This is a genomic window from Pseudomonas sp. LBUM1673, from assembly GCF_059695645.1.
In genome coordinates, this window is sequence record NZ_CP166780.1 from 3,719,365 (window position 1) to 3,777,035 (window position 57,671).

General features: G+C 58.3%; 48 protein-coding genes and 6 pseudogenes (2 of these 54 only partly in view). 26 read left to right on the top strand and 28 right to left on the bottom strand.

The window, feature by feature from the left end; genetic code table 11:
• From ACA044_RS17045 to ACA044_RS17135, 19 genes are all read right to left on the bottom strand, one after another.
• Positions 1–345 carry the start of a dihydrodipicolinate synthase family protein gene (locus ACA044_RS17045; RefSeq protein WP_497442458.1) on the bottom strand. Its footprint begins 672 nt before the window's first position, so only the first 345 of its 1,017 coding nucleotides appear in the window; it begins with the start codon at positions 343–345; its stop codon lies off the left edge, out of view.
• A 27-nt stretch (positions 346–372) separates the two neighbouring features.
• Positions 373–1,383 carry an ornithine cyclodeaminase family protein gene (locus ACA044_RS17050; RefSeq protein ID WP_497442459.1) on the bottom strand — a complete coding sequence of 337 codons (1,011 nt, stop codon included), beginning with the start codon at positions 1,381–1,383 and terminating at the stop codon, positions 373–375.
• Between the two features lie 99 nt (positions 1,384–1,482).
• Positions 1,483–2,442 (bottom strand): LysR family transcriptional regulator, encoded by a 960-nt coding sequence (locus tag ACA044_RS17055; RefSeq protein WP_497442460.1) that lies wholly within the window; start codon positions 2,440–2,442, stop codon positions 1,483–1,485.
• 77 nt (positions 2,443–2,519) lie between these two features.
• On the bottom strand, positions 2,520–3,254 hold the full coding sequence (locus ACA044_RS17060; protein WP_497442461.1) for a FadR/GntR family transcriptional regulator: 735 nt from the start codon (positions 3,252–3,254) through the stop codon (positions 2,520–2,522).
• Positions 3,251–4,036, bottom strand: a complete 786-nt coding sequence (locus ACA044_RS17065) for a cyclase family protein (protein ID WP_497442462.1) — start codon at positions 4,034–4,036, stop codon at positions 3,251–3,253. The genes ACA044_RS17060 and ACA044_RS17065 overlap by 4 nt, the downstream gene beginning before the upstream one ends.
• On the bottom strand, positions 4,023–5,024 hold the full coding sequence (locus tag ACA044_RS17070) for an NAD-dependent epimerase/dehydratase family protein (RefSeq protein WP_497442463.1): 1,002 nt from the start codon (positions 5,022–5,024) through the stop codon (positions 4,023–4,025). The genes ACA044_RS17065 and ACA044_RS17070 overlap by 14 nt, the downstream gene beginning before the upstream one ends.
• The gene (locus tag ACA044_RS17075; protein ID WP_497442464.1) at positions 5,015–6,007 is read right to left on the bottom strand and encodes a fumarylacetoacetate hydrolase family protein; all 993 of its coding nucleotides are present in this window, start codon (positions 6,005–6,007) and stop codon (positions 5,015–5,017) included. Before ACA044_RS17075 ends, ACA044_RS17070 begins: the two co-directional genes overlap by 10 nt.
• On the bottom strand, positions 6,004–6,576 hold the full coding sequence (locus ACA044_RS17080; protein WP_497442465.1) for a cupin domain-containing protein: 573 nt from the start codon (positions 6,574–6,576) through the stop codon (positions 6,004–6,006). Before ACA044_RS17080 ends, ACA044_RS17075 begins: the two co-directional genes overlap by 4 nt.
• 82 nt (positions 6,577–6,658) lie before the next feature.
• Positions 6,659–7,612, bottom strand: coding sequence for a PDR/VanB family oxidoreductase (locus tag ACA044_RS17085; protein WP_497442466.1), 954 nt, complete (start codon positions 7,610–7,612; stop codon positions 6,659–6,661).
• Positions 7,612–8,655 (bottom strand): Rieske 2Fe-2S domain-containing protein, encoded by a 1,044-nt coding sequence (locus ACA044_RS17090; RefSeq protein ID WP_497442467.1) that lies wholly within the window; start codon positions 8,653–8,655, stop codon positions 7,612–7,614. The genes ACA044_RS17085 and ACA044_RS17090 overlap by 1 nt, the downstream gene beginning before the upstream one ends.
• 34 nt (positions 8,656–8,689) lie before the next feature.
• Positions 8,690–9,730: a Rieske 2Fe-2S domain-containing protein gene (locus ACA044_RS17095; protein ID WP_497442468.1), complete on the bottom strand. Its 1,041-nt coding sequence runs from the start codon at positions 9,728–9,730 to the stop codon at positions 8,690–8,692.
• A 49-nt stretch (positions 9,731–9,779) separates the two neighbouring features.
• Positions 9,780–10,982, bottom strand: coding sequence for an MFS transporter (locus ACA044_RS17100; protein ID WP_497442469.1), 1,203 nt, complete (start codon positions 10,980–10,982; stop codon positions 9,780–9,782).
• Between the two features lie 126 nt (positions 10,983–11,108).
• Entirely contained in the window at positions 11,109–13,655 is a 2,547-nt protein-coding gene (locus ACA044_RS17105; protein ID WP_497442470.1) for an efflux RND transporter permease subunit, read from the bottom strand.
• Positions 13,656–13,659: 4 nt separating this feature from the next.
• Complete coding sequence (locus ACA044_RS17110) at positions 13,660–14,763, bottom strand: YCF48-related protein (RefSeq protein WP_497442471.1); 1,104 nt, start codon at positions 14,761–14,763, stop codon at positions 13,660–13,662.
• A gap of 70 nt (positions 14,764–14,833) precedes the next feature.
• Complete coding sequence (locus ACA044_RS17115) at positions 14,834–16,198, bottom strand: DUF1329 domain-containing protein (RefSeq protein WP_497442472.1); 1,365 nt, start codon at positions 16,196–16,198, stop codon at positions 14,834–14,836.
• A 12-nt stretch (positions 16,199–16,210) separates the two neighbouring features.
• Positions 16,211–17,890 (bottom strand): DUF1302 domain-containing protein, encoded by a 1,680-nt coding sequence (locus ACA044_RS17120; protein WP_497442473.1) that lies wholly within the window; start codon positions 17,888–17,890, stop codon positions 16,211–16,213.
• A gap of 128 nt (positions 17,891–18,018) precedes the next feature.
• The gene (locus ACA044_RS17125) at positions 18,019–19,143 is read right to left on the bottom strand and encodes an FAD-dependent oxidoreductase (protein ID WP_497442474.1); all 1,125 of its coding nucleotides are present in this window, start codon (positions 19,141–19,143) and stop codon (positions 18,019–18,021) included.
• Positions 19,144–19,321: 178 nt separating this feature from the next.
• Positions 19,322–19,684 (bottom strand): Rieske (2Fe-2S) protein, encoded by a 363-nt coding sequence (locus tag ACA044_RS17130; RefSeq protein WP_497442475.1) that lies wholly within the window; start codon positions 19,682–19,684, stop codon positions 19,322–19,324.
• A 15-nt stretch (positions 19,685–19,699) separates the two neighbouring features.
• Positions 19,700–20,638 (bottom strand): VOC family protein, encoded by a 939-nt coding sequence (locus ACA044_RS17135; protein WP_497442476.1) that lies wholly within the window; start codon positions 20,636–20,638, stop codon positions 19,700–19,702.
• A gap of 328 nt (positions 20,639–20,966) precedes the next feature.
• Here ACA044_RS17135 and ACA044_RS17140 point away from each other — a divergent pair, with 328 nt between their 5' ends.
• Entirely contained in the window at positions 20,967–21,878 is a 912-nt protein-coding gene (locus ACA044_RS17140; RefSeq protein WP_497442477.1) for a LysR family transcriptional regulator, read from the top strand.
• Between the two features lie 24 nt (positions 21,879–21,902).
• On the opposite strand, the gene ACA044_RS17145 is transcribed toward ACA044_RS17140, so the two are convergent.
• Together ACA044_RS17145 and ACA044_RS17150 are read right to left on the bottom strand one after the other, a co-directional pair.
• On the bottom strand, positions 21,903–22,766 hold the full coding sequence (locus ACA044_RS17145; protein WP_497447247.1) for a methyl-accepting chemotaxis protein: 864 nt from the start codon (positions 22,764–22,766) through the stop codon (positions 21,903–21,905).
• Positions 22,761–23,855: pseudogene (locus tag ACA044_RS17150) on the bottom strand (HAMP domain-containing protein); the annotation flags it as partial. The pseudogene ACA044_RS17150 and the gene ACA044_RS17145, both read right to left, overlap by 6 nt.
• A gap of 442 nt (positions 23,856–24,297) precedes the next feature.
• Here ACA044_RS17150 and ACA044_RS17155 point away from each other — a divergent pair.
• The 7 genes from ACA044_RS17155 to ACA044_RS17185 all read left to right on the top strand — a co-directional run bounded on the left by ACA044_RS17155 (position 24,298) and on the right by ACA044_RS17185 (position 34,896).
• Positions 24,298–25,455: an alpha/beta hydrolase family protein gene (locus ACA044_RS17155; RefSeq protein WP_497442478.1), complete on the top strand. Its 1,158-nt coding sequence runs from the start codon at positions 24,298–24,300 to the stop codon at positions 25,453–25,455.
• A gap of 1,069 nt (positions 25,456–26,524) precedes the next feature.
• Positions 26,525–27,544: a substrate-binding domain-containing protein gene (locus tag ACA044_RS17160; RefSeq protein ID WP_497447248.1), complete on the top strand. Its 1,020-nt coding sequence runs from the start codon at positions 26,525–26,527 to the stop codon at positions 27,542–27,544.
• Positions 27,532–30,552, top strand: a complete 3,021-nt coding sequence (locus tag ACA044_RS17165; RefSeq protein ID WP_497442479.1) for an EAL domain-containing protein — start codon at positions 27,532–27,534, stop codon at positions 30,550–30,552. The genes ACA044_RS17160 and ACA044_RS17165 overlap by 13 nt, the downstream gene beginning before the upstream one ends.
• Positions 30,553–31,236: 684 nt before the next feature.
• Entirely contained in the window at positions 31,237–31,440 is a 204-nt protein-coding gene (locus tag ACA044_RS17170) for a hypothetical protein (protein ID WP_497442480.1), read from the top strand.
• A 55-nt stretch (positions 31,441–31,495) separates the two neighbouring features.
• A complete protein-coding gene (locus ACA044_RS17175) occupies positions 31,496–32,917 on the top strand; it encodes a bifunctional enoyl-CoA hydratase/phosphate acetyltransferase (protein ID WP_497442481.1) in 1,422 nt (473 codons plus the stop codon).
• A complete protein-coding gene (locus ACA044_RS17180; protein WP_497442482.1) occupies positions 32,914–34,113 on the top strand; it encodes an acetate/propionate family kinase in 1,200 nt (399 codons plus the stop codon). The genes ACA044_RS17175 and ACA044_RS17180 overlap by 4 nt, the downstream gene beginning before the upstream one ends.
• Positions 34,114–34,437: 324 nt before the next feature.
• Complete coding sequence (locus tag ACA044_RS17185; protein WP_497442483.1) at positions 34,438–34,896, top strand: hemerythrin domain-containing protein; 459 nt, start codon at positions 34,438–34,440, stop codon at positions 34,894–34,896.
• 485 nt (positions 34,897–35,381) lie between these two features.
• Here the strand turns inward: ACA044_RS17185 and ACA044_RS17190 are convergent.
• Positions 35,382–35,591, bottom strand: a pseudogene (locus ACA044_RS17190) (MBL fold metallo-hydrolase); the annotation flags it as partial.
• A gap of 145 nt (positions 35,592–35,736) precedes the next feature.
• Here ACA044_RS17190 and ACA044_RS17195 point away from each other — a divergent pair.
• Together ACA044_RS17195 and ACA044_RS17200 are read left to right on the top strand one after the other, a co-directional pair.
• Positions 35,737–36,162 carry a potassium channel family protein gene (locus ACA044_RS17195; RefSeq protein WP_497442484.1) on the top strand — a complete coding sequence of 142 codons (426 nt, stop codon included), beginning with the start codon at positions 35,737–35,739 and terminating at the stop codon, positions 36,160–36,162.
• Between the two features lie 28 nt (positions 36,163–36,190).
• The gene (locus ACA044_RS17200) at positions 36,191–39,031 is read left to right on the top strand and encodes a cation-translocating P-type ATPase (protein ID WP_497442485.1); all 2,841 of its coding nucleotides are present in this window, start codon (positions 36,191–36,193) and stop codon (positions 39,029–39,031) included.
• Here ACA044_RS17200 and ACA044_RS17205 read toward each other — a convergent pair.
• From ACA044_RS17205 to ACA044_RS17220, 4 genes and pseudogenes are all read right to left on the bottom strand, one after another.
• Positions 38,946–39,239, bottom strand: coding sequence for a hypothetical protein (locus tag ACA044_RS17205; RefSeq protein ID WP_497442486.1), 294 nt, complete (start codon positions 39,237–39,239; stop codon positions 38,946–38,948). The two genes, ACA044_RS17200 and ACA044_RS17205, sit on opposite strands and share 86 nt — an antisense overlap.
• A gap of 44 nt (positions 39,240–39,283) precedes the next feature.
• Positions 39,284–40,172, bottom strand: a pseudogene (locus tag ACA044_RS17210) (universal stress protein).
• A 157-nt stretch (positions 40,173–40,329) separates the two neighbouring features.
• Positions 40,330–42,693, bottom strand: a complete 2,364-nt coding sequence (locus ACA044_RS17215; RefSeq protein ID WP_497442487.1) for a phosphoketolase family protein — start codon at positions 42,691–42,693, stop codon at positions 40,330–40,332.
• Positions 42,694–42,923: 230 nt separating this feature from the next.
• Positions 42,924–43,223: pseudogene (locus tag ACA044_RS17220) on the bottom strand (universal stress protein); the annotation flags it as partial.
• Positions 43,224–43,483: 260 nt separating this feature from the next.
• Here ACA044_RS17220 and ACA044_RS17225 point away from each other — a divergent pair.
• From ACA044_RS17225 to ACA044_RS17255, 7 genes are all read left to right on the top strand, one after another.
• Entirely contained in the window at positions 43,484–44,050 is a 567-nt protein-coding gene (locus ACA044_RS17225) for a GNAT family N-acetyltransferase (RefSeq protein ID WP_497442488.1), read from the top strand.
• Positions 44,051–44,249: 199 nt separating this feature from the next.
• Positions 44,250–44,642: a hypothetical protein gene (locus ACA044_RS17230; RefSeq protein WP_497442489.1), complete on the top strand. Its 393-nt coding sequence runs from the start codon at positions 44,250–44,252 to the stop codon at positions 44,640–44,642.
• 100 nt (positions 44,643–44,742) lie between these two features.
• Positions 44,743–45,144: a hypothetical protein gene (locus ACA044_RS17235; RefSeq protein ID WP_497442490.1), complete on the top strand. Its 402-nt coding sequence runs from the start codon at positions 44,743–44,745 to the stop codon at positions 45,142–45,144.
• Positions 45,145–45,266: 122 nt separating this feature from the next.
• Positions 45,267–45,515, top strand: a complete 249-nt coding sequence (locus ACA044_RS17240; protein ID WP_497447249.1) for a DUF2933 domain-containing protein — start codon at positions 45,267–45,269, stop codon at positions 45,513–45,515.
• A 78-nt stretch (positions 45,516–45,593) separates the two neighbouring features.
• Entirely contained in the window at positions 45,594–47,675 is a 2,082-nt protein-coding gene (locus ACA044_RS17245; RefSeq protein ID WP_497447250.1) for a copper-transporting P-type ATPase, read from the top strand.
• 114 nt (positions 47,676–47,789) lie between these two features.
• On the top strand, positions 47,790–48,059 hold the full coding sequence (locus tag ACA044_RS17250; RefSeq protein WP_497442491.1) for a heavy-metal-associated domain-containing protein: 270 nt from the start codon (positions 47,790–47,792) through the stop codon (positions 48,057–48,059).
• Positions 48,060–48,084: 25 nt separating this feature from the next.
• Positions 48,085–48,525 carry a DUF411 domain-containing protein gene (locus ACA044_RS17255; protein WP_497442492.1) on the top strand — a complete coding sequence of 147 codons (441 nt, stop codon included), beginning with the start codon at positions 48,085–48,087 and terminating at the stop codon, positions 48,523–48,525.
• Between the two features lie 36 nt (positions 48,526–48,561).
• On the opposite strand, the pseudogene ACA044_RS17260 reads toward ACA044_RS17255, so the two are convergent.
• Positions 48,562–49,062 (bottom strand): annotated as a pseudogene (locus tag ACA044_RS17260) (universal stress protein); the annotation flags it as partial.
• 710 nt (positions 49,063–49,772) lie between these two features.
• Here ACA044_RS17260 and ACA044_RS17265 point away from each other — a divergent pair.
• From ACA044_RS17265 to ACA044_RS17285, 5 genes are all read left to right on the top strand, one after another.
• Positions 49,773–50,699 carry a universal stress protein gene (locus ACA044_RS17265; protein ID WP_497442493.1) on the top strand — a complete coding sequence of 309 codons (927 nt, stop codon included), beginning with the start codon at positions 49,773–49,775 and terminating at the stop codon, positions 50,697–50,699.
• A 107-nt stretch (positions 50,700–50,806) separates the two neighbouring features.
• Entirely contained in the window at positions 50,807–51,046 is a 240-nt protein-coding gene (locus ACA044_RS17270; protein WP_497442494.1) for a hypothetical protein, read from the top strand.
• 74 nt (positions 51,047–51,120) lie between these two features.
• A complete protein-coding gene (locus ACA044_RS17275) occupies positions 51,121–51,555 on the top strand; it encodes a YeeE/YedE family protein (protein WP_497442495.1) in 435 nt (144 codons plus the stop codon).
• A gap of 2 nt (positions 51,556–51,557) precedes the next feature.
• A complete protein-coding gene (locus ACA044_RS17280) occupies positions 51,558–52,001 on the top strand; it encodes a DUF6691 family protein (RefSeq protein WP_497442496.1) in 444 nt (147 codons plus the stop codon).
• Positions 52,002–52,276: 275 nt separating this feature from the next.
• Positions 52,277–52,462 (top strand): ribbon-helix-helix protein, encoded by a 186-nt coding sequence (locus ACA044_RS17285; RefSeq protein WP_077185744.1) that lies wholly within the window; start codon positions 52,277–52,279, stop codon positions 52,460–52,462.
• Between the two features lie 70 nt (positions 52,463–52,532).
• On the opposite strand, the gene ACA044_RS17290 is transcribed toward ACA044_RS17285, so the two are convergent.
• Positions 52,533–54,188, bottom strand: a complete 1,656-nt coding sequence (locus ACA044_RS17290; RefSeq protein ID WP_497442497.1) for a SulP family inorganic anion transporter — start codon at positions 54,186–54,188, stop codon at positions 52,533–52,535.
• 141 nt (positions 54,189–54,329) lie between these two features.
• Here ACA044_RS17290 and ACA044_RS17295 point away from each other — a divergent pair, with 141 nt between their 5' ends.
• The 4 genes and pseudogenes from ACA044_RS17295 to ACA044_RS17310 form a co-directional block, all read left to right on the top strand.
• On the top strand, positions 54,330–54,560 hold the full coding sequence (locus ACA044_RS17295) for a hypothetical protein (RefSeq protein WP_493137010.1): 231 nt from the start codon (positions 54,330–54,332) through the stop codon (positions 54,558–54,560).
• 24 nt (positions 54,561–54,584) lie between these two features.
• Positions 54,585–54,773, top strand: coding sequence for a hypothetical protein (locus tag ACA044_RS17300; RefSeq protein ID WP_497442498.1), 189 nt, complete (start codon positions 54,585–54,587; stop codon positions 54,771–54,773).
• 410 nt (positions 54,774–55,183) lie between these two features.
• A pseudogene (locus ACA044_RS17305) lies at positions 55,184–55,565 on the top strand (malate dehydrogenase); the annotation flags it as partial.
• A gap of 357 nt (positions 55,566–55,922) precedes the next feature.
• Positions 55,923–57,671 carry the 5' portion of a GH36-type glycosyl hydrolase domain-containing protein gene (locus tag ACA044_RS17310; RefSeq protein WP_497442499.1) on the top strand. 6,912 nt of this gene lie beyond the right edge of the window, so 1,749 of the gene's 8,661 nt are visible here — the first part of the coding sequence; the start codon lies at positions 55,923–55,925; the stop codon falls past the right edge of the window.

Here is a 57,671-nt window from a genome sequence, read left to right on the forward strand (position 1 = left end):
ATAAGAGAGCAGGACGATGTCGGCACCGGCGTTCTCGGCAAGCTTTACCGCCTCGATGTTCTCCGCAAGCGTGCCAAACGCCGCGTGGAAGAACAGGATCAGGTTTTTCCCCGACTCACGGGCCCAGGCGGTGAATTGAGCGTTTTCCTGGGCAGAGATCGCCAGCTCGCTGCACAGCAATGTGCTGCTGTAGCCCAGTCCAACCGTATGCTCGATGTCGTGGCGTATGCCACGTTCATTGAGACGCCTGAGATCAGCACTGAAGCTTGGAATGGTGACAGCCGAGCAGCCCACCAGGTTTTCACGCGCCCAGGCACGGGCATCAGCTTTCTTGTAAGTTGCCATGATGATTTCCTTCGAACAGTGGAGGGTTTATTTCGAGACAGGGACAATGCTGGCAGGCAGCTCGATGCCAAGGCCTTGTTGCCTGGCGCGCTCGTACAGCGCTTGTGCAATGACGACGTCCTGCAGCGCCGAGCCCACCGACTTGTAGAGAACGATGTCGCTTGCGTTGCGACGCGGGTTGACCCGCCCCGCGACCAGATCCGCCAGCGGTACCAGTTTTTCGGCGACATTGATGCCGGCATTGATCGCCGCAATCGCGTCGCCAGTATCGTGAAGCACCTCTTGCGGCATATCCGCGACGATGCAGACGGCTCGATCCATCGTGACCGGGTCAACCTCCCGTTGCTCAGGCAAGGTGGAACCCAATGACACGACCGTAACGCCCGCACAAAGCCACGCCCCTTGTAATACGGGAGACTCGTCACGGCTGCGTGCGGCACAAATCACTACATCGCAGTCCTGCACGGCCTCTTGCGCAGTGTTCACCGCTTGGATATCCAGCCCAGGCCTGAAGCTGTCGGCAAACCGCTCACGGCTCGCGGGTGTTGGACTGAACACCCTTACATGGGCCACATCCCGCACGGACTTAAGGCAGTCAAGCGCGCCACGCGCTTCAAACCCGGCACCAATCACGCCCACCCGCAGCGCTCGTTGAGGCGCCAGCAAATCGACCGCCAGAGCGGCGGTTGCAGCGGTGCGCAAACCCGTTACCCGATTGCCGTCGATCAGAGCACTGAGCGCCATGGTTTGCTGATTGAACAATGCGATCAGATAGCTGGCACAGCGAGCCCGCATGGAGGCCGCGATCAATTTGCATCCCATATGGCCGCCAGCGGGTGGTACCGCAGTCAAACTGCGCAGCCAGATACCGTCGCCCCGTGCCATGGATCGAGGTGGCACCATGGCATCCGATGTGGGGCAGGCATAAGCCTCAGCGAGCGCGGCAACAGCTGCGCTCCAATCAACGAGCGAGGCAACATCGGCGTCGCTGAGAAAAAGCGTCGGGGCATTTACTGGGGACACTTGGGAGTCATGCATATCGCTAACCTCGCAATCGGGTATCAGTCATTGATTGACTGACACCCTACGAGGCGCGCACCACGCCGGATACTGCTCGGAGTCGAAAGCAGCTATCGCTCAAATCGATGGCATGGCCAGATTACAGATCAACCGTCGCACTTCACGGGAGGCACGCGTCACAGGACGGCGGGGAGAGTCGACAAGCACGACAAAGCGCTCAAGAACGGGCTCGACAATGCGCGATGACATCAGTCGTTGATCCAGCGAGCCCGGTAGCACCGAGGCAATCGCATAGCCTCCGCCCGCCGCAACGACCTCGTACTGGAGCTGGACGGAGTCGGCTTCTACGGCGACACACAACTCCATGGAATGCTCGATCGCCAGGTGATCGAGCCTGGCTCTCAACAGATGGGGACGCCCCGGTACCACCAGTGGCAATCCGGATAATTGCTTTAATGCAATATCTCGATCAGCGAAGGCTGGATCGCTGGCGGGCCCTATCAAATGCAGCGGCAGCCTGGCCAGTAAATACGCCTCGCCGATGCTTGCTTCATTCTCGCGCAGTACCAGCGCCATATCGAGACGACCATCATGCAACTGCTCTTCGAGTTGAGCACTCGCGCCCTCGATCAGGTGCAATCTCACGCCCGGCATCTGTGCTTGCACCACCGCAAAAAGCGTACCGGCAAACCGACGTACCGCAGAAGGCAGCATCCCTACGACCACCTCCCCCACCGGTTTTCCACGCCGGTTACGAATGTCATCGGCCAGGCCTTCAGCGTCAGCGAGAAGACTCGATACACAAGGCAGCAACTGCTCCCCAAACTCAGTCAGGACCACCCCACGTCCGGTACGATGAAACAGCCGCTCGCCACATTGCAATTCGAGCAGAGCAATATTGCGACTCACCATGGACTGAGGCATATCCAGTAAAACAGCCGCTTTACTCAGACTTCCAGCCGCCGCGACCCGTACAAACAATGTCCATCGAGGATCGACAATCGTCAAAGCAGTGGCCGCAGGCTGCGCTGTGGGGTCAAGCACATGGGCATCCTGAAGGTTCTTATTGTTGTGCATGTCACCCGCTCCCCGGTTCGTCTCCAGATCCAGACGTCAATCACACCCATACCTGGATAAAACATCAAAAAAGTCCCCTACCCCCCCTCCAGCTCTGCGTGCACCTGATGCAGGTGCTCGCGGCTATCATGAAGATGCAAGCGCATGGCAGCGCGCGCGTATTCAGGGTCCTGGTTAAAGATTGCCTCATAAATCTGTTCGTGCTCGCTTTGCATGCGCTGTTCGTAGCGCAAAGGCTCATCGTGAAAAAGACGAGCAGAATCCAGTCGGCTGCGCGGAATGATGACAACGCCGAGGTTACGAAGTGTGTCGGCGATGTAGTGATTTCCTGTCGCCTGCGCAATGCTCAAATGGAACTGAAAATCCAACGCTGCTCTGTCATTGGCGCTGACTGCACGCTGTCCAAGTTGATCGAGAAGCGCCCGCAACTCACTCAAATGATCTGGGGTACGTCGTTGAGCGGCGAGCCCGGCTGCTTCTACCTCAAGACCGATCCGAAACTCCATGATAGCCAGCGAATCAATGATGATGCCGATCGTAGCCGGGTCGATGAATGCCTCCAGCGATAGAGTGCTACCCCGCACAAAAGTCCCGATACCATGGCGTGTCTCAACCATTCCAGCGGCCTGTAGACGAGACATTGCCTCGCGCACTACCGTTCTGCTGACCCCATGCTCAAGCATGAGGGCCGTCTCGGTGGGCAACTTTTCACCGCCACGCAGCCGCCCCTCAAGAATGTGCGTTGACAGCAGGGCCTCAAGCCCCTGAGAGAGGCTAGCGCGTTTTTTCCCACCGTCCGCAGGCACGCTCATTCCTCGAAAATCGCCACGGCGCGGACGAAACCGGCCGAGGCGTGCCTGATCTTGTAGGGGAAACAGGACACCTGGAAACCATGGGCCGGCAAGCATTCCAGATTGGCCAGTTTCTCCATCTGACCGTAGCCGATGTCGCGTCCGGCCTTGTGTCCTTCCCAGATGATCGAGGCGTCGCCAGTGGCCGCGAAGCGTTCGCGTGTGTACTTGAATGGCGCATCCCAGCTCCAGGCATCGGTACCGACCACGCGCACGCCGTGCTCCAGCAGAAACAACGTGGCTTCGCGGCCGATGCCAACCCCGGCATCCAGATAGCCCGGCTGGCCAAACAGCGCACCGGCGCGGGTATTGACCAGAACGATATCCAGCGGCCGTAGCACGTGATCGATGCGCTCCAGCTCAGCTTGCACTTCGGCGGCGCTGACCACATGGCCATCCGGCAAATGACGAAAATCCAGCTTCACACCGGGTTGCAGGCACCAGTCCAACGGCAGCTCGTCGATGCCGAAAGCCGGCTTTCCGCCGTCGGTCGTCGAGGCGTAATGCCAGGGGGCATCCATATGCGTACCGCTGTGAGTAGTGATCTGCAGGCGTTCAGCGGCCCAGGACTCATTGCCAGGCAGCTGTTCCTTGGACAGGCCGGGAAACATCGCGGCCATCTCCGGCCAGCCTTGTTGATGGTCCATGTAGTCGATTTTCGGCAGCAACGGCGGTGGATCAGTGTACGGGTTGTTGTCCAGGGTAACGGACAGGTCCACCAGACGGCGTTTAGTTGATTGCATTTTCGGTCACTCCGGGAGTCATCCGAGCACGGCGTGTCGGGGCAGCAGAATTCAAACTATTACGTATCAAGGCGCCGGCAGAGCCGTCATGGCGAAAGCCAAGGGCACGGGATTGAGGGGTTTTCATCGCAGGGAAATTGCCGAACAACGCTTCCAGTCCAGCATCCGGTGCGAAACTGATCAACGCGCGGCGTTCCTGGCCGTAGGCAGCGGCCAGGGCATCGATGACTTGGGCAATCGACAGGTGCAACAGCGGTAATTGCCAGACGCGTGACTCGCCGAGCTCGGCGGCCTGTAGTTCGGCGGCCCGTAACAGGTTATCCACGCAACACCTCACGGACATCCACCATGCCTGCGCCTGCGGCGAAACCGGACAACAATACGGCTGGCCTTCGGCGAAGGCGTGCAGCAGATCGCTCATGAAAGCCGAACGCAGTCCATTGGGTTCACGTGGACGCGCGACGATGCCGGGCAGGCGCACGGCACGACCGTCCACCTCGCCTCGTCGGGCAAGGTCGTTGAGCGCCATTTCCACCATCACCTTGTGCGCACCGTAACTCAACTGCGGGCGCGGCACGGCACGCTCATCGATTCGCGCCGACAGGTCGCCACCGTACACCGCCACGCTGCTGGCATACACCAGCACCGGTGCGCCAGGCTGTTCACGCAACTGGTCAAGCAACTCCAGGCTCGCCAGCAGGTTGACCTGGTAGCCCAGTGAATAGTGCTGCTCGGCGGCCCCACCAGGGATGCTTACCAAGTGAAAAACCACATCAATGCCATCGGCCAGCGCACGACGCAACAATGCGGCGTCGGTAACACTGCCGCAATGCCGGCGCAGGCGCTTATCTTCAGCAAACCCTACCAACTCTTTATCCAGCAGTATCAGTGCGCTGATCGACCGGCCTTGTAATTCATTGGTTTCGAGCAATCGTTTCACCAGCGCCCGGCCGACAAAACCGTTGGCCCCGGTAATCATCACGCGCATGGGAGGCCTCCGCGCACGACACGCTGGTCTATCGCCCCGAATACCGACTGCCCTTGCAGATCGAAGACTTCCATGCGCACGCGATCACCGAAGCGCATGAAGGGCGTCTGTGGCGCACCTTGCTCAATCATCTCAACGGCACGACGTTCGGCGATGCAGGCAGCGCCAACGCTGGGGTCGGCATTGGAAACGGTGCCGGAACCTATCAGGCAGCCCGCCCTGAGGCGCCTGGTCAGCGCCGCGTGAGCAATCAACTGATGAAAGCCAAAATGCATGGCGCCGCCATGGGCATGACCAAACCACTGACCGTTCCAATCCACCCGCAGCGGCAGATGCACACGCCCATCACGCCAGGCTTCGCCCAGCTCGTCAGGGGTAATCGCCACCGGCGCAAAACTTGATGAGGATTTGGCTTGGATAAAACCAAAGCCTGTCTTCATTTCACGTGGCCCGAGCGCTCGCAGGCTGACATCGTTGACTTGCAGAATGAGTCGAATATGGCTTGCGGCCTCTTCTGCCGAGCAGCCCATGGGCACGTCATCGACCAACACCGCGTACTCACCTTCGAAGTCGATGCCATGCGCTTCACTCGGTAGAACGATGTCGTCGTGGGGTCCCAGGAAATCATCTCCGCAGCCCTGATACATCAGCGGGGTGTGTTCAACGCCTTCGATTGGATCAAGCGCAAAAGCCTTCTGCATCCGCTCCCCATGACTGAGGAAAGACGACGCATCCAACCACTGCCAGGCTCGCGGCAACGGTGCAGCGGCCTGCTGCGGATCGAAAGCAAAGGCACCGGCCTGCGATCCTTCATTCAAGGCGTCATACCGCGCGCGCAAAGCGGTCTCGACGCTGGACCAATGATCGATGGCATCCTGCAGCGTCGCGGCAATATCGCTGGCATCCACCGCCCAGGCCAGGTTGCGCGATACCACCAGCAGACGACCGTCGCGGCTGTGATTCTTGAGGGTACTCAGCTTCATGGTTGTTCTCCTTGCAATTCGGGGGCGAAGCGGCCATCGAGCAGGACGAACAGCATGCGTGCCATCTGCTCGGTGCGATTACTCCAGGCGTGATTGGTACCTCGCTGCACGACGATGTCACCGCGTTTGAGATGCACCTCCTCGCCATCCAGCACCAGCCAGACCTCGCCCTCCGTGACCACGCCGTAATCGAGCGTTTCGGTGCGATGCATCAGCTTGTGTTTGGAATCAGCCTGCCCCGTACCGGCATGGGCCTGGCCAATTTCGGCGAAGGCCGCCGCGGCATCCTCGGCACTGACCTGGTTCTGCACACTGTCAGGCGGAATATCCACCACGCGGATGACACTGCCCAACGGTGCAGGACTCAATTGAAGCGGCTTGCTGGTGGGGTCGCCGCCGTTATCCAGCACGGCCGGGCTGGCGCCACTGTTCCAGATCTCATGGAAGACCGTGCCGGGTACTGCCTTGAGCGGGAAGCTATTGGGCGTCGGTCCGCTGAGCGCGACCACCGCCCGGCCCTGGGCATCGTGCCCGGTGACCACTCGTTTGAAACCAGGAAGTTGTTGCATGTTCGACTCCTCAATCAGTTTGCGAACGGGCTTGGCGAAAGATTGGCGCGGCAGCGGGTAGAGATGAATTCATGAAAAAACCTTAAAGATCGAGAACCAGTCGTGCGCTCCTGGCACGGGAGCAGCAAGGCGTGAACTGGTCGTTGCGGGCTCGCTCGGCATCGGTCAAGAACATGTCGCGATGGTCCGGCTCGCCTTCCAGTACGCGAGTCATACAGGTGCCACAGATGCCCTGCTCGCAAGACAAAGGTATGTCGATGCCGGCTTCCAGCAGCACCTGCGCCACACTGCGATCGGCAGGCACCTGGAGACACCGCCCCGAGCTGGCCAACTGCACCTCAAAACCGCCCGCCTCACTGGCCGGGACCGCTGCGCCAGAAAAGTACTCACGGTGCAATTGCGCCTCGGCCCAGCCATGCTCGCGCGCCGTACCGAGCACGTGTTCCATGAAGCCGTTAGGGCCACAGACATACAGGTGACGGCCGTCGGCCGGCATGGATAAAACTCGAGCGGCGTCGAGACGCTGGGACTCCTCGCCGTCGTCCACATGGACATGCACACGGTCGGCGAATGGCGAATGGCGGATGTACTCGATAAAGGCCATTCGCTCAGTCGAGCGGGCGCAGTAGTGGAGCTCGAAAGCAGCGCCGATCTGGGCCAGGCGCTCGGCCATGCAAAGGATCGGCGTGATACCGATACCGCCGGCGAACAGCACGCTGGCCCCCGCTGCATGCTGCAGCGGGAACAGGTTGCGAGGCTCGCTGATACGCAGCCGGCTACCTTCCTGCACCTGTTCGTGCATGGCCTTGGAACCGCCACGAGACGCGGGATCGAGCAGAACACCCAGCAAATAGCGGTGGTTCTCTTCTGGGTGATTGCACAGCGAGTACTGGCGCACCAAGCCATTGGGCAGATGCACGTCGATGTGCGAGCCGGCACTGAAAGCAGGCAGTGGGCGATGGTCAATCGCAGCCAGTTCGAAGCTGTAGATGCCTTCGGCTTCGCGACGCTTGCGGGTAACGACTACATCGATCATCACTGGGTACCCGCTGATTGGTCGGCAGCGATCAACCGGTCAAGCACACGGCGAGCCCGAATGGCTCCGGCGTCACCGACCAATAACACCGGCTTGAGGTCCCAGAACTGCGCATCGCCAATCATCTGCTGTTGAGCCTCAAGCATCGGCAGGTCTTCGTCGTTAAACGGCTGATTAAGCGCGGCCCCCTGCTCATCAGCCAGTTTCTCGGCGAACTCGCCCATCGCTTTGGGAAAACAGATGGAGAACCAGTAGTGCGTCGTGGTTTCGGTCTCCGGGGTGAACAGGTGCGGAATCGGTGTGGAAACGCCCTCCGTCCTGGGACGGCCTGTCGCCACCGCGCCGGAAAACAGCAACATATTCGCCGGGGGATCCCAGCGCACATCGATCCAACGATCCACCGGGGTGTTCAGCGGAATGCTCCAGGCGTTGTAGAGAAACTCCGGCAGAATTTCAGCAACCGTCTGCCGGTTGGACCAAACGGTATTGCCCTCCTCCTGGACGCTGATCAGCGCACTCTTGACGCCATCGCCACCCAATGTACCGGGATGCAGGAACTCGATATGGCTTAGATCCATGATGTTGTCGGTTTCCAGCACGTAGTTGGCCTTGACGTGCAGATAACGTTTGCCAACGTACCAATGGTCACTGTCCATGCAACTGAAATCCGGGATCAGCGTCGCATCGGCCAAACTTGTATCGCCCATCCAGATCCACAACAGGCTATAGCGTTCAACCAGGGGGTAGGCCTTGACTTTGGCCGCCCGGGGAATAGCACCATCGCCGTGAGGGTTGTGCACACAGCTGCCACTGCCATCAAATTCCAAACCGTGGTACGGGCACCGCACGACATCCCCCTTGAGCACCCCCATGCCAAGAGGAGCGAAGCGGTGGGGGCATCGATCAGCAATGGCCTGAACAGTGCCTTGGGTATCGCGGAAAAACACAATGGGCTCGTTGAGCAGGAGTCGTTGAAACAACTCTCCCGCCTTGACCTCGCTTCCCCATGCGGCCGCATACCAAACGTTGCGTAGAAAACTCATCGCAATTCCTCTTTTCTGAACAACAATCCGCTGATTAGTTGGGTTCAACGGCCGCCCGCTCGGACTCGATCAATCGGCGCAGAACCCGTCGGCAGCGCACGGCACCGGCATCGACGGGAAGCAGCACAGGGTTAAGGCCAAGCAGTTCAACCTCGCCAATCTGACGCTGTTGAGCCTCAACCATGGGTTTATCTTCACCGGCGAAAATGCCGATCAACATGTTCTGGACGAAGGCATTCAACTGCTCATTGTGCTGCTCGAAACTGCGCGTATTGGCGAAGAAATAATGGGTATTCGCCGCGTCCTGCGGGGTCATCAGATGCAGGTTCCATGTCACGGGCCCCTCCTCCCTCGGGCGTCCTGGCGCAGTGGCGCCGCTGCCCAGCAGCATCAGGCCAGGTGCTTGCCAGATGACCTCGGCCCACACGTCTGCTCGAGTCGGATCTTCAAGATGAGCGCCAAAAGCAGGCGGAGGGACGTCATCAGGCGCCCACCAACTGATGCGCACGCGATCGTTGGGCAGTTCCTCGATGTTGGCGCGCGTGCCTGACAACGCTCCGCCACCCAGCGTATCGGGGTGCAGGAAATCAACGTGGCTCAGGTCCATGATGTTGTCGGACAGCAGCTCGTAGTGCGCGTGGGTTGGCAAATACCCATGCCCCTTGGCATGGGGTAGCGCCTGCTCAAAAAAGGAAAAGTCAGGGATCAGCGCATCGCTGGCCAGGGTCGGGTCGCCAGGCCAGACCCAGATCGCCCCATGGCGCTCAACGGCGGGGAACGAGCGAACACAGGCGGCCTTGGGGATATTCCCATCGCCATGGGGATTGTGCGTACATTGGCCACTGCCATCGAAACGCAAGCCGTGGTACGGGCACTGAACGCTGTCGCCGACAATCTTGCCCATATGCAGCGGGGCAAAACGGTGAGGGCAGCGATCAGCCAGAGCCTGGATAGTGCCCTGGCTGTCGCGAAAGAACACAATGGGGCGCTCGACAATGGTTCTGCCCAGCATCCCCCCTTGCGCCAGCTCGTCTGCCCACCCAGCGATGTACCAGGTGTTGAGCAAATAACTCATGATGTTCTCCTCGTTTTTCTTATTTTGATAAAACGTCGAATGGGCCAGATCAGCTATCAGGGTCCACGGCGACAGAGGCGGGAAAAGCTGCCCCGCGGCCACGCAACCGACTGCATGCCAAGGCCACCAATATTTGAAAGCCCGCAACGATCCCCAGGGCGGTTGGCAAAGCGCTGCTCACCCCACCGGTGATAGCCAGCACCACCAGCGGGCTGACGAACTCACCGGCAAAGAACATTGCCGTGAAGCCGCCGGCAGCGCGGCCGCGCTGCTGGAAGTCGATCTGGGCCATGATCCAGGTGAGCAGAGTCGGCATCATCAAGCCGATGCCCAGGCCGTTGATCAGCACGGCGATCACCACCAGCCCATGGCTGTCGGCCACCGCCATCAGCCCGCCACCGATACCGGCCGCGACGAAGGCCAGGAGCACCTGTCGGTACGCCGCTACACCCCTGAACAGACGGAAACTCAGGGCGCCGACCAGCACGCCGAACTGACTGGCGCCCATGGTCATGCCGATCTGCTGCGACCCTTCGACATGCAGCAGATTAAGCAGGTAACCGACTTGTACCGGCACGATAAACAGGCTCAAGCCAGCCAGGAATGACAGGGCATACAACGGTGCCAGGGGGCGCCAGGGGAATGCCCTCCTCACTGCCGTTGTCGCAGTGACGACATGCGCGCGTGGCTCCCACAGCAACCAGACCATCAGCGGCAGAAACACCAGCCCTAGCCCATACAGGGCAAACGGGGTGCGCCAGCCGTGCTCGCCGAGCACGCCACCGACGGCAATGAAAATCGCCGCCGACAACGAGGTCGCAACCATCTGCAGGGCGAACATGCGTTCACGCCGCGCGCCGCTGTAGTAGTCGCCCATCATCGTGGTGCAACAGGTCATGATCGCCGCCTCGGCCACGCCGATGCCGGCGCGGCTGATAACGATGACCTGCAGCGACTCCAGCCATAGCGGCAGCACACCACAGACGGTGTAGAGAAACATCGCGCCGATCAGCAACGGCTTGCGCCCGAGCCGGTCGGCGATGATCCCGGCGAAGGGTGCCAACAGGGCAATCATCAACGCCGGTAGCGTCAGGGCAATGGGCACCAGCACGGCCACACCCGGTGTACCGGCGAAGTGCTCCTGCATACGCGGCAGTATGGGTGCCAGCAACACCGCACCGAGCACCGGCAGGCAACTGCCGAGCAACAGTAACAACGACTGTGGCAAGCCTGCCTGGCGTTCAACGCTCATCGTGCACCTCCGATGGTTGGGCCGCGCAAAACGCCATGCCGAAGGCGCTCAGGCCGGCGATAAGGTCAAGCCAGAGAGGCTGCTGGAACAGATACATACGAGGCATGGCAAAGTCCTTTCTTGTTGTTATGGCGCGACCGGATTAGCCGCCGCTGGTATTGTCTGGCCGTGGCCGGAAGTCTTCTTGCACGATGAGTGCTGCACCCTGGCCCCCTCCTCGGCTGTGGCGGGCACCAGCGGCACATTCATCAGGCAGTTGGTCTCATCCCAGGGTTTGTGCTCAGCCTGCCCCGTGCTCACACGTTTGCTCGGCAACAGGAAGTGAGCCAGGGCCGGCAACAGAACCAGCGCACCGACCATGTTCCAGACGAACATGAAGGCCAGCAGCACGCCCATGTCAGCCTGGAACTTGATCGGCGAAAACATCCAGGTGGCCACGCCGATCGCCAGGGTCACACCGGTCAGCATCACCACCTTGCCGGTGGACAGCAGTGCCCGGTAATACGCCTGCGACAGGCTTGTGCCCTGGCGCATATGGCCGAGCAGGATGCTCATCACATACAGTGCATAGTCGACGCCGATGCCCACGCCGAGGGCTATCACCGGCAGGGTCGCGACCTTGACGCCGATGTTCAGCCAGACCATCAGCGCCTCGCAGAGGATCGATGTGAGCATCAGCGGAATCACCGCACAAATGGTGGCGCGCCAGGAACGGAAGGTGATCAGGCAGAGCAGGATCACTGCACCGTAGACCCAGAACAGCATTTCGCGATTGGCCTGTTTGACGACAATATTGGTCGCCGCCTCGATCCCGGCATTGCCAGCGGCAAGCAGGAACTGGACCTCGTCGGTATTGTTTGCCGCAGCGAACTGTTCGACGTGATCCACCAGGCGGGTCAGGGTTTGCGCCTTGTGGTCGGAGAGGTAGACGTACAGTGTCAACAGGCTGCAGTCTTCGTTGTACAGCCCGCGCGGCGCCCCAGCGGTGACCATGTTGAGCATCGCCTGGTTGTTCTGCAGCTCGTACCACTTCGGGCTGCCTTCGCTGAGGCCGACCAGCATCCGACGGTTAAGCAGCGCCAGCGAATTGGTCGAATCAACACCTGGCAAGGTGCGCAATTGCCAGTCGAGCGCATCGACCTTGCTCAGGATGTCATAACGCGAACAGGCGCCGGCTGGCGTCTTGATCATGACCGCGAACAGATCGCTACTGGCACCGTAGTGATGGGTAAGAAACGCATCATCCTGGTTGTAGCGCGAGTCGGCCCGCAGCTCAGGCGCGCCCGCATCCAGATCACCGACTTTCAATTGCAGGCTGACCACGAAGCCGAGCGTCGCCAGTGCCAGGCTCAGGGCAATGCACAACGCCGCCCAGCGACGCTGGGTGAACAGGTCGAGGAAGCGCCAGAACCCGTGGCGATGCTGGCCGGCTTGTTCAGCGTGCTCGCTTTTCAGACTCAGTCGCGCGGCGCGGCGGCTGACGCCAACATAGGAGAGCAGTACCGGCAACAGGATTAAATTGGTGAAGATCAGCACGGCCACGCCGATACTGGCAATCATCGCCAGGTCCTGGATCACCTGGATCTTGATGATCATCAGCACCGCAAAGCCGACCGCGTCGCAGAGCAGCGCGGTGAGACCGGCGAGAAACAGGCGGCGGAAGGTGAAGCGCGCGGCGACCACACGGTGCATGCCACGACCGATGTCCTGCATGATGCCGTTCATCTTCTGTGCGCCATGGCTCATGCCAATGGCAAACACCAGAAACGGCACCAGCACCGAATAGGGATCCAGTTGATAGCCCAGCAGCGGCAGCAGGCCGAGCTGCCAGACCACCGCCACCAGCGAGCAGAACACCACCAGCGAAGTGCTGCGTATGCAGCGGGTGTACCAATAGAGCACGACTGCGGTGATCAGGATGGCCACGGCAAAGAAGATCAGGATCTGCTGCAGGCCGGCGATCAGGTCACCGACTTTCTTGGCGAATCCGGTGATGCGAATGTCGATGCTGTCGCTCTGGTATTGACTGCGCAGCGACTCCAGTTGCTCCGAAAGTTTGGTGTAGTTCAACGGCTGACCGTCGGGGGTGCGCTGCAGCAACGGTACGTGGATGATGCTCGAGGCCTGGTCGAAAGCCACCAGTTGGCCGATTTCGTTGGACAGTTGCACGTTGCGTCGCAATGCCGCGAGGCTGGCGGTGCCGCCATCGTAGTTGTCGGGAATGACCGGCCCGCCGTCCAGGCCCGCTTCGGTCACCGCCACCCAGCGCGTGGCCGGGGTCCACAACGATTTCATGTAGGCGCGGTCGACTCCGGGCAGCAGAAAGATTTTGTCGCTCAACGCCTGCAGGGTCTTGAGGTAGGCGCTGTCGTAGATGTCGCCCCGCTTGTTGACCACGGCGATGCGCACCGCGTTACCCAGCCCGCTCAACTCCTTCTGGTGCTCAAGGTAGTTGGCGATATAGGGATGATGGGTGGGGATCATTTTTTCGAAACTGGCATTGAGCTCGACACGACTGGACTGCCAACCCAGCACCAGCGTGGTCGCCAGGCACAGCAGCAACACCCATAGGCGATGGTTGAACAGTGCTCGCTCGAGCACCGAGCCGGAACGCGGATCAAAGTCATCGAACGCATTCGCAGGGGACTGGGGGAAATTACCAGGGGACGTCATAACCTCACTCCGAAGCGGCAGTGGACGGCTGCGCAATACGCTGCAGCCCGGTGAAACCGGCAACGATCAGGCTGCCATCGGCGGCCTCGACCAGACTCGAAACAGGCTTGCCCAAGGGCTCGCCCAGTGGCAGCAGCGCCGCCCCAGTCCGCTCACCGTTGAGAAACAGCGTGCCGCCCTGGTTGACCAGCAGCACCTGGCCGTCAGCCAGGCGGGTGGCATCGTTGAAGGAAACAGGCATGGGGACTGACAGGTGTTGGAAGCTTGCGCCTCCATCATTGGAAATAAAGGCATTGCCCTTCAGGCCGCCGACCAGCAGGGCACCATCGGCGCGGCTCTGCAAGGTGAAGAAACTCCCTTCATAGGGGCTTTCCAACTGATTGAACGAAACCGCATCGTCATCCGAACGCGCCAGATAACCTTGCTCGCCAGCCAGGAACCAGCGTGAACCCTGGCGGCTGATGGCATACAAGTGCATCCCGTTCGGGTTGGCGATGTGCCCCATCAGCGACTGCCAAGTGGCACCGCCATCCGTGGTCCGCAGAGCCAGGCCATAAGCACCGACGATCAGCCCGTGTTGGGCATCGATGAATTGGAGCGCGAGAAAGGGCTTGTCCGCGCCATCGGCGACGAGACGCTCGGCATTTTGTACACGTGCCAGTGCGGCATCCGGGTCGGTAGCCGTGGCCTGATCGGCCTTGGCGGCACCCAGTTCGAGCTGTGCCGCGCGCACGCCGTCGAGTTGCAGCGTCCAGTTCTCGCCACCGTCACGAGTGGCCAATACCACGCCGGCGTGGCCGACTGCCCAACCATTGCGCGCATCGACGAATTGCACCGCCGTCAGACTGACCGAAACCGGTACCAAGGCCTGACGCCAGCTTTGCCCATTGTCGTCGGAAAGCAGCACCAGGCCGCGCTCGCCCACGGCCACCAGACGTGTGCCGGCCCGCGCCAGATCGATCAATACGCTCTTCTGCGCAGCCGGCACCGGCATGGCCGGGGTACTCAGCGGCGTGCCCACGGCAGTCGGCCCTGCCAGGCACTCGCTCGTGGCGAAGGGCAAATACAGGGCCAAGAGCAAAGAGCCCGCCTGACTGATTCTGTTCATAACCTACCTCGGAAAAACACTCGCACCCGAGGGCAGACCGACAGGTCTGCCCTTCACTCTCAGCTCAGACTTAACGCACGCCGCGCCCGGCCATCGCCGCTGGCGAGAACTCCGAGGCCTTGTAGCGATCAACCACGCGATACTGTTCCGGCATTCCGGCGTAGAGGTTCTGGATAAACCACGCACCCGAGGTCAGGTCATAAAAACCGGCAGACAGTTGCACCAGACCTGGCAGGTCGGGAAGCACGGAAGGCAGAGACCACAGGGTCTTGGCCAGTTGACCGCTGGCATCCCAACGGTCGCCAAGCAAGGCCTGCCAGGTGTCTTCGTCGAGGTAGTAACGGCCTTTAGGCAACTGGTGGCGCTTGCCCGCCGCCAATGTCGACTCGACCACCCAGACGCGGTGCAACTCCCAGCGCACGTAATCAGGGTTCAGATGGTGCTTACCTAACAGGTCTTGCGGCTGGCCAGCGGTCTGCGCCTTGTTGGTGTTGTAGGGGACATACATCTCCTGCTTGCCCACCAGTTTCCAGTCGAACCGGTCCGTACGTCCCCCCCACACGCTCAATTCGTCGAATGACATGACCCCGGCGGTGGACGGCGTAGGCGTATCGCAGCAAGCGTTGGGCAGCGTGCGCACACGGCGCTGGCCGCTCAAATAGACATGGGCCTGGGATTTGTCACCGTTGATGTTCTCACGCCCCAGGATCTGCTCGCCGGCACGAATCGCCGGGCCGAGATTGACGAAGTGCACCAGCCAATAATCACCCGAGTAGTTTTCTGGCGAGCCTTCCTCGAAGTAGTAGGGCATTTCCTGGGACAACAGACCGTCGCTCGTCATCACCTGATTACCGTCCGCGGTCATCAGGTAGTGGCGAAAATGCATCGCCAATGAGGTACCGCGCCAGTTCAGCAAGTGGTTCCATATGGCTTCGGTACCGTTCTGTGGAATCGGGAACGGAATACCACCATAGGCACCTCCGGGTATCAGACCGGCACTGCTGTCGACCAGTTTGGCGCGGGTCGCATTCTTGATCGTGTTGTCATAGACCCACTGCGGCGCGGCAGCCGTGCGCCGGGTCGGATAGACATCGATGCGATAGGTGTCCGGGAAGCGCTTGAACAGCTCCTTGGTTCCGTCGCTGAGCTTGTCGGCGTATTTCGCCAGGTTCTGCGCGGTGATGCTGAATAATGGTTTGTCTGCGGCAAACGGATCGCCGCGCTTGCCGCCCGGTGTGTAGGCCGGATCGACCTTGGTGTAGCCACCGTCCCAGGCCGGTATGCTGCCGTCGGCATTGCCTGCTTTCTCGGCACCGAAGGGTGTCAGGGTCTTGCCCAGCGTAGCTGCTTGTTCGGCGCTGGCGGCCAGGGTCATCGGCGCGGCAGCAGCCAGCAGGGTTAAGCACAAGGCCTTTAGAGTGAACTGAATGGTCATGCGCGAATCCTCTTAGAACGTGGTCTTGACGGAGAAAGCCAGGTAGTCCCGGTCTTTCAACGACTGCTTGTAGTTGAAGTGGTTGGCGGCATCGAGCGTGGTGTCCTCGGGGCCGTAGAAGTGGGTATAAGTCAGTCCCACGGTCACTTGGTCCAGATAGGTCGCGGTGACGCCGATGTTCATGTCACCGCCTTTATCCGGGCCGAACCCGCTGACCGCGGCCGACTTGCCCATGGGGAAGTAGCTGATGCCCATCGGAATACCGATATCCACGCCCGGGAAGAACTGGCGATAGGTAGGCGTGTACACCAATTTGAAGCCCAGACCGTCATCGGTGGAGTTAGGGTCAAGGGCCGCGCGGTTCTTGGTCACGGACAGCACGCGGTTCCAGGCCATCTCCCCGACCAGACTGGCTTCATTGGCGATGAAGGAAGGCCCCAGCGATGCCAGCACATTGAGGTTGACGTGGGCCGTCCGGCCAACGGCGTACAGAGCGTCATCGTTGTTGTCCGCCTCGACGCCCGGCAGGACGGTCTGGGCGTTGGACACCAATGGCATGTTCCAGCGCGTCGATGCCTCACCGGCAAAGCTGTATTCGCCCACGGTGGTGGCGAAGCTGGCCCCCAGGACGCGAATATCTTCGGGATAAACCCAGGAGTATTCACCGATTTCCCCAGTACCGAAGTCAGGCCCGGTGGCATTCGGTTTCAAATACAGCGCTGGCGTTTTCTCGTGATACTGGAGCGCATACAGACCGTAATCCACTGTCCCGGTAGTGTATTTGAGCTGCAGACCGCCCTGACCGGAGTTCCTGGCTTTCTTGTCTTTGCCATGGAAGAACGCTGCCGGGCTATCGGCATTACCACCAAGGAAAGCCGGGAATGGCCCGCCAGTGATCAGTCGCTCATTACCTTCGCCGATGGTATCGCTGGTGGAGAAGTAGCTGCCGGAGCCAGGCAAGCGAGTTTCTTCCCACTCCAACTGGTAGAAAGCGCCCAACGACATGTCATCGGTCAGTTGGTAGGTGGTCGATAGCTGGTTGACCGGCCGGGTGATTTCCTTGAACTGGGTATTGGGCACCGATTGCGCCTTGACCACGTCCACCGGCGCCATGGCACCGGCAATGCCGTTGGCGCCGAAGAACAGGCTCTCACCCCAGATCAGGCCGTGGCGCCCCGCGCGAACCGACAAGGCACGGTCGGCCAGCTCGCCGTTCCAGTAGACAAAGGCATCCAGCAGTTCGCCATCGCCACCGTGCAGATGACGAGTGTCACTGGTGAATTCGTCGAAGCCCACCGAACGTTGGTTGGCACTGGCCGCGTCGTTGTTGTCGTTGCGGTCCTGGTAGACGGTGTCGTACCAGGCGGCACCGCTCAGACGGGCACCGAAGTTGTGATAACCAATGTCCATTTCGGAAAGAATATCCAGACGATTGGAGATCAACCCCTTGCCGAAGTTGTGATCGCCGTCATTCTGGTTCAACGCCGTCTGCCCCTGGCTGAGTTTGCTGCTGGGGTCCTTCAGGCGCCAGGCCGAGCTGTATTTCAGCGTATTGTCCCAGCGCAAGCTAAGGTCGGGATTGCCGGTATCGATCTGAAAGGCCTGGGCAGCCGAAGCGCCAAGCCCCAGGCTGGCCGCAAGGGTCAGGGTGAAGGGGATACGCCGCGACGCAGCGATCTTGCGAGTAACCATCGAAGTAACCCTCTTTATTGTTGTTGTATGTCAGCTCTTCTGGTGAAACAGCGCCCGCAGTCGAGCCAGGCCAGGCCTGCACGGGTTTGAAACATCCATGGGAGAGCGAAATCAGTCCTGCCGGCGCCTCAGATGGGCTCTGCCGTGACCTCAAGCATCCGCCTGACCAGGCCGATCCGGTCGAAGCTGTTGTCGTGGGCAATTTCCTTGTCACCCGCCAGCACCGAGCTTTCGCTGATGAATTTGCAGCGCTCGTAACGGCGTGCCATAAAGCGTTCGAGCTGCTGTTCGACGCTGCCACCGGCGACCAACTCTTCGCCAAGCACGACAGCATCTTCAATGGCCATGCCGGCGCCCTGGCCCAGGTGTGGTGTCGTGGCGTGCACTGCGTCGCCAATCAGCACAACACGGCCGCGGTACCAGGGCTCGCTGACGAACACCACCTCCAACGGCTTGTAGACCACCTGGTCGCTGTCGCGGATCTGCTCGCGCAGTTCGCCGATCAGGCCGGTGAAACCGTTCAGGCGCTGGCGCATCTGGGCCGCCAGCGTGGCGGCATCCATCCGGGGGTTGGCGGGCTCATGGGAGGTCACGAACATGTACATCTGATCGCGGTCCAGCGGCACCAGCCCGGCATTGCCGGCGGGCCCCTGGAAAGTGGCCAGATGATCGATTCCAGCTGTACGCGGCAAGTTGTAGCGCCACACCGATTGACCGGTGAAACGCGGCTGGTACTGCTCGCCGAACAGCAAACCGCGCATCTGGGAGTACAGGCCATCGGCCCCTACGACCAGGTCGTAACGGCCGCGACTGCCATCGGTGAACAGCACATCAACACCCTCGTCCACCTGCTCCAGGGTTTGCACGCTCAGGCCCAGGCGAATCGAGGCGCCCAGGGCGATGGCGGTGTCACTGAGGACTTGATGCAGGGCCAGGCGCGAGATGCCGACGTTGGCCGGGTATTCGGGGCCGGCCAGACGCTGACCGGGAATCCGCGCCAGCTGTTCACCGGCCGTGGTATGGATGGTCAAATCCTCGAACGCGTAGCCGGCATCCAGATAGCCGTCCAACACACCCAACTTGGCCATCTCGCGCACTACGTTGCTCTGCTGGATGATGCCGACGCCGTAGACTGTCCATTGCGTCTTGAGCTCGACAAGTTCGACTTCGATGTCCTGGCGACGCAAAGCGATTGCGGCGCATAGACCACCGATACCACCACCGACGATAAGCACTTTTTTCACTGCTTTCATGCTTGTCTCACTCTTATTCTTGTTATTTACGCAAGCGTTCTGCCGGAGCGATCCGAGGCCTCACTACCGGCTGTTTCTGCACGCATTCGCTACCGCGTTGTGCTCACTTTCTCGGCAAAGCAGGCGTTTGACTAATCGCATGTAGGGATACGATGTATCAGCAACCGCGATACGTTGATTAAGGTGCACACGCCTCCAATTGACCCGCTTCGAGCACCAGCCAATCAGCCTCTGCATGCCATTGCAGAGCACTCAGGCTTTCCCCCAGGCACGGCCCGTAGATGCACAGGCCACTGTCCGGAAGGAACCGGGCGCCGTGGGCGTAACAGACAATCTGGCTGCCATCGACGCTGAGAAAACGATCCTTGCGGTACTCCAGGCGCACCTCAAGATGCGGGCAACTGTTGCGATAGACCCGCACCTCGCCGCCATGGCGCAGGGCAAACACGCTGTCCTTCCCCGTGCCCAGGGGATCGAACCCGCGGGCCTGCCCTTCGACCAGTTCATCCAGTCGACATAGCGCAATGGCGACGTGACTCATGGACGAAGTCCGCACTCAGGCCTGCTTGGGCGGCGGACCGCTCGGGAACCATTTTTCCCTGGAAGTGAACAGGAACAGCTGCGAGTTATCCGCCGACAACGGCGCCTGGCGCGCTTGCCAGGTGTCATCGTGCTTGTCCATGTCTGCGTCGTATTCGATGTGACAGCCCAACGGGCTGTTGAAGTACCAGAACCAGTTGGAGCCGAAAAGGTGACGGCCCGGCCCCCAGAAGCTGGTCCAGCCTTGCTGTTCGAAGCGTCGCCCGGCCAGCAGCACTTCCGTGCCGCTGCCCATGTGAAAGGTGAAGTGCTCGCAACCCTTCATGTGCGGTGGCGTCTGGATCATGAACAAGCAATGGTGGTCATCGGAACCGGCTGGACGCATGAACGGACCAGCGCCAACAAAGGTGTCGGTGGTCATGAAGCCCAGGCGCTTGTAAAAAGCTTCGGCCTTCACCGCATCCGGTACGAAATACACCACATGGGAAAGGGTGCGCGGCAGGGCCTGCATATCGGGGTTGATGGCCGGTTGGTTAACCGGGCGCTGGGGGGCATGGCCCGGGGCATTGGTCAGGTCGGCCGGCGCACTGTACGGGCGCCGCACACTGACCTGAAAACCAATGGCAAAACCCATATCGTCAACACTGTGCACGGAGCCATCGGCACCGCAGGTCACCAGGCGATCGCGCCCTAACTCATCGGCGATGGCCTCAAGATCAGCCACGCTGGCCACGCCATAAATGGTTTCACGAATCGATGGTGCTGGCCCGATGGCCGCCGGCAGACTGGCATCGTCAGCCCGGCGGATAATCACGGCGGTGCCGTCGAGGGCTTCGAAACGACCGCCCTCGCTGTCGACATCGACAGGTAGCAGGCCGTAGTCACGCAGGCAATGGGTACAGGCTTGAATGTCGTCGACGCCAAAAATCAAGGCATCAAGGCCGATGATGTTCATTGTTACCACTCCATTGAAATTATTCAGCACAAGGGCCGGACATCCCGCTTATGGGAGCAATGCCAGGCAGTGCGCTGCTGATGCTGGTTTTGGAGTCGATAAAGCGTCACGGCCAACCGACTGTGGGCCGATACTGAAGTGGCGAAAACTCACTGACTAATCGCTTGTCGGGATGTGACCTATCGGCAAACGCGATACTTGGCTGCACAGCGCCAAGTGACGTGGAAAATCGAATGAGCATCGGTCGATGCGCCCCCTCACGGGGCTTGACGCCGCGATAGGAAGGTCGGAAGGTATTTGCAAAATAAATACAAAAATCGAGACCGCCATGCGTTTTAACCACCTGGATCTCAACCTCCTGGTGGCGCTTGATGTGTTACTGGAAGAGCAGAACATCACCCGCGCCGCCGAACGCCTGCACATGACCCAATCCGCCACCAGCGGTGTACTGGGCAGGCTGCGTGTCTATTTCGAAGATGAACTGCTGGCGCAGGTCGGGCGCAAGATGCAGCCCACGCCCTATGCCCGTGAACTGGCGGCGCCAGTGCGCCAGATACTGCTGACGATCCAGTCCTCGATCACCGCCAAACCGGTGTTCGACCCAGCCACCAGCAAGCGCCATTTCCGCCTGATCACCTCGGACTACCTGATCAGCGTCCTGTTTGCCCGGGTGATCCAGAAGATTTACCTGGAAGCCCCGCACATTACCTTCGAACTGCTTGGCCCCGGCGACACTTCCACCGAGCTGCTGATGCGCGGCGAGGCCGACATGATGATCGTGCCTGAGCGCTACCTCATCGAAGGCCACCCATCGCAGTTACTGTTCGAAGAAGAACACGTTTGCGTTGTGTGGGAAGGCAACACCCAAGTGGGCGACAGCATCAGCCTCGATCAGTACATCGAGATGGGCCATGTATCAGTGATTTTTGGCCGCAACCGGCAACTGAGCGTCGAAGAATGGCTGATGAGCCAGTACGGTTTCACTCGTCGCATGGAAGTGGTGACCCACGACTTCAACACCTTGCCGCAGTTGATCGTCGGCACCCAACGCGTCGCCACCATGCTCCAGCGCATGGCCAGGCTCTACGCCAACTACCTGCCGCTGCGCATCTTGCAACCACCGGTGAAAATCCCGGTGATGCGTGAGTTCATGCTCTGGCACCGCACAATGGATGGGGATCCGATGCACCGTTGGCTGCGGGCGAAAATCAGTCAAATCATCAACGAGCTGGAGCAGTAGTTGCCGCCACTGCTCGGAGGCGGGTCAGGTGCGGAAGTGCCCGACGGCCGCTTTGAGCTCACCGCTAACCTGCTGCAAGTCGGCCGTTGAGACTTGCAGTTGCAGGCTTTCCCTTGCGCTGCCCTCGGCCACTTCGCGCACCCGCGTCATACTCTGGCTGACTTGCTCGGCCACCACGCTCTGCTGCTCGGCGGCCGCGGCAATCTGCTGGTTCATCTGCTCGATGCTGGACACCGCCCGGGTGATCCGCGCCAGTGCCTGAGAGGCTTGCGCGGCAAGAACCACCGTTTCATCGCTCAGCACATGGCTGCCTTGCAAGCGCTCGGCGGCTTGTTGGGCAACACCGCTCAGACGAACGATCAACCCTTCGATTTCCGTCGTCGAACGCTGTGTGCGCCGTGCCAGGCCGCGCACCTCATCGGCGACCACGGCGAAACCGCGACCATGCTCGCCAGCACGCGCGGCCTCGATGGCGGCATTGAGCGCCAGCAGGTTGGTCTGCTCGGCCACCGCTTTGATGACATCGAGCACGCCACCAATCGCCGCGCTCTCCACCAGCAGGGACCGCATGGCTTGCGCGCAACCACTCATCTCCACAGCCAGATGGTCGATCTTGCCACCCGCCTGACGCACCAGCTCATCGCCCTCACGCGCCTGTTCGTCGGCATGCGCCACCGCTTCGCTGGCCTCACCCGCATTGCGAGCGACCTCCTGCGCCGTGGCGGCCATCTGTTGCATGGCGGTGGCGGCCAGCTCGGTTTCCTGGCGTTGGTGTTCGACACCACGGCTGTTGCTCAGGGTCACTTCGGCCAGGCTGCCGGCCATGCCGTTAAGCGAGCCAACACCACGGTCGATGCGCCCAACCAATCCGCGCAGGCTGCCCAGCATGCTGCCCACGGCGCCCAACAACTGGCCCAGCTCATCACGACGAACACTGCCTGACGGCGGATCACTCAGATCCCCCGCCGCCACACGCTGGACCAACTGCACAGCCTGGCGCAGCGGCTGCACAATCAACTGGCGGATCAGCAGGCTGGCCCCAATACTCAAGGCGAGCGCCAGAAAAGTGATCAAGCCCAATTGGCGATCGGCATTGCGATTATCGTCCAGTACCGCCTGCCTTTGCTGTTCATCGGCCTGGGCCAGCAACTTGCTCACCTGCTCGGTTTGCGCGTTCATTGCCGCACTGCTTTGCGCACTTTGCCCACGGCTGTCGACGAACTCGAGGAAGGCCTTGCGGTAGTCGCCCAAGGCCGTGCTCGCCTCCTGCAGCGACTCGCCTTGCTGCTCGCCAAGACCGAGCGCCTGCATGGCGGCCAGCAGGTCACTCATGCTCATTTCCCAGTCGCTGCGGTAACGCTCCTCGCCATCGAGCGAGTAGTACAGTTCGCTGTCACGCAGCTTGGCGAGCTTGTCCCGCAACGCGGCGGTCTGCTCAAGCCGCACCATCTGATCGCTGTTCGGCGGTGTCCCCTGCCCCAACTGGGTGTTGAGCACATCCAGTTGATCGAGAAACAGCAGGGTAAAACTATCGCCAGCCGTCTGCGCCAGCGTCTGCATTCGCAGGCGGGCTTCGCGAGCCCGATGCAACGAATCGGCATAGCCGAGAAACTGCTCCAGATAAGCGCTGACAGCCGTGCGTACGGTGGCGCGCGATGCGCTATTGGCCGGTTCATCATCGAGTTGCTGGCTCAGTTTTCCGATCGTCTCGCGTACCTGCTCCAGGCGCTGCGGAGCAAGGTCCAGGGCGAATGCCTTCTCCGCGATACGGGCACGCAGGATCAGTGCCTGGATCGATGACTCCTGACGCGATTGCTCACCGCGCTGCTGCAACACACCCAGAGAACGAAAAGCAGTGACCGCCACCCCCAGAGTAACCAGCAGCACCAGGCCAAAACCCAGCGACAGCTTGGCACCCACCGATAGATTGCCAAGCACACGGCTCAGTACAGACATGCCCATCTCCTTACACAGCATGGAAAGAATGCCGTGACTGACGGCATTGACAGTTCATCAATCGGCGGGTCGAGCACTGCGCGAAGCAGTGCTTGCACCTGGCCGGTCACACCCTTGCGGATGATTTTTTCCAGGCAGGGCTGGAGGGTGTGACCGGCCAACGGCGCGGTCCAAGGGCAATTTTAATAAGTCGCACCTCGACGGCACCAATCGCATTCCTCGCTAGAAGGAATCGCAAAGTACGATGCCTGGTATCTGGAGTTGCGGCTTGAACTGTGGGCAAGAAACGCTTAAGCCGGGCGCATCTGTCTGCCCGATCCATCGCGGTTCTCAATACCTGCCATCCCGACTCGCGATTGGCCAAATAGTTGCCCCCTCCCTAGCCTGTTTCAAACCGTCAAACCCGGACTTGCTGGCCCGAACCTGACCGCCTGCCTTTGCTTGCACAAGGACAATAACAATCATGTTCCGTTACTTCCCGACCAACTACGTGTGGAATCTTTCCGTCGACCTCGCCATTGAAATGGGGGCCCGCATCGGCGAAATCGAAGAGATGTGCGCGCCGCTGCAGGAGGCCGCCAAGCAGCCGGATGCCGCCGGCAGCAAGGCCTTCCGTGAAACCTGGGCGAAAATGGCCGACAAACTTTGCGGCTTGGCTGAGGAAGACGAAGCCAATGGCCGAATGTTGTCAGCTGGCGAAAAATACAACCGCGCCGCTACCTATTATCTGAGCTGCGAACGCCTGCAGGCCCATGGTGCCCCTGGCCGTACGGAGCTGTATCAGCGCTTTTTACACACCTTCCAACGCGGTATCGAACTGGCGCAAGAAAACTGCGAGCGAGTTGAAATCCCTTACGAAGGCAAACACATTTTCGGTCTGCTGGTACGTGCCGAAGGCGCTACCGGCCCGGCGCCGATTCTGGTGCAGGTCAACGGACTGGACTCCACCAAAGAAATGAAATACCGAGTCGGCCTGCCCGCCTGGCTGGCGAAACGTGGTGTGTCCTCGTTAATCATCGACCAGCCTGGTACCGGCGAAGCACTGCGCCTGCATCATCTGACTGCGCGTTTTGACAGCGAACATTGGGCCAGTCGTGTGGTGGACTGGCTGGAAACCCGCAGCGATATCGATGCCAAACGCATCGGCCTGGAAGGCGTCTCGCTCGGCGGCTATTACTGCCCCCGTGCGGTAGCCTTCGAGCCACGCTTCGCTTGCGGGGTGGTGTGGGGTGCCAACCATGACTGGCGTGATGTGCAGAAGCGTCGCATGGAAAAAGAAGGCAGCTTCCCGGTTCCGCATTACTGGTCGCATGTGGCCTGGGTATGGGGCGCCAAAGACACCGAGGAGTTCATGGCCATCGCCGAGAATGTCCACCTGGACGGCATACTGGATCGCATCAAGGTGCCGTTCCTCGTCACTCACGGTGAAAAGGACTCGCAGATTCCATTGAAGTGGGCACACCGCACCTACGAGCAGTTGGTCAACAGCCCTAAACGCGAGCTGAAAATATTCACTGAACGTGAAGGCGGCGTCCAGCATTCGAGCTTCGATAACAGTATCAATGCCGGCCACTACATTGCCGACTGGGTCGCTGAAGTTCTCGGCGGTCGTACTGCATGATGGATGTTAAACCGCACTAGACTCGCGGCTGGTGTTGGCTTGGCCTTACGGTGCAATTGCGCGACTCGGCGATCTTTTAGCCCCTACCGACCTGAGTCCTGTATTCAACAGGACTCAGGTCGCTTGGCTTCAGCCTGATACGCGACCAGCGCAACCGTCAGCGCATCGTGCTGGCTGCGTCCCAGCCGCGCTGTAGACATTTGTCGAGGCTGCATTTTCCTGAGAGATGCTGCGGTGAAAGTCTGCTTTCGGCTGTGGATTCAATCGGTCGATGATGGACGCTTGCGGAAACATTCAATCGCTAACATATTGAAAATAAACGAATATTTCTTGACTTGAAAATCGTCGACTGTAGCAGGTTCATGAGTTCGAACCCCCATCGCCTCCGTCATATTTTGTGCGTTAGAGCATTGATTATTCGGGGCTTTTTCGTTTCTGGCTTTTGGTAAAACCTCACAGCCCACACCCCAGCCCACACCGTGGGTGAAATCCTGCTTTTCAACAGCCGGCTAGTTTTTCGAATGGCCTGTTACCTGCACTTACATTCCTGAGAAACGGGCTCAGGGATAGTTTTCGCAGAAAGCGGCAGAACGAATGTAGAGATCGCGATCTTTTCCTCGGCACAGCCCAACAAATCACACACAGCCAAAAACGCCGGGTGCCGTTTTTTTGCCTGGTGTTTATGCAAAGTCGAAGCCTTGTAAAACGACTCAATGTAGTCAACGATGCAATTGGCCTTCGTCCCTTGTTTTGTGCCATGGACCCTGTCCCATTTCCTGAATGTTCAGGACTAAAGTTCGCGCACTTCACCCAAAAGACCTGATGACTGCAGAACCGACTATCCTTTCGGATAGTGAACGCTACATTCTTGGCAAAAAGGGACGCCATGCCAGACTATGATCGCGCCATCGGCTCCAGACCCGGCATTACATGCGGTGATCGAACCTGTCTGATCAGGCCCCGGTTACTCTGGATGGCTTCAATTACGGTTTTCTGTCTTTTCACGGTAACTCCCGGATACGGCCAGAACCTGCCAACCGCAGCAGGTGTCGAAAACGCCACGGTTACGGTGATTCAAGCGCAGGAAATCGTGTCCAGGGCCACCCTCGAAGCCGTTCGCTGGAGCGGCCCTGAATCCGGCCCGCAAGCCCAGCGGGGCAAGAGCATCGCCTTTGTCGCAGAAGATTTGCGTAATGGAGGAATTGTCGGTGTCGCGCAGGGCGCTCGCGAGGCAGCCAAGGCGATGGACTGGACGCTGAAGATATTCGATGGGGCTGGATCATCGGCCGGGCGCGCAAAGGCCTTTTCCGATGCCCTGGCAGCGAAACCCGACGGCCTCATTCTGTGCGGCTCCGATGCCCTTGAGAACAATGCGGCGCTGATCCTCTTCGCCAACAGGGATGTACCGGTGGTTGGCTGGCACGCCGGGGCACAACCCGGGCCGATTGACGGCACGCCAGTGGCCATGAACGTCACGACCGACCCGCTCGAAGTGGCTCGCCTCACGGCCATGGCGGCAGTGGCACAGTCAAACGGACGCGCCGGCGTGGTCATCCTGACCGACTCCAAATACAGCATCGCCATGGCGAAAGCCAAGGCCATGGAAAACGTCATCCGGGCCTGTCGGGAATGCTCGTTGCTGGAAGTGCGCGATGTCGCGATCTCCGAAAGTGGCGAGAAGATGCCGGCGATCACCAAGGAGCTGCTTCAGCGCTATGGCAAGCGCTGGACCCATACGCTGGCCATCAACGATATCTATTTCGACTACTCGATTGCCTCATTGACCAACGCCGCAATACCCAGTGACGGCATCAGCCTGTTGTCTGCCGGTGATGGCAGCGCTTCGGCTTTCTTGCGCATACAGGCAAAAACCTACCAGACCGTCACCGTGGCCGAGCCGCTCAACCTGCATGGCTGGCAAGTAATGGATGAATTGAACCGACTGTTTGCAGGTCAGCCGGTGAGCGGCTTCGTAGCACCGATTCACCTGGTCAATGCCGACAATGTCGCCTTCGACGGCGGAAAGAAATTCCAGTACGACCCTGACAATGGCTATCGAGACATCTATCGCCACCTATGGAATCCCTGACATTGGACGTTACTTCCCGGCTCGGACGCCAGCTATTGCCGCAATCGCTACGCGCACAGTTCACACTGGCGTTTCTGACGCTGGCGCTGCTGATCCTGGCGGGAGGTGCAACTGCGGTCTACGCGTTGCGGACGTCAAACAGCGCCACCCGCCAGCTGACGGATGAACGACTGGTCCGCATGCAAGATGGGCAAGACATGCTGCAGCGCACCTTGCTGATCGAACGCCAGACCGATCAGCTCCTGACAACCCGCTCCCCCGACACCCTGCGCTCAAGCTATGCGGCGACCGTCGAACAGCTTGAAGCCCTTGATCAACTGGTGCAGCAGCTGACTGCCGCGAACAGTGGCGTGGCGATACTCGACATGCATCAGTCGAGTCAGATGTTCCGCAATACCGCCAACATCGTTGCGCAGCTGCGAGAAAGCCTGCTGCAAACCGAAGTCACCTTCGAGCAAACCCTGGAGGATCACACCGCCCGGTTAACCGCGATCCAGACCCGGGCCAGCCTGGAACTGGCGGTGTTACTTTTCGAGCTGCCGCAGGCCGGTGACAGTGATGCCGTGCAACGGCTGCGGACCCAATATGAGCGCTTGTCACGTACCACAGGCAAGTTGCCCGACGCTGATGTGGAGATGCCCGACCTCTTCTCTCTGCGCCTGAGGCTCATCAACCAGCACAACATAATTCAGCGCTTCAATGAGGAACTGAAGAATGAGGCCGGGGTTCTGGTCGCGGTGGCCCGCTCGCAATCCAGTGCTTACACCGAAGACTATCGCGAAGCCGTGCAGCGCCTGGTCGAGGCCTCAAATCGTAGCCAGCAATGGGTGCTGATCATGTTGGGCGCCAGCCTGATGTTCGCCTGGTTCGTGACTCGGGTCTTCATGGGGCGTCATGTGCTCGTGCGTCTGAATGAAATAAGCCGGCAATTGCGTCAGGAACACACTGACAAAACGCATTTGATGATGGCGGAACATGGGAAGGACGAGATCGGCAACATGGCTCGCGCGGTGAATCAATTCCTCAAAGACCGACTTCAGCTGGAAAAAAGAACGGTCCAATTGAGTATCGCCACAGAGCGGCTCGCTTTGCAAAACAGCCGATTAGAGCAAGAAGCCGTCATCCGTGCCGGACAAGGTCATGTCCTTGAGCTGATCGCCAGGAGCACCGAACTTGCAGAAGTCCTCGACAGCCTGGCTCATCTGGTCGAGTCCCAACTGGAGGGGATGATGGTGTCCATCCTGGTGCTGGATGAGGATGGCAAGCACCTGCTGCACGGGGCTGCCCCCAGTTTGCCGAAAGCCTATAACCAGATCATTGACGGGATTGCGATCGGTCCGAACGTCGGTTCATGCGGCACCGCGGTGTATCGACGAGAACCGGTCATTGTCACGGATATCGAGCTGGATCCGCTGTGGGAGGAGTACCGTTCAGTCGCTGCGCCCTATGGATTTCGCGCCTGCTGGTCGACGCCGATTCTGTCCCATGAGCGAAAGGTATTGGGTACGTTTGCCTTGTATTCCAACACCGTACGCAGCCCGAGCTCGACCGAGACGCGAATGATCGACATGGCGACGCCTCTTGCCGGCATTGCGATAGAACGCCAACTGACCGAAAAACGCATCCGCTATATGGGTGACCATGATGCACTGACCGGGCTGCCGAATCGCACACTGCTCGAAGACCGTCTCAAGCAGGCAATACTTTATGCTCAGCGCTACAACCGCCTGGTGACGGTGGTGTTTCTCGATCTGGACAAATTCAAACTGGTGAATGACAGCCTTGGGCACAGTGCTGGAGACGAATTGCTGAAAACCGTCGCCCAGCGCATGCTGGGGTGTGTACGCCGCACCGACACCGTCGTGCGACTGGGTGGCGATGAGTTTGTGATCATCCTGTTCGACCAGCCCTCAGACCTCGACGGCGTGACTCCAGCCCTGCAAAAAATCCAGGAAGCCATCCTGCGGCCGATTCAGCTCAGCGGACATACACTCCACGTCACCTGCAGCATGGGGTTGGCCACCTACCCTGCCGACGGTAGCGATACCGACACTTTGCTCAGCAACGCGGACGCCGCCATGTACCGGGCCAAGGAGTTGGGCCGCAACAGTTACCAGTTTTATACGAGCGAGATGAATAACAAGGTTCAGGGCAAGCTCGCCATGCAAGACGGGCTTCGAAACGCACTCAACCATGACGAGTTCCTGCTGCTGTACCAGCCACAGGTAGATTTGCAGTCAGGTCAGATTATCGGCGTAGAGGCACTGATCCGCTGGCAGCACCCCGAGCTCGGCATGGTGTCTCCAATCAAATTCATTTCGCAGGCCGAAGAGACCGGGTTGATCGTACCCATCGGCGACTGGGTGATTCATACCGCGTGCAGACAGAACAAGGACTGGCAGGATGCGGGCTGGCCGCCGATCACCATGTCGGTGAATATTTCAGCACGCCAGTTCATCGAAAGGGACCTGATCGACCGGGTGATGCATGCCTTGCAAGAAAGCGGACTGGACCCGATGTACCTTGAGCTGGAGCTGACCGAAAGTCTGATCATGCAAGACCTTCAGCAAGCCATCAGCAAAATGAAAGAACTGCAATCAATGGGGATCAGTCTCTCGATCGACGACTTCGGCACCGGCTACTCCAGCCTCGCAGCATTGAAAAGCTTCCCGATCGCGAGACTCAAGATCGACCAGTCTTTCGTGCGCGATCTGCCCGACAACGAGAACGACAAAGCCATCGCTACCGCGGTGATTTCATTGGGGCACAAACTGAACCTCAAAGTCATTGCCGAAGGCGTCGAAACCGAAGAGCAGCAAACCTTCCTGCGTGAAAACGGCTGCGATGAAATTCAGGGCTACTTTTTCAGCAGAGCGGTCAGCGCAGAGGAAATCAGTCTGTTACTGCGTACGCCCCGGTTGCCTCAACCGAGCCGCATTGCGAGCCGTGACTCGGTAAGGCGAAAAAGCAATGTAAAACGCCCAAGCAGCCCAATGCCCGGGCATTAATGACTCAGCGCACGGTAAAACGCTGCTGTGTCAGAAGCCGATCGCCCTGGAACACCATTCGCCAGGCACAAAAAAACGCCACTCATTGAGTGTAATACTGTTCACTTAAGCAATTTCAGCCGCGACGCATTTTTTGTAGCAGCTGCCGAAGGCTGCGTTCGGCTGCGCAGCAGTCGTGAGTCCGGCTGCCGTGGTGTACCTGACGCACCGCAATGACTGACTATACGACTGCTTCGCAGCCGAACGCAGCCTTCGCCAGCTGCTACAGATCGCATCACGGCTTAAGTGAACAGCATTACACTCATTGAGTGGCGTTTTCTGTGAATTCTGGAGCGGGAAACGAGACTCGCATCTGGCGTCCTGCCCATTGAAATCTAAGGGGTTTCTTTTATTCCTGAAGCAGGAATGGACTCAATTCTGGACTTGCTCGATGGGCGTTTCAAGAACAAAAAAGGAATGATTCCAAGCCACTCTACCGAGTTCTATCTAAAGCCAATCAGAGAAGTAAGTCCGCTCCCGACAGGGTCGTTGAGCCGGGTGGACTCGCTAGCTTCAATACGAGTGTACGCTACCCTGCACCTTCCAAAGATCGCAATACACCTCATGGATGCAGGTAACATCGAGATCTTTTCGTAGACAATTTGAGCATCAGATCGAGCAACAACGGGTCAATCCAGTTGAAACTTGTTCCGCTACAATCCGCAAATGCGCAAGATCGGCGCCAACCCGTTCCAGCTCGACTCACCACGGCCGACCATCACCCTCAGGACTACGTACAACGAAACCCGCTACAGTTCCCTGACCGATACCGACGCCAGGACCGCTGTCTACTTGCTCGACGCAGCGCAGCGCTGGGTCGACGCTCGATTGCTCGCGATGGGGCCGTAACAGGCAACAAAGAAACTACCCTGCCTCCCCTCCCCCCGTATTCAGGATCAAACCCATGACCAGCTCCACGTCTATCAACGATCTGGAACGAATACATAACCGCTCCTTCGAGGAGATCGTCATCGGCGAGTCGGCCTCTCTGGAACGTACCCTGACGGCTCAGGACATTCAGCTGTTCGCACTGGTCTCCGGTGATGTGAACCCGCTGTACGTCGATCCGGAGTTCGCCGCCACCACCCACTTCAACACAGTGTTCGCCCATGGCATGTGGGGGGGAGCATTGATTTCAGCGTTGATCGGCACGCGGCTGCCGGGGCCGGGTTCGGTGTCCCTGGGGCAAACCCTCAAGTTCCTCGCCCCGGTACGAATCGGCGACACACTTACGGTCTCCGTGGTTGTCACCGCTCGCGACGACGCACGGCATCGGCTCACGTTGGCCTGCACTGGCACCAATCAGGAAGGCATGGTGGTACTGGAAGGCGAATCCCTGGTACACGCGGCCAACGAACATATCGATGTGCATCGGGTCAGCCTGCCGGGCATCGAACTGCGCCACAGCGCCGACGGTCTGAATCGCTTGTTGCAAGTCTGTCAGACGCTGGAACCGATCCGCGTTGCGGTGGTGCATCCTTGCGACGAAGTGAGTTTCGAGGCTGCCCTCGATGCCCGCGATACAGGGTTGATCGATCCGATCCTGATTGGTCCAAGAGCCAGACTCCAAGCGTTGGCGGCCAAGGGCAACCACGACCTTGGCGGTCTTACCATCGAAGACGTGCCTCACAGCCACGCCGCCGCCCTGCGTGGCGCGCAAATGGCCCGCGATGGTCAGGTCGAAGCCTTGATGAAAGGCAGCCTGCACACCGACGAATTGATGTCCGCCGTGGTGCCGGCGGCGGCGCAACTGCGCACCAAGCGGCGGATCACCCACTGCTTCGTGATGCAGACGCCTTTTTATCCGCGCCCTTTCATCATCACCGATGCAGCGATCAACATCGTGCCGGCCCTGGTCGACAAAGTGGACATCGTGCGCAACGCCATCGATCTGGCGCATATCCTGGGCGTGAGCAATCCTCATGTGGCGATCCTCGCTGCGGTGGAAACGGTGAACGCCAACATGCCCGCCACCCTCGATGCAGCAGCGCTGTGCAAAATGGCTGATCGTGGCCAGATCACTGGCGCGGTCCTTGACGGGCCGCTGGCGTTCGACAATGCCATCTCCCTGGCAGCGGCGCGTATCAAGGGCATTCACTCACCGGTGTCTGGAAAAGCCGACATTCTCGTCGTGCCTGATCTGGAAAGCGGCAATATGCTCGTCAAGCAACTGGAATACCTGGGCGGTGCCTCCAGCGCCGGTATCGTGCTCGGCGCCAAGGTGCCGATTGTCTTGACCAGCCGCGCCGACTCCCGGGAAGCGCGCATCGCGTCCTGTGCCATCGCCGCGCTGGTCGCCCATCACTATCGGGTAACGCCGCCATGAACGACGCGGAAAACGGTGAAGTGATTCTGGTCCTCAATGCAGGTTCGTCGAGCATCAAGTTCGCCCTGTTCGACGCAACCTGCAGCCCTTTGGCTCGCACACCACTGTGGCGCGGCAAGGTCGACGGCATCACGGGGCAAAACCCGGTGGTCAGCGAAAACGGCGGCGACGATCAGCCACTGGCCCTCGATGAAAAGCAGCCCTATCACGATGCCCTTGGGCATATTCGTGAGCGGGTGCGAACTCAGCTGGGCGGTCGCTCGATCAGGGCCGTCGCCCACCGCGTCGTGCATGGAGGGATGAAATATTCAAAACCGATGTTGATCGATGCGCAGGTGCTGGCCGACCTTAAAAGCTACATCCCCCTAGCCCCTCTGCATCAGCCCTTCGCCCTGGAAGCCATCGAAACCCTGCTGCAAACCCGTCCCGACCTGCCACAAGTGGTGTGTTTCGATACCGCATTCCACCAGACCCTGCCGGACGTGGAGAAAATCCTGCCGCTGCCCTGGTCGGCCTGGGAAAACGGCCTGCGTCGTTATGGGTTTCACGGACTTTCCTATTGCTACCAATCCATTGCCCTGGCAGAGCGTTATGGCGATCAGGCTCGTGGCCGGACGCTGGTCGCGCACCTGGGCAGCGGCGCCAGCCTGTGCGGCATGCGGGATTTGAAAAGCGTCGCCACCACCATGGGTTTCTCAGCGCTGGATGGCTTGATGATGGGCACCCGCTGCGGAGCGATGGACCCTGGCGCGGTGATTTTCCTGATGGAAATCTGGAAACTGAGCCTGGAGCAGGTCAGCCGCATCCTGTATCACGAGTCCGGGCTGCTTGGGATTTCCGGCATTTCCAGCGACCCGCGCGTATTGCTCGAAGTCGAAGCAGCCGAGCCACGCGCGGCCATGGCCCTTGCGTTGTACCTGCGCCGTTTCATCCACGAAGCCGGTGCCCTTGTCGCGGCCCTGGGTGGCCTGGACATGCTGGTGTTCACGGCAGGTATTGGCGAACACAACGCGGCGATTCGCTCCCGAATGTGCTCAGGCCTGCAGTATCTGGGCATCGAACTGGACGAAACCGCTAACCAGGCCAATGCCACCGTGATCTCGACCCCCGCCAGCCGAGTCAAGGTGGTGATCGAGCCCACCAACGAAGAATGGGTCACAGCGCTCGATGCTCACAGGCTGACCGAGCCAGGATGAATTCGTTCGTATTCGATCTAGCGCTTGACCCGGTGCAGCACGCTGCCTTGGGGGTCGGCTGGCTATTTTTGCAGGGTCTCCTTAAGTAGATCAAATAGCGCATATTAACATTCACTTGATATTTCAAATTTATCCAAAGGCGACCAATTTCCCAGGGCGAAATTTTTGCGCCCGGCTATACTAAGAAGTTAAATATACGCGCTGATGATCGCTTGTGGAGGGAGGTATTAAAAGTTATGGGAATTGATATGCATGGCTATTCCTGAAGGTGGTGGTTTAATAATAATTTCCTGTGATGGTTTGGTGTAGTAGTAAGGATTTGATATGAACGTCTTGTTGAAAGAACTGCACACCTATCATCATGAGGTGGCTATCAAAATTACTCAGATCAAAGGATTGCTGGGGAAGGTGAGGCATGAATCCGCTGGTGCCGATGACTGCAAGCTGTTGTTTAAGGTGCTGGAAGCCTTGCATGGTGATGCAGAGCGACACCACCATGAAAATGAAGAGCTTATTCGGCGGGCCTTGCTAGCGACTGAAGCACCGATCCACCAACGGGTCAAGGATATCGAGCGAGATCATCAGGCATTTGAGCGCATTGCTGGACAGCTCAAGATGTTGGAGGACTCAACACAGGAGATGAGAGTGATTGCTGACGCCATCGATGACTTCATCAAGAAATACTACGACCATATGGATGCTGAGGAGAACATTTTCTTTCCGGTGGCAGATAAGTGGCTGTCAGACATCCAGTGGCAGGAAATAAAGCGTCAGTGGCATTAATCGGAGTTCTTACCGTCTTTCTTCAGGATTGGGCTGCTACTTAATACTCGAATCCACAAAGTAATTGCGTGGATGCCAGGTGAATCACCCCGAGCTTCTATGTCGTTCTTGTTAACACTGCATGGGCATCCGCGGATGCCATAAATCATCAACAGGAATTTGTCAGCCTTGAGTCCTGCTAACGTGATAATTCCCAATCCAGGCAAGAAAAAACAGCCGGTGCAAACAACAATCCCAATGCCTGCCTGTTTTAATAGGACTTTAACTTCATGCTATCAAGCAATTGGTTGCCGGCTGTCATCGACACGCCCCTGAATAATTCACGCTCCCTTGACAGGCGTTCTGCGCTTGCTCCGCTGATTAACACTGACCTGATCCAGATCAAGTCCTGTCTGTCCTTTCACGTCGAAATTGAGATCAGGTGTTCGAGCCGGGCAAAGGGCCTATTGACAGTTCCAGCGACCTACTGAGCGGCAAGCTCTAATATGCGCGACGTGCCACATCCCTTCACACTCCTCCTGGGAGAGTCGATGTTCGCTGCGAAAGCGTTGATACAACCGGGTCACATCGGTCGCCATAGGGCTGTTGAGGTAGGCCGGCAGATCGGGAATCGCCTGTTTATGTTTCAGGTGGTACATCAGTAATTGCGCACGACCGACCGCAAATGAAGGGACCAGAGTGATCCCATGGCGCAATGGCCTATCCCGTCAACCTGCCATTGATATAGATCATAAAGCCAGTACCCATAACGTACTGTCAGGCTCCGTAGGGTCTATTGTTGGTGCAACCTGGCTGCGCGTTTCATGCTGGCAGTGCACTCCTGGACGTTCGAGGCTCCCCATGCTTTCGATTACCTTAATCAATACGCTGGTGGTGGTGATCGCGGTGATCATTCATTACGAATGCTTGATGCGCCTGAATGAATGGCTGCCCAAGCTGAAAGCCTGGAGCCGATTCAGAATGGTTGTGGGGGTATTCGGGGCACTGATGGCCCATGCAGTCGAAGTCTGGTGTTTCGCGCTGGCCTATTACCTGATGATCCGCGCTGGCCAGTGGGGCAGTTTGCAGGGCAGCTTCGACGGCTCATTCATGGACTGTGTGTACTTTTCCTTTACCACCTATACGACCATCGGTTTTGGCGATATCTCGCCCATTGGCAACCTCAAGTACCTGACCGGACTGCAAGCGCTGACCGGTCTGGTGCTCATCTCCTGGACCGCGTCATTTCTATTCGTCGAAATGCAGAAGTACTGGAAAATCAAATGATCCGTTTCGCTGACAGGTTGAATGACTGATGACTGAAGCCGTATCTGCCTACGCCTTGCCTCCTTCCCAACTGGATGCGGTTACGCTGCTGCGTCAGTCGGGTGTGGATATCAAGCAAGGGTTGTCGTCCAGCGATGTACAAATACGTTTGGCACAGGATGGCCCAAATGAAATACAGACCCAACCACCCCGCCCGGCATGGCGGCTCTTTTTGACCCAATTCCAGGACCCGCTGGTTTATCTGTTGCTGGCAGCGGTAGCCATCACGCTCACCATCTGGGCTCTGGATGGTTATCAGGGCTGGCCCGTAGACGCTTTGGTCATTCTGGTCATTATGGTGTTGAACGCGCTAATAGGTTTTGTCCAGGAGTCCCGCTCGCTACAGGCGGCCGCCATGCTGGCAGAGCTGACGGTCACGACCTCCAGCGTGATACGCGATGGCAGGCTGCTGCGTATTCCCGGCAGCGCGTTGGTACGTGGCGATGTGTTGGTGTTGTCGGAAGGTGACAGTGTCGGAGCTGACGCACGTCTGGTTGAAGCCAATGAACTGCGCTTGCAAGAGGCCTCGCTAACCGGCGAGAGCGAGTCGGTATTCAAAAATACCTCCCCACTTGCCGAGCCTGCCCCGCTGGCAGAGCGGCGCAATATGGTATTCAAAGGCACGGCGGTGACTCAGGGTTCCGGCCTGGGAATAGTGACGGCCATCGGCATGGCGACGGAAATGGGGGCCATCGCTCAGCTACTCAGTGCCACACCCGATGAAGCTACGCCGCTTCAAAAAGAGGTTCGGCAAATCGGAAGAAGATTAGCTCTGGCGGTTGTCTTGATCGCAGCATCTGTGGCAATGATCGTCCTGTTGATCACTGAAATTCGTACTGCCGCCGATGCAGTGCCTGTATTGCTACTGGGCGTGTCACTGGCTGTGGCAGCCGTTCCAGAGGGCCTTCCCGCTATTCTGTCCCTTGTATTGGCGATCGGAATGCAGCGCATGGCGAAACAAAAAGCAATTATCAAGAAGCTCTCGTCGGTCGAGACCCTTGGATCGGCCACCGTGATTTGCTCAGACAAGACTGGCACCCTGACGCGTTCCGAAATGACCATTCAGCGCGCCATGACCGCCTCAGGCAGCAGCACAGTCACAGGGGTGGGCTATGCTCCCGATGGTCAAGTGCAGCATCAAGACAAACCATTGACCAGCGGCCCGCTACACACTGAACAGCTTCTTCTGCTCAGAGGTGGCAGCCTGGCCGGGAATGCCGGGCTCCAGCAGGAAAGCGACGGTAGCTGGACCATTCACGGCGACCCCACCGAAGCGGCCTTTGTGGTAGCCGAACGCAAGCTTGCCGCAGAACTGCGTAGTACCCGGCAATTCGAGCGGGTAGGTCAAATCCCCTTCTCCTCCGAGCGCAAGATGATGTCGGTGCAGGTCATCGACCATGGGCACGGCGGTGAGCACCTGCTCATTAGCAAAGGCGCACCTGACGTATTACTGCATCACTGCACCAGGGTACAGGTCGGTATGGATGTACTGCCATTGACAGACGTCATTCGAAATCGGGCGTTGGCTGATGTGAACGAACTCACGGATGCCGCCATGCGGACGTTGTCGGTGGCCTATCGACCGTTGACCGCGCAAGAAACGGCTCAGACCGGAGAAACTCTCGAACAAGAGCTGATTTTTATCGGGACTGTAGGCATTTCCGATCCGCCACGTGAGGAGGTCGCACCCGCGATTCAGGATGCACGACGGGCCGGTATCCGCGTGATCATGATTACTGGCGATCATCCACGCACCGCTTCACGCATTGCGACCGACCTGGGCATTATCGAGGCCGGCGCCGGAGTATTGACCGGCGCCACTATTGACGAACTCGACGATACCGCACTGGCCGAAGCCATTCGTACTACCTCCGTTTATGCCCGTGTAGCCCCCGTACATAAACTGCGGATTGTCGACGCCCTTCAGGCACAAGGCCATGTCGTTGCGATGACAGGCGATGGCGTGAATGATGCCCCAGCACTCAAGGCGGCTGATATCGGCATCGCCATGGGGCTCACCGGGACGGAGGTCACCAAAGAAGCCAGCAAGATGATTTTGGCCGACGATAATTTTGCGACAATCGTGGTGGCCGTCCGTGAGGGCCGCGCCATTCTGGATAACATCCGCAAGTGCTTGCGCTATTTGCTGTCGTCAAACATGGGGGAGGTACTGACCGTGTTCCTGGCGGTTATCGGCGCCGGAACCCTGGGCCTGATCGATGGAAATGGCAATTTGGTGTTGCCGTTGTTGGCCACCCAAATACTGTGGATCAATCTGATAACAGACGCGGCACCGGCGCTGGCGATAGGTATTGATCCCCAGAGTGACGATGTCATGGCTCGCCGGCCTCGCCGCCCCTCTGAACGGGTGATTGATGCGCGCATGTGGTTTGGTGTGATTCAGATTGGCCTGGTGATGGCGTTCGCTACTCTGCTGACAATGGACTTGCTGTTACCGGGTGGCTGGTTTGCTGGCGAACAGAGTATTGAAACATCACGCAGTGCCGCCTTTACGGTGCTGGTGCTGGCACAACTGTTCAATGCCTTCAATGCACGCGCTGAGTCAACCAGCGCATTTCGAGGACTGTTTGATAATCGCTGGTTATGGGCTTCGATCGGGCTGGGGGTTGCCTTGCAAGTGGCTGTTGTAGAGTGGCCACTGTTGAATGTGGCCTTCGACACCGTTCCGCTGACCCTTGGACAATGGGGCCTGTGCCTGGCACTTGGCAGTGTCGTCTTGTGGTTCAGCGAGCTACGCAAAGCCTGGTTACGCCGCAGTGATGCACATGACAGAGCTGTCTGTCCCGACACATCCGTTGCCCAAAAATAGAACCTGAATTCCCTTTATTGAATACCTTGCTGCTCAACAGAACCCGAGCACTCGACGAGCTGGCGGCCCATCCCTGGGAGCACAGTTGGCCTTGGCTGACCGGATGTCCGGGCTGGGGTTCAACACCGATGACCCGGTCACCCTCTACCCGCAGCCCAAGACCGCAACCACCCCCACAGAACGTACATATGCTTGGCACGACGTGCATCACATGTCCCTCACCAATGGTTCCGACTCAATCGCGGCCCGAACCTAGACCGCCAGAACGCTGCAGGGCACCTGATACAGAATATGCTCGGTCGTGCTGCCGACAAGCTTTTGCAGCCCGTGGGATTGGACTCTGCCCATCACGATCACATCCACTTGATTCTCGTTGGCGAACTCGCTCAGCGCCGAAACCGGTTGACCCATAATGAAATGTCGACGGTCAGAAGGCACTCCAAACCGACCGGCCAACTTAATAAACGATTTTTCCAGGTCCCTGCGCAGTTCCCGGGTAAGTTCCGCCAGCGTCAGACCGCCGCCCAGATCAGCCAGCCAGGCTGCCGAAATGTCACAGGCGTACAGCAGATGCAGCTCGGCCTCACACTGCAGCGCGAGGCTGGAAGCCTGCTTGATGATCCGGTCATTCAGCTCGCTGTCTTGCAACTTCGTATCTGAAGCGTCAACGGCTGCCACTACCTTGCGCGGCAAGGCATGACCGCTCGCACCGACCAGATAAATCTGGTACCGGGCAGTGGCGCAACAAGCGCCAATCCGTAGGCGTGATGAACGCGCGCTTGAGCACGGGTTCATGCTGTACTTCCTTGATCAGCAGATCGGGCTGCATTTCCGTGACGTGCTGAAGGATTTCCTGCTGCACGTCATCGGCCCATGCCACCTCGGTTGTCACGTTGATACTCCTGCTACGCATACTTTGCGCTTGCTCCTTGAGCCACTCGCGATGGTCCTGCAGGTAACTCTCCCGAGCCTTGTCCCGGTCGCCTTGTTCGAGCAGTGAGAGAACATCCAGCGATGGTAATAACGCCGCAATGTGTAAACTCGCCCCGCTGACCTTGGCCAGCTCAGCAGCATGGTGTATCGCAGGGGAATGGCGCAGGGCCGGGTTGATGATCAGCAATAACCGTTGATACTGGCCCATGATCTGACTCCAGAAAGGTTGGGCTTCGACGCCTGCAGCTGCCCCTTACCGATGGTCAGCCGTCGCGTCCTCGCTGGGTTGAGTACCAGCGTTGACCCAGACTCCTCCCTTGGAATCTCCTTGGCGTTGATTTATGTCAAATCCCTGCGTAGGACTTTCAAGACGTCCAGCGCCACTGCAGAACCTCGGGCATGTCCTGCCCATGCTCGATGATGTAGAGCTTGTGTTTCTCCATCGTTTCCCAGTACCGCGCCGTGGCTGTTGCAACCTGGCCTTGCAGGCGGGGAACCCGTTGAATGACGTCCAGTGCCAGCTGATAACGATCAAGGTTATTGATCACCACCATGTCAAACGGTGTCGTGGTTGCTCCCTCCTCCTTGAATCCCCGGACATGAAAATTAGCGTGATTACTTCGTTTATAGACCAGTTTGTGAATGAGCGCCGGATATCCGTGGAACGCGAAAATCACTGGTTTGTCGACGGTGAACAGTTCATCGAACGCACGGTCCTGCAGCCCATGAGGATGCTGAAATGAGGGCTGCAACACCATCAGGTCCACGACGTTGACGACCCTGATCCGGATATCCGGCACGTACTCGCGCAGCAATGTCACGGCGGCGAGTGTTTCCAGCGTCGGAACATCCCCCGCGCACGCCATCACCACGTCCGGGTCCTCATCGTTATGGCAGGCCCAGGCCCAACGACCAATCCCGGCCATGCAGTGACGGATGGCCGAATCGATATCCAGCCACTGCCATTCAGGCTGTTTGCCGGCGACAATGACGTTGATGTAGTCGCGACTTCTCAAGCAATGGTCAGTCACTGACAGCAGGCAATTAGCATCGGGAGGCAGATAGATACGAACCACGTCGGATTTCTTGTTCGCAACATGGTCGATGAACCCTGGATCCTGATGGGAAAAGCCATTGTGATCCTGACGCCAGACATGGGACGTGAGCAAGTAGTTGAGCGAGGCAATCGGTTTGCGCCACGGGACTTCAGCGGCGGTTTTCAGCCATTTTGCATGCTGATTGAACATCGAATCAACGATGTGAATGAAGGCTTCATAGCAGGAAAATAGCCCATGGCGACCGGTCAACAAATAACCCTCAAGCCAGCCCTCACACACCTGTTCACTGAGAATCTCCATCACCCGACCGTCGGCGGCCAGATTGACATCGTCACTTTCCCGGGCGCCCATCCATGCTTTTGCGCTGACCTCATAAATGGCATCGAGACGGTTGGAGGCCGTTTCGTCCGGGCCGAACACGCGAAAATTGCGCTGTTGCAGGTTGTTCTTCATGACATCTCTGAGCAAACCGCCTAATACCCTGGTTGCCTCCGCACGCAGGCAACCCGGAGCGGGGAGTTCCACTGCGTAATCGGCAAACCTGGGGAGGTCCAGCGGCTGCAACAGCAGGCCACCATTGCCATGGGGGTTAGCGCCCATACGCCGATGCCCGGTTGGCGCCAGCGCAGCAATTGCGGGCAGCAAAGTGCCATTGGCGTCGAACAACTCATGAGGCCGGTAGCTGTTGAGCCATTGTTCCAACTGCTGCAGATGAAGCGGTTGCTGGAAGTCGCTGAGGGGTACCTGATGCGCACGCCAGGTACCTTCAACCTGTTTGCCATCAACGAATTTCGGGCCCGTCCAGCCCTTTGGCGTACGCAATACCAGCATCGGCCAAAGCGGACGCTCCAGCTCATGGGTCCGTGAACGGTTTCGCGCGACGCGCTGAATCTCGCGAATCTGCAGCAGTATCGTATCCAGGGTTCTGGCCAGCAGTTGATGGACCTGATCGGGATCGTCTCCCTCGACAAAATAGGGGTCGTACCCATAGCCATACATCAGCGCCGACAGCTCATCCTCGCTGATTCTGGACAGCACCGTCGGATTGGCGATCTTGTAGCCGTTAAGATGGAGAATGGGCAGCACGGCCCCGTCACGTTCCGGATTGAGAAATTTGTTGGAGTGCCAGCTGGCGGCCAATGTGCCTGTTTCGGCCTCGCCGTCGCCGATCACGCAGGCAACGATCAGATCCGGGTTATCGAACGCAGCCCCATAGGCGTGGGCCAATGAATAGCCCAGCTCGCCACCTTCGTGTATCGACCCGGGAATCTGCGCCGATACGTGGCTGGAGAGCCCGTAAGGCCAGGAAAATTGTCGAAAGAGCCGGGTCAGCCCATTCACGTTCTGCTCCACTGAAGGATCGAATTGCGTGTAAGTCCCTTCCAGGTAGCTCTGAGCCACAATCGCCGGACCACCATGGCCGGGACCGGTGATGAAGAGCATGTTCAGGTCGTAGGTTTTGATCAGCCGATTGAGGTGAACGTAAATCAGGTTCAGTCCCGGCGTCGTCCCCCAATGGCCCAGCAGTCGCGGCTTTATGTGCTCCAGTTTGAGGGGCGTGCGCAGCAATGGGTTTTCCTTGAGGTAAATCTGGCCCACGGCAAGGTAATTGGAAGCCCGCCAGTAGGTATCGATGCTTTCCAACTGTTCAGCACTCAGAAAATCACTCATGAAATCCTCCAGAATGGATTCGGAACCTTGGCTACCGCTGGATGGCGCGTTGATTTGCGCACCAAAGGGGGCAATTGTCCTGACGCCAGGAGCATCGGTTCATGCCCCCGCCGACCTCGCATCACTATTGGCGCTAGTGCAACGGCCTGATGGCCAGAATGCTGCCGGGTACCGAATACAATGCGCGTTCCGTGGTACTGCCGAGTAGTCTGTCGATCCCCACGCGATGCACGGTGCATGTCCAACAGCGGATGGGTGGTCCAGACCACTTCAGTGGTCACCTCAAGCCCTTGGCTGCCCAGCCGTCGGGCTTCGTCCAACAGCCATTGGCGATACCGCTGCAAGTAACGCTGGTTTGCCGCTTCGTCCGGTTCCCCCTCCCACACATGGATTCGTGGCAGTGGCTCGACAAAGGCACAAAGGTGCAAGGCGGCCCCGGAAACCTTGGCCAGCGCAGCAGCGCGTAGCATCGCCGCAGACTGAAGCAAGGTTTGATCGACAATCAGCAATAAACGTTGATATTGCCCCATCACACACCTCGGCTCGGGTATCGCCGGGAGCGATTAGAACAGGCTGACCGCATTGAATCGGCCGGCACCACATAATTTTAATGCTGCGCCCAACCACCCACCTGCCGGTTTGATTTACATCAAACTTATGCGGTTCAGGTGCGGCTTGCGGGACATCTGATCCAGATCAAATTCAGCCCCGATCAGAGGTGTACAACATCATCAACCGCGTGGACTGTTTTGCTGCACGTGCCCCCCTTACGCTTGATGGAGATCGCACCATGTCTACTATCGAAGAGCAAAACACTCGGGCTGCCGTCGCTTATGCTGCGGTGCCGGGTGAACACTGGATTGAATCACTCTCGGACGGCAGGCATGTGCTGATCAGGCCGTTGTCGGCGCAAGACCGCGAGCGCGAATATAACTTCATCAAGCGCCTGTCCAGCGAGTCACGGCATTTGCGCTTTCTCGAAGCCATGAACGAACCCGGCACGGCGCTGCTCGACCAAATGATGGACGTCGATTACCGGGAACGCATGGCGTACATCGCCCTGGTTCATGAAAACGGTGATCTGATCGAAATTGGCGTCAGTCGCTATGCTGCCGGCACCGAAGAGCATCAATGCGAATGCGCGGTCACGGTCGCCGACGAGTGGCAGCATCTGGGGCTTGGGGTTGCCTTGATGCGCCATCTGATCACTGCCGCCCGCCAAAACGGCTTCCGCCAGATGTATTCCATTGACTCCGCTTCCAATACTCACATGCGCGAGCTGGCGCGCTTTCTCGGTTTTGAATGTCACCGCGATCTCGACAATGCCACCCAGGTTATTTACCGCCTACAGCTTTGAGTGCCGGACGGTAAAGCGCGCATCTCAAAGGGCCTGAGTCAGGCCCTTTGGAGGAGGATTGATGAACAGTTTCAGGGAATTGGCAACACCCGACCCTGAGAACTGACTACGCTTGACTTGAGATGAATCAATCATGGCACTTCGGTGTGCTGAAGGTTGAAAAAACAAATCCCGTTTATTGGGTTGCCGGGGAAGCTCCATGTTCTGGTTTCGCCATCATCAAGCTGCGTTCATGCGCCTCGCCATCGTGCTGTGGGTGTTAGCGTTCGGCATGGCGGCGAGCCAAGGATGCCTGGCACAACCCAGCCATAATCCGGCTACACCCCACGTTTCACTCAACACCTCGCAACACGACGATGGTCACGATGCCCATACTATCGGCTGTCTTCAGTACTGTGCCGATACGGCTATTGCCATTAGTCCATCGCTGCATCTTCCAGTGCTTGACCTCACCAGCTGGGCATTTCTATTGCTGGTCCCCGCGTTGCTGTTGTATCCGACCAAACCCTCTGCTTTCGCCTTTCTTGCATTACAGCGCCCGGCTCCCGCCAAGCCGCCCGTACGCCTGACTTTCGTTCGTTTCAACGATTAAACAGACTTTCTGCGCGCCGAATGCCGGCCGCACTGACTGGCGGCGCCAACCTGGCGCGGCTTGGTATTACCTGTGTTGTCCTCACCCTTTGGAGATTGCCATGCATGCCTCATTGAAATTGATCCTCGCCACCCTGCTAGTGAGCAGCCCACTCATGGCCTCGGCCGTCGACGAGCACCACCCGGAGGAACAGAGCTCAACCGCGCCCGCTCAAACCAGCGCACCAGCCACCCCCATGCAGAACGAAGCCATGACCGAGCAGATGCAAAAAATGCAGGCTGCACACGATAAAGTAGCAGCAGCCAAAACCCCCGCCGAGCGACAGGCCGCCATGCAGGAGAGCATGAAAACGATGAAGGACAGCATGGCCATGATGCATAAAAACTGTAATGGCATGGGCATGTCCGGCAACAAGGACGGTATGGGCATGGGAATGATGAACATGATGATGAAAATGATGGATCAGCAGTCGAGCATGATGAAGATGCCGATGAGCAACTGATGCGGACAAGCCTGTAATCAATGCCACGGTGGTTTTACCTTAGCCAATGGCAAGGGTAAAACCGCCGCGCGTTGATCCTGTCCGACGCCCTAGAGATCACTCCCCAGGAGTACCAAACCATGATGGGTTCACAGCACTCGACCAACGGCTCTCCAACATTCCGGAGAAGCAAAACCGGCATAGCGCTGGGCATGCTGCTGGTCATCGCATTGTTCTACCTGGCCAGGGAGCACTATGGCCATATCCTGGGCCTGTTGCCTTACATGATTTTGCTGTTGTGCCCGCTGATGCATATGTTCGGACACCACCACGGTGGTCACCGCCATCACGGTGAAACTGCGAGCTCAGTCAAGGACGAGAACAGGAGTTGACTCATGCACGGCACTGAGTTTCAGGTCCATCAAACACCTGCAGAACCGTCAGCGGCTACAGCTGAATACACCTGCCCCATGCATCCGGAAGTTCGCCAGATCGGCCCCGGCACCTGCCCCAAGTGCGGCATGACTCTGGAGCCGGTGATTGCCGAACTGGAGGAAGAAGAGAACCCCGAACTCAAGAGCTTTACCCGGCGCTTCTGGTGGACATTACCACTGACCGTGATCGTCACCACGCTGGCCATGGGCGGTCATGCCCTGGTGCTGTTTCACGGTCCCACACAAAACTGGATTGAACTGGGACTGGCCACACCCGTGGTGCTTTGGGCCGGCTGGCCATTTTATGTGCGCGGCGTGTATTCGGTGATTCAGCGCAGTCCGAACATGTGGACGCTGATAGGTCTTGGCACGGCAGCGGCCTACCTTTACAGCGTTGTCGCCACCCTGGCCCCCGGCGTATTCCCCGACACCTTCATGATGGACGGTCGAATCGGCGTGTACTTCGAGGCGGCGGCGGTGATCATCTCACTGACCCTGCTCGGCCAGATGCTCGAGCTCAAGGCTCGCTCGCAAACCTCGGCCGCCATCAAGTCGCTGCTCGGACTGGCCCCCAAAACCGCCCGACGGGTCAATGCCGACGGCACGGAAGAAGACATCCCACTGACCCACGTACATAGCGGCGACACCTTGCGCGTGCGACCGGGCGAAAAAGTGCCCGTCGACGGTCAGGTGCTGCAAGGCGAAAGCGCTGTGGACGAGTCGATGCTCACCGGTGAACCCATACCGATCATGAAGAGGGCCGGCGATGCGCTGATCGGCGCCACCCTCAACATCCATGGCAGTCTGCTGATGCAGGCACAGAAGGTCGGATCGGCCACCCTGCTCGCGCAAATCGTGCAGATGGTGGTGCAGGCACAACGCTCAAAGGCGCCGATGCAACGTCTGGCCGACGTGATTGCCGGCTACTTCGTGATCGTGGTGATCGCCATCGCCGCACTGACGCTGGTCGGTTGGGGGCTGTGGGGGCCCGAGCCAAGCTGGGTATTTGGCCTGATCAACTCCGTAGCGGTATTGATCATCGCCTGTCCCTGTGCCCTCGGACTGGCGACTCCGATGTCGGTAATGGTCGCCACCGGCAAGGCTGCCGGCAGTGGCGTCTTGTTTCGCGATGCCGCCGCCATCGAGAACCTGCGCAAGATAGACACCTTGATTGTCGATAAGACCGGCACCCTCACTGAGGGTCGGCCAGCGTTCCATAGCATCGAGGCTGCACCTGGATTTACTCAGGACGAAGTGCTGCGCCTGGCGGCGTGCCTCGATCAGGGTAGCGAACACCCGTTGGCTCATGCCATCGTCGAGCAGGCCCGCGCCGCGGGCCTGACGCTGAGCACACCTGAAACCTTCGAGTCTGCCTCCGGTATTGGCGTAAGCGGTCAGGTCGAGGGGCGTCGCCTGAAGTTGGGCAATACCGTGTTGATGCATGAGGCTGGCATCTCCACCGAGAGCTTGCAGGCACATGCCGAGACGCTACGCAGTGACGGCACGAGCATCATGTTCCTGGCGGTCAATGGCGTCCTGGCGGGTTTGTTGGCTGTAGCCGATCCCATCAAGCCTACCTCGAAGCTGGCAGTCGAGCGTCTGCAGGCGGACGGCGTCAAGGTCATCATGGCCACTGGCGACGGCCTTACAACGGCCCGTTCGGTGGCTCGTCAATTGGGTATCGAGGAGGTGCATGGCGAGGTCAAACCGCAAGACAAAGAGCGCCTGGTCGCGGCCCTGCAACAGACCGGACACCGTGTGGCGATGGCTGGCGACGGGATCAATGACGCCCCTGCACTGGCGCGCGCCGATGTGGGTATCGCCATGGGCACGGGCACCGACGTGGCGATGAACAGCGCTCAGGTCACTTTGGTCAAGGGCGATCTGCTCGGCATCCTGCGTGCTCGCAGCCTGTCAGTAGCAACGGTGAGAAACATGCACCAGAACCTGACCTTCGCCTTCCTATACAACGCCATGGGCATCCCGCTGGCCTCCGGTTTGCTCTACCCGCTTACCGGTCACCTGCTGTCGCCACTGATTGCCGCACTGGCCATGAGCGTGAGCTCGGCGTCGGTGGTGTTCAACGCCTTGCGCCTGCGCCAGGTTTCAATTGAATGAGCGATAAAGGCTGCTTGACCTTACCGTCGCGGCAAGGTTGAGGATAAAGCCAGGGCCGCGGAAAAGCCGTATACATTGGCCCTTTTACGATCAATTCCTTATGAGGAGTCATTGATGAACAGCGTTGAACTGCAAGTCCAGGGTATGAGCTGTGGCTCTTGCGTCAAACAGGTGACCCAAGCGCTGCGCGCGCTCAACGGAGTCAGCGAAGTAACTGTCGATTTGCAATCCGGACGAGTGAGGGTCAACGGTGATCCGGACAGCAATGCATTGCTTGCAGCCCTGCAGGAAGCCGGCTATCCAGCACAGACTTCGGAAGGCGCCCAGAGCGAGAAGAAAACCGCAGGTTGTGGTGCTAAAGGCAGTGGTTGCTGCTGTCGGTAAACTTCTTTTGAACGGGAGAACACCCATGACTACCAAGCTTCGTTTCGCTGTCCTCACTGCGCTGTTCATGACCGGATCAGCGCAAGCCACTGAAGTCATCGACGTTTACCACGACCCCAACTGCGGCTGCTGCAAGGAATGGATCAAGTATCTTGAAGCCAATGGTTTCGACGTCCGCGACCACACCGAATCGAACGTTAGCGAGGTCAAGCAGCGCCTCGGCGTTGCGCCGCGCCTGAGTGCCTGCCACACCGCGGTAATTGATGGAAAGTTCGTTGAAGGACATGTGCCAGTGGCGCAGATCCTCGATCTGAAGAACCACCCCGAGCTCGTTGGAATCGCGGTGCCCGGTATGCCAGCGGGTTCGCCTGGCATGGAGTATGACTCGACCAAACAGGCCTATCAGGTGATAGGCCTGACTAACACTGGCAACGATCAAGTGATTGCCGACTATCCTGGCAACTGACGATGACGCCGGGGGCGGACCAGATGGCCTGTACGTTTATTCATCGCCCGCAGGCTTGATCGCCAATACACTGCACGGCGCCCGATGCAGAAGGTGTTCGGCAGTGCTGCCCAGGAGCTTGTCCAGCCCACTGTGCTGAACCGTGCCCATGACGATGACGTCCGTCAGATGCTCCGTGGCGAACGCACAAATGGTCGGCACTGGTACACCCTCGATGAAATGGCGGCAATCCGGTGGAACACCATGTCGGTCGGCCAAGGCCTCAAAGGCGTCCTTCTCGGTCTCCCCCATTATATGGTCGAGGCCGGTGGCGACGGGCAACACACCAAAGCCCATATCCGACGCATAGACCGCCGACCAGTCATAGGCATGCAGCAGCTCTAACCGGGCATTGCATTGCTCAGCCAGCCTCACCGCAGCTTCGATAATCTGATCGTTAAATCTGAGGTCCTGGTCTTCGCTTCGCAATACATCGACGATGGCCAGTACCCTCTGAGGCAACGGGTTACGGGCCTCCGTCACCAGATGCACTGGCGCGGCAGCATTGGCAATGCTGATGATTTCGTCCATTCAAGTTGCGCCTGGTGACATGAATCGGCCTTGATCATATCGAGCCTGCCTTGGCCCCTCTGTGGGGCTTATCGCGCAATGTCTGCGTGCAAACGTCGCGATGCTGGAGGTCCGGATGACATGCCAAACGATAGGTGCCCAGTCGCTACAGTTTGGCGTATGGCCGGCAAGTCATGAGGCGCATCAATCCGCGCCTTGAGCAGTCTGACGAATGACTCGGCTTCACCAAGGCTATTGAAACCCGCCTCCCAGGCGTCCATATGCACCGACCAACGATTCCTTGAATGCTGCTTATGTATTTCAATGATCATCACAAGTCCTCTGTACGCCCCCATTCGGAGGATGGAAAAACAGCCTCCTTGCTAACAGATTGCACATGTCTTACGGCGTATGACGGTTTCTCCTGCCCCCCCAAAAAAAGCAGCGCGTTACGTTTCATACATGAATACAGACTGCACCTGGATAACGGTGGAAAGGTTGATCATGGTCAAAAATCCGGGCTTTGGGCGCCCATTGAATGACCACACGTCGGACACCATCAGCGGTCTCCCCCGACATTGATACAGATCAAACAGATGAACCCGGCTGGCGGCACGATTGGGCAACAGCCCAAAAACCTATGACCCGTCGCTGCCAGGCACGACCGAGTCTCTTTGTTACCCTACGGGAGGTTTTTCATGTCCAGACAACAACGCTTCATGCTGGTGGCTTCGCCATTGATGCAGCACAGCGCGGCCTTCGACAGGGCTGCTGCGCTGGCCAAGGCCGAAGGTGCAGCGTTGCACATCGTGGCTTTTGACTATCTCGAGGGTCTGGCGACAGCTGGCCTGGTCAATGAGCAGGCGCTTGAGCAAATGCGCTTGGGCTACGTCGAGCGACACCGCCAATGGCTTGAGGAGCAGGCCAGGCCCCTGCGCAAAATCGGCGTTGATGTGACCACCGAGGCGGTGTGGGTAGAACGTCCACTGGAAGAAATCCTGATCCACCTCAAAGAACAGCCCATGGACATGCTGATCAAGGCGCTGGAGCACGAATCGCTGCTGACGCGGATCATGTTCACACCCCTCGATGTGCACTTGGTGCGTGAGTGCTCTGTGCCGTTGCATTTCGTGAGCAATGTCCGTCATGCCTTGCCGCGCAAAATCGTCGCGGCAGTAGACCCCTTCCATCACGTTGACCAGAACCAGGATTTCAACGATCGGATCATCCGTGAAGCGGTGAAACTGGCAATGAGTTGCAATGCCGAAGTCGAGGTGTTGTACGCCTATGACCTGTCATCGATCACCTCGTCGGAGTTCGGCTTTGGCAGCGGTTCAACCTTTTTCTCCTCGACCATGGCCAAGACCGTGTACGACGCCCAGGGCGAGGCTTTCAACGCACTGGCCGAGCGCAACGGCATACCGGCCGAGCAGCGGCATCTGATCATGGGCAATCCGGCCAAAGTCCTGGCCAGTTATGCCGACGCCTATGACGTCGATGTCATCGTCATGGGCAGAGTAAGCCGTCGTGGGTTGGGCAGCCTCATCGGCAGCACCGCAGAGCATCTGCTCTACAAAATGCCTTGCAGCATGCTGGTGGTCTCTCCTGAACAACTCGAGGCTTGAATCATGCCGGAATTGCGCATCACCTGTTTCTGATTGCGTAACTCGACATTTTAGTAGCGAAGTACCGTTTTCCAGTACTTCCCTGCCCTGTTAGAAGGATTGCTGCCATGCCCCTGAAAGAATCAAAAAAAACGCCACATGCGGCCTATCCTGAATCGATCAATCGCAGCCATCAGCTCTTCTTTGAAGCAGACCAACTCAGCGCTCAAGCCTATGCGCTCTTGAGCGAGCAACCGATTTCGACTCAGACCCTACAAAGGTTTTCTGAAGCCAAAAAACAGTCTGATGAAAAATATCGGCAAGCCAGGCAGGAATGGTTGCGTACCAAGGATAAGATCAGTCAATAAGCGAAGGTTGTTGGCTACATGACCCTTGCCGCTATCCATGATCGGCACTCACTATGCCTGCGCAGGAGAATTCAATGGTCATCGACTGGATCAATTTCACCCCCTGGAAGTCATTGGCCGGAGGGTCTCTGATTGGCCTGGCCGCCGGGCTCTTTGTTGTACTCAATGGGAGAGTGGCCGGAATCAGCGGTTTACTGGGTAGCTTACTCAGTCGAGGTCATGAAGGCCGCTTGGAAAAGGCGGCATTTCTACTCGGGTTGTTCATTGCCCCTCTGATCTGGCTGCTGTTCGCCCCCCTCCCCATCATCGAGTTTCAGTATGGCTGGATCAGCCTGGTGCCAGCAGGGTTACTGGTAGGGCTCGGTGCTCGTTATGGATCAGGGTGTACCAGCGGACATGGCGTGTGCGGCATCTCCAGATTGTCGTTACGCTCCACGGTGGCGACGCTGAGCTTCATGACAGCGGGATTCGTCACTGTTTACGTCGTTCGCCATGTATTGGAGGGCTGACTATGCGTGCACTGATTGCGTTGCTCGCAGGATTGATTTTCGGACTGGGCTTATTGCTCGCGGGTATGGCAAATCCCGCCAAAGTATTGGGGTTTCTCGATCTGACCGGGATCTGGGACCCGTCACTGGCTCTGGTGATGGTCAGTGCCATTACCGTAGCGGCCTTACCATTCGGTTGGGCAAAACGGCAGAAGTGCTCTTTGCTGGGCGAAGTCATGCAGCTGCCTCAGAAGCGAGGACTCGATCGACGCTTGATCGCAGGAAGCCTGACGTTCGGCACCGGCTGGGGTATCGCCGGCATCTGCCCGGGACCTGCAATCGTTGGGCTAGGTGCCGGATTCTGGCAGGCTGGTGTGTTTCTTGGCGCCATGTTGACGGGGATGATCTTCTTCGAAGTGCTTGAGCGCTTTACCGGGAAGCCAAGCCTGGGTAATGCAACCCCATAAGGAGGCCCCCGCCTCAATGTGACGTCATACGGCGTCGGCATGCCTGCAATAGAAATCAACGCAGCTGTTGCCAGGATTCGAGAGAAGCCATAATTAGCTGCCCCTTCACTACCCGTCTATTTATCCGTTCTATTACCCATTCCTGGCAGGGATGTCATCACCACTCGTTGACCACAGTTAATCCAGCCAGCTAAAACGAACCTAATCGGTGACAAACAAAGCCCCCACCATTACAATTTGATTATCATCGAACGATTTAGGGTACCGGTAATATCATGGAAAATAAGACTGCACGACTGACTGTGCTCATTGATCCCGTCAAGAAAAAAGCACTTGAGGAGCTTTGTGCGTCTCAGGATCTGACGCCTTCTCAGGTCGTTCGTCAGCTTATTCGGGACTACCTGGAGACGCATGGCGTGTCCTACTCGACCAAAAGCAGAATTGCAGCCAATGGTAAGTGATTCGTCTGCGCATGAGCGGGCACGACGAATGCCTGCTCATCGCTCCTTCTTAGCCTACTGCACCCCATCTCTAGCCTTGGGTCTTGTCGATCTCGACATAACTGCCCAGTGCGCCACTGAAGTCGGCATGATAATGCTCTGAGCCGAGTGCCTGAAGAATCCCTGCCCTGTCGAGCTTGCCGAGGACTTTCTCGTTGGCTTCACACAACTTCACGACGATGCTGCGCTTGCGCAGCTGCTCAATGACTTCGAGCAGTGTTTGTAAGCCCGTGATATCCATGAACGGCACTCGCTTTAGTCGAATAATCAAAGTCCCAGGATCGGTGTGTGTTTGAGCCAAAACGCGCTCAAAGGTTTCTGCTGCGCCAAAGAAGAGAGGCCCCTCAATGGTGTAAACCAAAATACCGGGGGGAAGATGTACATGCCCATTCATACGCAACTCTACCTCCAGCTCTTTTTCAACCATTAGCTGAATCTCTACAGAAGACGCCATACGACGCATAAATTGCAGCATGGCGAGAATGACCCCAATGTTCACGGCAATCGTCAGATCACTGAAAACGGTCAGGCTGAAGGTGATTAACAGGATGGCAACGTCGGCTTGGGGGGCTCGTTTGACCATGCGTTTGAAGTGTTTCAGTTCGCTCATGTTGTAAGCGACCACGAATAAGATCGCAGCCAATGCACACAGCGGGATATCCGAAGCCAAAGGCGCCAAGAAGAGGATCAGTAAAATCAAAGTGAGAGCGTGTGCAAAACCCGCGATTGGGCTGTTGCCACCATAGCGGATGTTGGTTGCTGTTCGAGCGATCGCGCCAGTCGCAGCAAAGCCACCAAACAGAGGAGTGACCAGGTTAGCAATGCCTTGTCCGATTAACTCCTGATTGGAATCATGTTTGGTACCGGCCATCCCGTCGGCAACAACAGCAGAGAGCAGCGACTCGATCGCCCCCAGCATCGCGATCGCAAACGCAGGGCCAATCAACTCAATGACCTGCGGCAGCGTTATTTCAGGAAGGCCTATTTGGGGAAGCCCTTGAGGAATGCCCCCAAATGCACTTCCGATCGTGGCCACTCCGTCGAATTGAAAATAGGAATGCAATGCTGTCACAACGACCATGGCGATCAGGGGGCCAGGAACACGCCTTACACCGGGTAGTTTAGGCGCGAGGATCACCAACACCAGGCTCAACAGGGCTAACAGTGTCGTGGGCACATGAAGGCTGGGTAGTGCCTGGATGAGGTGCCACAGCCGCTCGTGGAAATGGTCACCACTGATTTTCGGCAAGCCCAAAAAGTCTTTCCATTGCCCGACCCAAATAATCACCCCGATGCCGGCGGTGAATCCCACAATCACGGGGTCAGGGATGAACTTGATGAGTGCGCCAAGCTTGGTGATACCGAGCAGTAATAAAATTGCCCCGGCCATCATTGTCGCGATCTGCAAGCCATCAACGCCGTACTTGGCCGTCACGCTGGCCAGAATGACGATGAACGCCCCTGTGGGGCCAGCAATCTGAAGCCGGCTTCCGCCGAACAGCGAAACCAGCAAACCACCCACAATGGCCGTGTAGATCCCCTGTTCCGGCTTGACGCCAGAGGCAATGGCAAATGCCATGGCCAAGGGCAGCGCCACGACGCCGACGATGACCCCTGAGACGATATTTCGAAGCCAGTGCTCGCGCCCTAACAAGCCCGCTTTCCAAGCTTCTCGTATCGCAATCATGACTATCCTCGCTCTGATGGCATGTGCATACTATTCACACCTAGTGATAATAGCAAAGCAATTGGCCTAGCCTCGGTACGACACCTGCGACGCTGTAGATTCGGTGCTCAGAGAGCTAAACCATATGCCCGGAGACCCCGCATGAAACGCGAAGACGTCAAAACCAAACACGGTGAAGGCATGCACTTCGACACGCATGTGATAGCCAATCCGGCCAACACGCACGAGTGGATCATTCTTTTCAAAAAGGATGCAGGGAGAAGCTATTTTCTGGTCAATGACAACGAGGAGATTGAGTCATTTGGACACCTCGATGATCTGATCCATGAGCTTCGCGAGCTTGGTATCAAGTCCGCCGAAGTTCATTTCTGACAGTTGCACTCAGGGAGTTTGATCATGTCAGTAAAGATTGAGCATCTGACCAGTCAAAGCGAAGAGCTTTGGTCTGTTTGTTTCGGTAGCCGCAGTATTCAATTTCGTACTGAGCAAGGGGCGAAGGACTATGCGGCCACACTTAAAGAAAGAATCGACGCACTGCATACCTTTCCGCGAATTCACCACGCCTCGCCAAACCCAGACCACTGATCAACGCTGATCTGGACTTAATGACCCACGCAGAGGCCCTTATGTAACTGGGTCACGAATTCACGCAATTATCGAAGTACGCGGATCAAATCCAAGAAGCGATGAGAAAACTCTGAATCCCAATGTGTCGAGCTTAGGACGTGGCACATTGGGCATTCGAACGCGCAAAAAAATGGCCACACGAAGCGGCCTAAGACGGGTTCAAGCATAGGAGGATCTCTATTGACCAAGAAATACAGGCCCGCCCTGAAGTCTTAGGGCCAATAGAGTTGGTCTGCTGGCTGACAAACCCCTTCATCAGCAGCGTTCAAGCCGGCAATTTGACCCTGGTCTGTGGGTCAGGACTTCATTGCCTTGCATTATAATAGTGTTAACATGTCATTGTAATCAACGTCTAATTAGGGGCTCGCATGACTACCGACTTCAAGAAGGCTGCACTGGATTACCATAAATTCCCAACCCCAGGGAAAATCAGCATTGAGCTGAGCAAGCCTGCCGACACAGCCGCCCAACTCGCACTGGCCAGGCGTAGCTGAGCCCGTTCGCGAAATCGCGAAGGACCCGGAGAACGCCTATCGCTTTACCGGAAAAGGGAATCTGGTCGCCGTGATCACCAACGGCACGGCCATTCTGGGCCTCGGCAACTTAGGTCCCTTGGCCAGTAAGCCGGTCATGGAAGGCAAAGCATTGCTGTTCAAGCGTTTTGCCGGCATCGATTCAATCGATATCGAAGTCAATGCGGAGAGCTCCCAGGCCTTTATCGATACCGTCGTGCGCATTGCCGACACCTGGTAGTTCATCTCCATCGAACACCGTTACGGATGAATTACTCCGCCTGCGCTGATAGCAGTATCAGGCCGGCAAAGCCCAAAATGAGCCCTGCGGTTCACTAGCCGCCAATGCGGGGTCGACAAAACGCGGAGAGACTGGATAAATCCCGCCCCGCGTCCGAGCAATACCGCCTGCAATGTGGACCGCATCCAAGGAGCGCTGGCTATGTTCGCCAGCGAACAGACGAACAGTCCTCCAAGTCTCCACACTCAAGTTGAAAAGCTACGTCCACCAAGCGCTGCTCGGTGCTGGCGCAATGCGTTGGCGCACCTATAAAAATGCACGCAATTGTATGATGCGTTTCAGGCTCAGGACCTTATGAACAGCATATGGACACGCCTACAGAAGGTATTTTCTCGCTCGTCCGGTTTTTGGCGAACCCCTCTGTTTCCTCCACCCCGATTCAAATACGAGCCCATATTGCGCTCGGAGCTTTTCAGCGCCGATCAGATGGCCAGTCACGGCATCGCCCTGGCCGGGCAGCATCGCCTGACCACGCTGTCCGCACGGGACTCGATGCTGCACAGGCTCGATGACAACGAGGAGTTGCTCAAACGCAGCAGCACGGCGCTAGCCAACGCGCAAGTGTCCAGCCGACGAGTGACGCCAGCAGCGGAATGGCTGCTGGACAATTACTATCTGATCGAGGAAAACATTCGCACCGCCAGAACGCACCTGCCCAAAGGCTATAGCCGTGAGTTGCCACGCCTGATCAACGGCCCGTCGGCGGGCCTGCCTCGCGTCTATGACATCGCGCTGGAGACCATCTCCCATGGCGACGGTCGAGTCGATGAGGAAAGCCTGAGCCGCTTCATTTTTTCCTATCAGACAGTGATGCCGCTTGCGCTGGGCGAACTGTGGGCGATACCGATCATGCTGCGTCTGGCGTTGATCGAAAACCTGCGGCGAGTGGCCTCCAGGGTCATGGCCAACGCCGACGAGCGCAATCTGGCCGATGACTGGGCCGAACACCTGATCGAAACCTCGGAACGAGACATCAAAAGCGTGGTGCTGACCGTTGCCGACATGGCCCGCTCCGCACCTCCGATGACCGCCGCCTTTGTCGCTGAATTCACCCGCCGCCTGCAGGGCCAGAGCGCGGCGCTGGCCCTGGCGCTGAACTGGATGGAGCAGACGCTGAGTGAGACAGGCTCCAGCATCGAACGCCAGGTGCAGCTCGATGCGCAACAACAGGCAGCGGATCAGGTGTCGATTGGCAACAGCATCGGCAGTTTGCGCCTCCTGTCCGCCACGGACTGGCGCGAGTTTGTCGAGTCGATGAGTCATGTCGCGCAGATTCTCAATGAAGACCCGGCAGAAATTTACCGGGCGATGGATTTCAGTACCCGCGACAGCTACCGGCATGTCATAGAACGCCTTGCCCGAAGAAGCCCCCAACACTCGGAAATCCAGGTCGCCCGCGCCGCGATCAATCTCGCCGCGACCGGAACCGCCTCAGTCCCCTGCGAACTGCTGGCGCGCCATGTCGGGTATTACCTGATCAGCGCAGGGCTGCCGACGCTGGAGCGACGACTCAATGCCAGGGTGCCGCTTCATGAGCGCTGGAAACGGTTGTTGCAGCAGTCGCCGCTGATGTTTTATCTGGCGCCGGTGGCTGTTCTGACGCTCATCTTTGCCTGGCCTTTACTGGCCTCCGCGCAGCGCGACGGGATGCCCGATGCGGCGCTTCTGATGATGGCGATTCCATGCCTGATCATGACCAGCCGACTGGCGATCAGCCTGATCAACTGGTTGGTGACGTTCAGTCTGTTGCCGACGACGCTACCGAAAATGGATTTTGCCAGCGGTATTCCCGATGGCGCGCGAAGCCTGGTGGTGATCCCGACGCTGATCGCCAGCCTGGCAGACGTGGACGAACTGGTGGAAGGTCTTGAAGTGCGGTTTCTCGCCAACCGCGACAGCAACCTGTATTTCGCGTTGCTCAGCGATTTTCTGGATGCGCCTGAAGAGTCTCAGCCGCAAGATGCCGAGCTGCTCACACAAGCCTCCCGTGCAATCACCCTGCTCAACCGAAAATACGCGGACGGACTCGGCGACCGATTCTTT

Coding starts and splice junctions, on each gene's coding strand:
- ACA044_RS17050 (WP_497442459.1), bottom strand. CDS start 1,383: ATGCATGACTCCCAAGTGTCCCCAGTAAATGCCCCGACGCTTTTTCTC.
- ACA044_RS17055 (WP_497442460.1), bottom strand. CDS start 2,442: ATGCACAACAATAAGAACCTTCAGGATGCCCATGTGCTTGACCCCACA.
- ACA044_RS17060 (WP_497442461.1), bottom strand. CDS start 3,254: ATGAGCGTGCCTGCGGACGGTGGGAAAAAACGCGCTAGCCTCTCTCAG.
- ACA044_RS17065 (WP_497442462.1), bottom strand. CDS start 4,036: ATGCAATCAACTAAACGCCGTCTGGTGGACCTGTCCGTTACCCTGGAC.
- ACA044_RS17070 (WP_497442463.1), bottom strand. CDS start 5,024: ATGCGCGTGATGATTACCGGGGCCAACGGTTTTGTCGGCCGGGCGCTG.
- ACA044_RS17075 (WP_497442464.1), bottom strand. CDS start 6,007: ATGAAGCTGAGTACCCTCAAGAATCACAGCCGCGACGGTCGTCTGCTG.
- ACA044_RS17080 (WP_497442465.1), bottom strand. CDS start 6,576: ATGCAACAACTTCCTGGTTTCAAACGAGTGGTCACCGGGCACGATGCC.
- ACA044_RS17085 (WP_497442466.1), bottom strand. CDS start 7,612: ATGATCGATGTAGTCGTTACCCGCAAGCGTCGCGAAGCCGAAGGCATC.
- ACA044_RS17090 (WP_497442467.1), bottom strand. CDS start 8,655: ATGAGTTTTCTACGCAACGTTTGGTATGCGGCCGCATGGGGAAGCGAG.
- ACA044_RS17095 (WP_497442468.1), bottom strand. CDS start 9,730: ATGAGTTATTTGCTCAACACCTGGTACATCGCTGGGTGGGCAGACGAG.
- ACA044_RS17100 (WP_497442469.1), bottom strand. CDS start 10,982: ATGAGCGTTGAACGCCAGGCAGGCTTGCCACAGTCGTTGTTACTGTTG.
- ACA044_RS17105 (WP_497442470.1), bottom strand. CDS start 13,655: ATGACGTCCCCTGGTAATTTCCCCCAGTCCCCTGCGAATGCGTTCGAT.
- ACA044_RS17110 (WP_497442471.1), bottom strand. CDS start 14,763: ATGAACAGAATCAGTCAGGCGGGCTCTTTGCTCTTGGCCCTGTATTTG.
- ACA044_RS17115 (WP_497442472.1), bottom strand. CDS start 16,198: ATGACCATTCAGTTCACTCTAAAGGCCTTGTGCTTAACCCTGCTGGCT.
- ACA044_RS17120 (WP_497442473.1), bottom strand. CDS start 17,890: ATGGTTACTCGCAAGATCGCTGCGTCGCGGCGTATCCCCTTCACCCTG.
- ACA044_RS17125 (WP_497442474.1), bottom strand. CDS start 19,143: ATGAAAGCAGTGAAAAAAGTGCTTATCGTCGGTGGTGGTATCGGTGGT.
- ACA044_RS17130 (WP_497442475.1), bottom strand. CDS start 19,684: ATGAGTCACGTCGCCATTGCGCTATGTCGACTGGATGAACTGGTCGAA.
- ACA044_RS17135 (WP_497442476.1), bottom strand. CDS start 20,638: ATGAACATCATCGGCCTTGATGCCTTGATTTTTGGCGTCGACGACATT.
- ACA044_RS17140 (WP_497442477.1), top strand. CDS start 20,967: ATGCGTTTTAACCACCTGGATCTCAACCTCCTGGTGGCGCTTGATGTG.
- ACA044_RS17145 (WP_497447247.1), bottom strand. CDS start 22,766: ATGCTGGGCAGCCTGCGCGGATTGGTTGGGCGCATCGACCGTGGTGTT.
- ACA044_RS17155 (WP_497442478.1), top strand. CDS start 24,298: ATGTTCCGTTACTTCCCGACCAACTACGTGTGGAATCTTTCCGTCGAC.
- ACA044_RS17165 (WP_497442479.1), top strand. CDS start 27,532: ATGGAATCCCTGACATTGGACGTTACTTCCCGGCTCGGACGCCAGCTA.
- ACA044_RS17175 (WP_497442481.1), top strand. CDS start 31,496: ATGACCAGCTCCACGTCTATCAACGATCTGGAACGAATACATAACCGC.
- ACA044_RS17180 (WP_497442482.1), top strand. CDS start 32,914: ATGAACGACGCGGAAAACGGTGAAGTGATTCTGGTCCTCAATGCAGGT.
- ACA044_RS17185 (WP_497442483.1), top strand. CDS start 34,438: ATGAACGTCTTGTTGAAAGAACTGCACACCTATCATCATGAGGTGGCT.
- ACA044_RS17195 (WP_497442484.1), top strand. CDS start 35,737: ATGCTTTCGATTACCTTAATCAATACGCTGGTGGTGGTGATCGCGGTG.
- ACA044_RS17200 (WP_497442485.1), top strand. CDS start 36,191: ATGACTGAAGCCGTATCTGCCTACGCCTTGCCTCCTTCCCAACTGGAT.
- ACA044_RS17205 (WP_497442486.1), bottom strand. CDS start 39,239: ATGCACGTCGTGCCAAGCATATGTACGTTCTGTGGGGGTGGTTGCGGT.
- ACA044_RS17215 (WP_497442487.1), bottom strand. CDS start 42,693: ATGAGTGATTTTCTGAGTGCTGAACAGTTGGAAAGCATCGATACCTAC.
- ACA044_RS17225 (WP_497442488.1), top strand. CDS start 43,484: ATGTCTACTATCGAAGAGCAAAACACTCGGGCTGCCGTCGCTTATGCT.
- ACA044_RS17230 (WP_497442489.1), top strand. CDS start 44,250: ATGTTCTGGTTTCGCCATCATCAAGCTGCGTTCATGCGCCTCGCCATC.
- ACA044_RS17235 (WP_497442490.1), top strand. CDS start 44,743: ATGCATGCCTCATTGAAATTGATCCTCGCCACCCTGCTAGTGAGCAGC.
- ACA044_RS17240 (WP_497447249.1), top strand. CDS start 45,267: ATGGGTTCACAGCACTCGACCAACGGCTCTCCAACATTCCGGAGAAGC.
- ACA044_RS17245 (WP_497447250.1), top strand. CDS start 45,594: ATGCATCCGGAAGTTCGCCAGATCGGCCCCGGCACCTGCCCCAAGTGC.
- ACA044_RS17250 (WP_497442491.1), top strand. CDS start 47,790: ATGAACAGCGTTGAACTGCAAGTCCAGGGTATGAGCTGTGGCTCTTGC.
- ACA044_RS17255 (WP_497442492.1), top strand. CDS start 48,085: ATGACTACCAAGCTTCGTTTCGCTGTCCTCACTGCGCTGTTCATGACC.
- ACA044_RS17265 (WP_497442493.1), top strand. CDS start 49,773: ATGTCCAGACAACAACGCTTCATGCTGGTGGCTTCGCCATTGATGCAG.
- ACA044_RS17270 (WP_497442494.1), top strand. CDS start 50,807: ATGCCCCTGAAAGAATCAAAAAAAACGCCACATGCGGCCTATCCTGAA.
- ACA044_RS17275 (WP_497442495.1), top strand. CDS start 51,121: ATGGTCATCGACTGGATCAATTTCACCCCCTGGAAGTCATTGGCCGGA.
- ACA044_RS17280 (WP_497442496.1), top strand. CDS start 51,558: ATGCGTGCACTGATTGCGTTGCTCGCAGGATTGATTTTCGGACTGGGC.
- ACA044_RS17285 (WP_077185744.1), top strand. CDS start 52,277: ATGGAAAATAAGACTGCACGACTGACTGTGCTCATTGATCCCGTCAAG.
- ACA044_RS17290 (WP_497442497.1), bottom strand. CDS start 54,188: ATGATTGCGATACGAGAAGCTTGGAAAGCGGGCTTGTTAGGGCGCGAG.
- ACA044_RS17295 (WP_493137010.1), top strand. CDS start 54,330: ATGAAACGCGAAGACGTCAAAACCAAACACGGTGAAGGCATGCACTTC.
- ACA044_RS17300 (WP_497442498.1), top strand. CDS start 54,585: ATGTCAGTAAAGATTGAGCATCTGACCAGTCAAAGCGAAGAGCTTTGG.